A 45432-nucleotide genomic window follows, 5' to 3' on the forward strand; every position below is an offset into this window, starting at 1 on the left:
ATAACTTGTCACCGGTTGAGTATGAAAGGCGTTACTTTAAGAGCCTAACGGGTGTCTAGAATATCCGGGGCGATTCATACATAGCAAGTTTGTCGATTACGCCCCACGGCTTTTGCCGGATATGCGTTCAGTTAAAGTGTTCCAGCGGATGGCTGAGCGCTCACAGATAGAGCATAGGTATTCGTTTCTTCAGCCTCATGTAGATGATGATAAGCTGGATGCGGCAGATTTTTATCAAAATGAGGCTTTTCCCAGCACTCAGGCACGCATGAAATTTTATGAACGCTTCGCTTTCATTTTGGCAAAGCGAACCCTAGACCAGCTTGATCTAACCGGCACCACTCATTTAATTACCACAACCTGCACTGGTTTCTATGCGCCGGGGTTGGATTTTCAATTGATCAAACATTACGGATTGCCTGCGGGTATTGAACGCACCACCGTTGGCTTTATGGGCTGTTACGCCGCGATCAACGCGCTCAAGCTGGCTCGGCATATTGTTCGCTCGGAGCCACACGCTAAGGTGCTGTTGCTCAACCTTGAACTCTGCACGTTGCATCTCAAGCCTGCGGGAACGCTCGAAGAGATTTTATCGTTCGCTATTTTTTCTGACGGCTGTGCGGCAAGTATCGTGTCGGCAAATCCAGTTGGCCTTGAAATACAGAGTTTTAACTCGGATGTGCTGCCAGAAACCGAAGCGTTAATTACCTGGTATATCGGCGACCAAGGTTTTGATATGCACTTATCCGGCAAGGTGCCGGGTGCCATCGCCAACAATCTTCCGCTTGTAATGAATACGCTGTTGGACGGCGCTACGCACAGTGATATTGCGCTCTGGGCCATTCACCCCGGTGGGCGTACGGTGCTGGATGCCGTAAGGGCAGGCGCAGAGCTTGAAGAGCGAGCACTTATAGAGTCGCGAGAGGTGCTTAGGAAGTTCGGCAATATGTCCTCGGCCACCATCATGTTCGTGCTTCAGGAGATGTTGAATAACCCAAAAAAAACAGGCCCCGGCTTGGCAATGGCGTTTGGTCCTGGGCTCACGGTTGAAAGTATGCGATTCGTTCTTTAGGGATAAAGAAGCTATGCCGGATTTCAGTCAACGCAGCGATGAGAAGGAACTCATGGATGATGCCGATATCTCGTTTGAAGAATTTCATGATTGTCTTGAAGGCCTTGAGCGTATCAATCATCTCACGTTGGCCTATCGTCCCACCCTACAATGGCTTCGCCCTTGGATAGAAAACCATAAACGTCTTTTTGTGCTAGATGTGGCCAGTGGCGGTGGGGACATGCTGCGCCAGATCGCCAAAAAATGGCCTGCTCGTGTTACGCCGAATTCCGGTTACCGTATGGTCGGTGTTGACCTGAATCCATGGTCAAAAAAGTCCGCGGAATCCTGGCCGCAGCCTTCAGCTATACGTTATGAAACTGCAAATGTGTTTGCTTTCGAACCCGATGAGCCCATCGACCTCGTTATCTCGTCATTATTCACCCATCACCTTGCCGATAGCCAGATCGTGGATTTTCTGCGCTGGCTGGACGGCCACGCGAGTAAGGGGTGGTTTATTAACGACCTGCATCGGCATCCCATTCCCTATTATTTTATCAAAGCGGCCACCGCACTCTTCAGCCGTAATCGATTAATCCGTAATGACGCCGCTGTATCAGTGGCACGTGCGTTAACGGTGGCCGATTGGCGGCGCCTAATTGATGAAGCGGGGCTTGATGGGGATGTGCGAGTTCAGTGGTTTTTTCCTTTCCGCTTGTGCGTCTCCTGTAACAAGGAAGCACCGATCCAATGAGCGATGAAACGGTAATCATAGGTGGCGGGCCAGCGGGGTCGGCAGCGGCGATTAAATTAGCCAGGCAAGGCATACCGGTGCGCCTTCTGGAGCGCAAACCGGGCCCGCATCATAAAGTTTGCGGCGAATTTATCAGCTATGAAGCCGCCCAACATCTAGAAGAGCTTGGGTTGAATTTTGCGGCGTTAGGAGCTGAGCCTATTCGTCATGTGCGATTTTATAATGGCGAAAGCGAGCTCATCTTCGACTTGCCGTTAACTGCATGGAGCCTTTCACGGCGCCTGCTGGATTCGGCCTTATTAGAGCAGGCGGAACGTGCGGGTGCAAACGTTGCGCTAGGTACGGTGGTTAGGCAGTTATCTCGCACTGATGATGGCTGGAGATTGGTTGCCAGTAGCCAGTCGAGTGTAAGGCCAGCCAGCATGGAGTTTTCAGCAAAAACGGTGTTTCTGGCCAGTGGAAAGCATGAACTGCGCCATTGGAAACGTAATGTAAAAGAGTCCCATCGCCAAAACATGATTGGCCTTAAGATGCACTTTAGCCCCAGCGTATTGCATCAGGATCAATGGAGGAACACCGTTGAAATTCATTTGTTCAATGGCGGTTACGCCGGCCTGGAGCCGATAGAGAATGGGAATATTAATCTCTGCTTTTTGATCAGCCAGGACATATATAAAGCCTGCGGCGGTAGTTGGTCGGGAATACTCGAGCGGCTTAGCCGTACTTCATCCCATATGAAGCAGCGCCTCGCCACGTTAACGCCCTGCTGGTGTGAACCTTTGGCTGTCTCCGGGATTCCTTATGGGTATATCCATTCACCCGATGACGCGGTGCCCAACCTGTTCTCGCTGGGGGACCAGGCCGCGGTGATCCCATCGTTTGCAGGCGATGGAATTGCCATTGCCTTGCACACCGCTTTACTTGCCGCCCACATTCACGCTTCTGGTGGCGATTCCAGAACGTATCAACGCCTAGCCTTTAACGATTTAACCCAACCAGTACGGGATGCCGAACGGCTTGCCGGTGTGCTGTCCCATCGCTTGGGACGCAAGACGGCCTTCGCTTGCGCACGGCTATGGCCGGGGCTAACGCGTGAAATGATACATCGGACGCGGGTTGGCCAATCCAATCGTATGCAATAAGAGCCTCAGACAAAGGAGTGATACATGTTTGATTGGGATTTGTGGCGCTCATGGGAAGAGTGGGTATCTCAACCTATCTTTTTGAACTTCGTCTTAGTCATCGGCATCGCTATTGTCAGCTACTTTGCGCTGCGAATACTGATGAGCTCAATTATTGCTCGCCTTACCCGCTGGTTAACACACAGGAAAGGGCGCCTGAGCCATTATGGTATCGAAGTGTTCAGGCATACCAGTCGTCTGCTTATTGCCGCGATGGCCTTACAAATTGGCTTGGCCGTCGTTGATTTGGGGCCGGAATGGGAAGATCGAGTCAGCCATTTATGGTTTTTGGTGCTGGCGCTGCAGTTCGGTTTATGGGTTGGCGCTGCTATTACGTTATGGAAAGAAGAAACCATCCGTGACAAGGCTGGCCAGGATAATCAGCTCACTGTGACTATGGTCGCGCTGACGTTTCGCATCATCCTTTGGGCCGTTGTGCTGTTGTCGATTCTAGCCAACCTGGGCATCAACATTACCGCATTTGTAGCAAGCTTGGGGATTGGGGGCATAGCGATTGCTCTTGCCGTGCAGGCACTGCTGAGTGATTTGTTCGCTTCTGCTTCAATTGGGGTTGATAAGCCGTTTACCACGGGCAACTTTATTGTCTTCGATGATATTGCCGGAACGATTGAATATATTGGCCTGAAAACCACGCGTATCCGTAGCTTGAGTGGCGAGCAGATCATTTGTTCGAATACCAAGCTGCTCCAGCAAACCCTACATAATTACAGCAGGATGAATGAGCGGCGGGTGGTGTTCAGTATGGCTATCTCGTTTCGAACGCCGATTGATAAAGTGCGTGAGATCCCACTGTTGGTCAGACAAGTAATCGAGTCAATACATCAGACCCGCTTTGATCGTGCGCATTTAAGCGCGTTTGCTGATTACGCGTTGAAATTCGAGGTCGTCTATTATGTGTTGAGCGCGGACTACAACGTTTATATGGACATCCAGCAAGCGATTAACTTCTCTCTACTGGAAGCGTTGGATAAAAGGGAAATCAAGTTTGCCATGCCGGTACGTGCGCTTGAGTTTCTCGATGAGGTTCCTTTGCCTGATGGAAGCTGGCCGGGTAAAGACCCCGCCATTTCGCAGGCGGGGCATTAATGTTTAGTGATCAAACGTGTTGTCGGAGCGATGCATTGGTGAATTGCGTGGCGTGGGGCGCGGCCGGTTCGATGAACGTCTTTGTGTGCTATTTCCCCGGTACTTGTTCCAAGCGTCCTTGGCTTTCTGACGGTTGGCTGGCTTGCGTAGCCAGTTGATGAGCGCCAACATGATCCATTTCCTCATACGAACCTCCTAGTTCTTGATGATGAGATGTGCACGCGTGTTTACCTTGAAACTATAGCTTAGCTACTCAAGATGGGTTAAATACTCTACTCGTTTTTTTGACGCTCGGTCTTTCCCCCCAGTTCCTGTGGAGCTAGCCGGGATAGAAAGGCAAAATTTTTGCCTTGCCGAGCAGGGACTGCCCTTAGCGTTGAGCTAAAGGCTGCTGGCGTATTATTTGAAGAGAGAGGCTATACGATTTTTAAGTTGGTTAGCTGATTCGCTTGGTAGGCGACCTCAATTTTTAACCTAGCGTTTTCAGCGGCGAGCAATTGATTTGCAGACGCAAGCTCGTATTTCTCAGCTTCTAAAAGCTCAAGCCGCCTAATTAATTGATTAATAACCAGTCGGCGATAAATGGCTGAGAATTCCACTCCGGTACCTTGGTGAACAGCAATCATGGCTTCTCTCCGTCATGCTGAGGGGGCTCAGCGTGTAATATCCCGCTACTATAGGCTCTAGAGAAGTATTTTTTGTATGAATATTCTTAACCTTAAGGCATGATTTGACTAGTATTTAAATTTGTTAATAAGCTTAGGAAGCTAGTCGCTAATAAAAAAAGTTAAAAATCGCGGCTTTTATTTGTTTAATATTATCTTTGAACTTATCTGTTTATACGATACCTAATAGACATGTTGAGTAAGGAGGACTGCTATGAAACATCCTGTAACATGCCAAAAATGCGGTCATGAGTATGTGCCTGAAGCTGAGGCCGAAGTTCCCCATGACCATCCGTGCAGCTCATGCGGTGCCGAACTTTATGGAGGGGAGCCTCGATCCGCTGAGGATGATTCCAGTGAAGATGAGCATCCCATTGAAAAGGGGCTTCGGAAATTTACTGATGGAATAACCGGTGATAAGCATGATGTGTGATTGATCCTCCTGTGAACCTACCTATTCTCGTTGCCAGCCCTTTAAGGCTGGCATTTTTTTATCTAAATGTCGGCTTAGTAGAGTAATTAGTGATATCGCTCTATCACTTATACTATGTTACTTACAAATCAACGGTAAGCTGGCAATCTTTACTCACTGGGCAAGGACGTTCAGCAAGGAATAGCGAGTTAGGATGACTCCCTAAGGATGGGCAGGCAGGAAGCCTGCGTAGTGTACAAGGATGCAACCTTAAAGCCCGGCCTCTGGTCGGGCTTCTTGCTATGAGTTAATAAAACATGTTTTATATAAGTTAAAATATGAATGGTGTTAAATGTAATGCTTATGTTTTTTATTATTTTAATGGTGTTGTAGTGCTTAAACCTCATTGGCCAAACTTGGATCTGCCTTGTCCAAGTGTAAATAATTGGCATCGAAATCACTAAACTTTTTCATCTTTTCCCAATCATTTATTTTTAGAAATTTATTTTCCCACGAAATCAATCCTTCTTGGCGTAGCTTGCTAATCACTCTGTTGGTATGAACGGGCGTAATACCCATAGCTTCGCCAACTTGTTGCTGGGTAAGGGGCATAACAAAGCCATGATCAGTGGTTAGACCTGCTGCACGAGAGCGAATAAGCAGCTCGCAAAATAAATGCCCCATACGTTGATCAGCTTGCCGGCTTGCGATATTGACTATCCATTCACGTAAGGTTGATTCATCTACCAGCATGGACCAGAAAAAGGCGCGTGCAAGCCTGGGCTGCAATGCATACATTTCTTCAATTTTATGCTGAGGAATCGAGGTGAATTTTGAGGGGATAACAGCACATATGGAATGATCCATGCGGTCTATGAGCGTAATATGCACATCACAGGCATCGCCGGGAATTAAAAAGCTTAGCGCCTGATACTTACCCGCATCGGTGATTTTATACCGGCTGGCCCAGCCCTCGAGCAAAATATTAACTTCATAAGGTTTATCTGATTCTTGTATAAGGTCTTCTGATTTTTTAAGGATACGGACAGGCGTGATGTAACTTTCTAAAGCTTTGACCTCTTCAGAAGTGCAGAGTTGAAAATTTTCTAATTTTTTTATGAGATTTGTGAGCAAGGAAATCTCCCAGTAAATAAATTTTATATTTATTGTAGTTTTATTACGATAAGATAGATATTTATTAATGGTTTTAATCTATTATTTTAATTGATATTGACTATTAGCTTGCTTACGTTTGTGGCCATGACTTTTATTATTAATCTCTTGGGTGGAAAAATTTCTAGCTTTGTTATCTAACATGATAAAAATAAAATCAGAGCATAATAATAGTTAACAAGTCGCGTTACTCAGTTGACCTTTACGGAGATCAATATCTATACCTATATGCCTAGTAAAATTTATAGGCAGTGATGAGCTAAAGCGAAGCTTTGCCATGGAGGCTTGAATGAGTAAGCAGCTGGTAGGTGATTTTTTAGTCCAACGATTAGGTGAGTGGGGCGTAAAACGCATATTTGGTTATTCGGGAGATGGCAGCAACGGCATCATGGGGGCGCTGAACCGAGCAGGTGACCAGTTTGAGTTCGTGCAGGCCCGCCATGAGGAAATGGCCGCTTTTATGGCGTGCGCCCATGCCAAGTTTACCGGAGAGGTCGGCGTCTGTACCGCGACATCAGGACCGGGAGCCATTCACCTGCTCAATGGTCTTTATGACGCCAAGAAAGATCATCAGCCCGTTGTCGCTATCGTTGGGCAGCAGGCGCGTGCTGCCTTGGGGGGTGAATACCAGCAGGAAGTCGACCTGGTGTCACTATTTAAGGACGTCGCACATGAATACGTCCACATGGCGACAAGCCCAGCTCAGATCCGCCACCTTGTTGACCGCGCCATACGTATTGCCTTAGCCGAGCGTACCGTAACGGTTATCATTATTCCCAATGATCTTCAGTCTCAGCCAGCAGTTGAAAAGCCCGCTCATGCTCACGGCACGATACATTCGGGCGTCGGCTACTCTAGGCCGCGTACGGTTCCGTACGACGATGACCTTCGCCAGGCAGCTCAGGTACTTAACGAGGGGGAGAGAGTAGCGATTCTGGTGGGCGCCGGGGCGCTGAATGCGACCGATGAGGTTATTCAGGTCGCTGAAAGGCTGGGAGCCGGTGTCGCTAAAGCGTTGCTGGGCCTTGCCGTGCTTCCCGATGATTTACCTTTCGTTACCGGCTCCATTGGGTTATTGGGTACCAATCCAAGCTGGGAGTTGATGGCCAACTGCGACACGCTATTGATGATTGGCTCAAGCTTTCCGTATTCGGAATTCTTGCCTGGAGAAGGCCAGGCACGAGGTGTGCAAATCGACATTGATGGTCGCCAGGTAAGCATGCGCTATCCCATGGAAGTAAATCTTGTAGGGGATAGCGCGGCTACTCTGCAGGCGCTGTTACCCTATTTGGAGCAGAAAACTGATCGTGGCTGGCGTGAAGATATTGAAAAGAGCGTGGGCCAATGGCAGGAGGTGCTTGAGGAGCGCGCCATGGCGGCGGCTGAGCCGGTCAATCCGCAGCGAGTCTTCTGGGAGCTGTCGCCACGCCTGCCGGATAATTGCATTCTTACCAGTGATTCCGGTTCTGCTGCCAACTGGTACGCACGCGATCTCAAACTGCGTCGTGGCATGATGGCATCGCTTTCGGGTGGGCTTGCCACCATGGGGAATGGCGTCCCCTACGCGATAGCCGCCAAGTTCGCCTACCCCGAGAGGGTGGCTATTGCCCTGGTGGGAGATGGTGCCATGCAGATGAACGGTAATTCGGAGCTAATTACCGTTGCCAAGTATTGGCAGCAGTGGGCTGACCCACGCTTGATCGTCATGGTGCTCAATAACCGGGACCTTAATCAGGTTACGTGGGAAATGCGTGTGATGGAAGGTGATCCGAAATATGAAGCCTCACAGGATCTTCCCAACTTTCCCTATGCTGAGTATGCCGAGCTCATCGGGCTTAAAGGCATTAAGGTCAGCGACCCTGAGACGCTGGGTAATGCCTGGGATTTGGCTTTGAGCGCCGACCGCCCGGTAGTGCTTGAGGTGCTCACTGACCCTGATGTTCCGCCAATTCCGCCGCATATCAAACCCGAACAGGCAAAGGCCTATATGTCGGCGCTACTGCATGGCGATCCGGATGCTGTGGGTATGATAAAAGCATCATTTCGACAGTTCGCCCGACAGATAACCCCCAAACTGCGCAAGCATTAACACCTGTCGGCGAAGCCGCCTTTATCTACAAGGCGGCATCTACAAGTCGGCATAGCCCAATAGCATGAACGCCCTTAACGTGTAGAAGGAGAACCCTATGCCTTTAAAAGCGCTGGCTATCAATTGTACGCTTAAAGCATCACCTGCTGAGTCTTCCTGTGATCGGCTTATATCCGAGATATTGGCAGAGTTTGCGCGCCATGGTGTTGTTGGTGAGCAGATTCGGGCCGCGGACTTCAATATCAAGCCTGGTGTGACATCTGATGAAGGTGAGGGCGACGATTGGCCTAAAATACGCAAGCAGATTCTGGATGCCGATATATTCATTTTGGGTAGCCCCATCTGGTTAGGGCATCACTCGAGCATCTGCCAGCGTGTACTTGAACGGCTTGATGCTTTTCTTGAGGAAACGGATGATCAGGGACGAATGGTCTCTTATGGCCGTGTCGCGGGTGTGGCGGTAGTAGGTAATGAGGATGGTGCCCATCACATCGTCGCCGAACTCTTCCAGGGCTTGAACGACGTTGGTTTTACCATACCTGCGAATGCCTGTACCTATTGGGTGGGTGAAGCCATGCAGGGGGACGACTACAAAGATTTAGACCAAGCACCAGAAACCACGCAGAGCGCGACGAAAGCGCTAGCACTTAACTGCACCCACTTGGCCACGTTATTAAAGCAAAGCCAGTATCCTGAGCAAGAGAGCTAGTCCTTCAAAGAACTGTTGATGTTTCATTCACTGATCTGTTTGTACGAACCTGTTTATACGAACCACTTTGTAAGAATCTGTTTGTACGGACCTAGTTCCACGGGCTGAGCCGTAAAGGAGGCTTGGATGGGTAATTTTATAGCTGAGTATGCAGCAAGCTGACTATACGCAGTTATTTTTGTTATCAGCTAAGCTATAGGTATGCATGGCATGATGCTTTGCATACAACAAGGAGAAATTTTAAATGGCATTTCCGAAACGATGTGCCCAGTGCGGCAGCGAAGATTTCCGTTTTCCTGGTAACACCGATGAAGATGAAACTATTTACTGCAATTCCTGTAATGCTGTGGTGGGCGATAAGAAAGAACTAGCAAAAGAGGAGGTCGATGATGAAGGTGAGGGCGACCATCAAGTGGAGTCGCTGCTTAGATCGTTAAGTGGTAAGAAATAGTCGCATCGTTCTGTTTCTGCATTATTACCGTCCACCAGTCCGTGTTGCGCTAAGACTGGTGGATGTTCCTTCGGTGATAGACACCAAATTCATTCTGGCGTCTTTATGGAGCTTGCTTCGTTACTTAGCGGGCAGGCTGCTTAGCTACTCAACCAGCATATTGTTCGTTAAGTTCATTCACCATTTCATCTGCTTCAGGCTTGGTCGTGCAGCGTTTACGTACTAGCTCACCATCTCGTTGATCAGCGTCACGCATATCCACTACCCACCACTCTGGCTGTGCGTCAATTTCTATGCCTTCCTGAACTGCTCTGTAAACTATAAACGTCGCCATTATCCTCTCCTTGGTTTGTCAATCCGGTTGATTAATCCTTTTATAACGTAGCTTATGAAGCACGGGTTGAGTACCAAGCCTGCAGCTAACCAGTCGATTTTAAAAAACTTCTTAACATGTATTAGGCGTCTGACTGCGAGCTTGGAAATAACTACCCGGCGGTGCTAGCTTAAAATGGAGCTGGCGGCTCATGGTCTATTAATGAGAGGGAGAGAAAGGTATGGATAACCACACGCAAGGCCTTACAGGCAACGGATTGGACGTTATCAACATTTTAACGACCGATCATCAAGAGATGTTGGAGTTATTAACCCAGGTAGAAAACACTAACGACCCCAAGCAGCGCCGGGATTTAATAGATACCGCGATTGCTGAAGTGATGCGTCATGCGGTAGCCGAGGAAATGTATGTGTACCCCGCCATGGAGAAACATATACCTAATGGCCATGATGAAGTTGGACATGACAAGAAAGAGCATGATGAGTTGGTCAAGGTCATGAAAAAGCTAGAGGACGTTGATGCCTCTGATCCTTCTTTTATGACGCTTACTAAAGAGATGGAAAAACAGCTCCGCCATCACATCGATGATGAAGAATCCGACCAGTTTCCCAAGCTACGCACCCATATTCCTGGCAATGAGCTTATCAACCTGGGTGAAAAAGTCGACAATGCCAAGAAGCTGGCGCCGACACGCCCACATCCTAGCGCGCCTCATTCAGAGCTATTCCATAAGAGCGTTGGGCCTGGGGTAGGAATGATTGATAGGCTCCTGGATAAGCTTCAAGGGCGTCATACCGGTTAATACTTCCTAAGAGAGCGCTTCTATAGCCCCATGGATCATTCCCTGGGGCTTTTATGTGTCTATCGTCTTAATGGCAATGCCTCAGGGAGAGTGACGTGCTTTCCACTTGTCGCATTGAATTGTTAACCGTTATACGGCATAACAAGGCGGCAGAAATTTCCTTTTCAGAGATTGACTATGTCGATGTTTTTTAAGCGTCTTAACGAAGTGTCTTCGCCTACTATTGGGCTTGGCTGTATGAACCTGTCTCATGGTTATGGCCAGCATGTGCCGGAGATAGATGCCCTGCGTGCATTGCATGAAGCGTTTGAAATGGGATATCGACATTTTGATACCGCAACGCTGTATGGCGCCACGGCTAATGAACGCCTGCTCGGCAATGCCTTAAAAAATAAACGCCAAGAGCTGTTATTGGCTAGTAAGTGCGGTTTGGCCATTGAGGCTGATAGTGGAAAGCGGGTTATTAATGGGCGCCCGGAAATATTGCGCCAACAGTGTGAGGAAAGCCTTGCGCGTTTAAAGACCGATCATATCGATATCTATTACCTGCACCGGCTAGACCGCGAAGTGCCTGTTGAAGAGAGCGTCGGCGCGTTGGGTAAGCTGGTCGACGAAGGTAAGATTGGCGGCGTGGGGCTGTCTGAGGTGTCAGCACAGACTCTTCATCAAGCGCATAAAGAGTATTCGATAGCAGCAGTGCAGTCGGAGTACTCGCTCTGGACACGTAACCCGGAAATTGCGCTGATTGATGCCTGCCAAGAGCTTGATGTGGCTTTGGTGGCATTTAGCCCGCTTGGGCGTGGCTTTTTGACGGGTGCTATTCAGGCCGATACGGTGTTTGGCGAAGGTGATATGCGGGCTAATATGCCACGCTTTAATGCTGACAATCTGGCTAAGAACTTAGCGGTATTCTCACGCTTTCAGTCGCTCGCCCAATCGCTTGAAGTTACTCCCGCTCAATTGGCACTGGCCTGGGTAAAAGCCCAAGGTAGTCATATCGTTCCTATCCCCGGGACTTGCTCAGTCGCCCATATGCGTGAAAATCTGGCAGCTGATAGTCTGACACTAGACAGTAACCTCCTCCGTGAGCTCAATTCGATGATGACGCCTGATCAAATAGCGGGGGAGCGGTACAGTGCGGCGCAGCAAGTGGATATCGATACTGAGGAATTTAATCAGTAAGCAAAGCGCTGGGAATGCCTTTTTAATTGCATGGTTTGGCTAGTGCAGCTATTGCTTTCAGCAACCTTTGAGCTAGCATTCAGCAAAAGGTTGGCTATCGCCAGCCTGGTTCAGGAAAGCCGACATGATCAAAGGTTTTATCATCTGTTTTGCAGTGCTTTTTGTGCAACTCGCAGTACTGCATGTCGTTGATGCCAGGTTATACACTGCGCAGGATATTCGGCACACCGCGAGTACAGTGGTTACTCCGGCGAAAAATGATGACGAAGAAATAGAAAGCTAAAAGACGCCACTGGCGATAAGAACCATCGCCAGTGGCGGTTTACGTTACTGCAACACCATTATTCCAATACGCTGTTTAGCCATTGAGTAAACGAGGCCCAGGAACGCTCGTCCGCTCGCGCCTGGTAGCGGTCGCTGCCGAATACGCTGAATGCATGGGGGGCGCCTGAATAAATATTTACTTCATACGCTATCTCAGCTGCTTCTAACGTGTCCATGAGCGTAGTAACTTCTCCAAGACTGACGCTTTCATCAGCACCCCCATGCGCAATAAAGATCGGCGGCGTGGCTTGCGGGTAGTCTTGCCCTTCAGGCGTGGCTAGCCCGCCATGAAAGCTTGAGTAGGCTATAACATCATCCGCCTCGCCAGAGCGGGCTATTTCAAGCGCAGCGGCACCTCCAAAGCAGTAGCCGAGCAATACGGTTGATTCGGCAGCGCCTTGCTCCCGGGCCTGGCTTAAGCCTGCCAGGGTTAATTCACGCATTCGCGCTCTATCTTCATAAAGCTGGCTGGTAGCCGCTTGTTTGTCTTCGACTGCCTGGGGGCGATTTCCGGCACCGAAAAGGTCAATAGCAAACGCGTCATAACCTTCATTGGCCAGCATATCGGCTCGCTGGCGCTCATAATCATCCACGCCATCCCAGTCATGAATAATAAGTACCGTGCCTTTTGATTCGTTAACGGCTGAAACGTAATAGCCTTCAAACGCTTCATCGTTAACTGTATAAGCAATATCTTCACCCATAGGCGAGAAGGCAAACGCATTTGCGGCGTAACAAGTCAGTACCAACGATGAGAGAGAAAGTGTTTTAATCATTGTCAAAGTATCTCGGTCAGTCGAAAAAATAAGCATAGCTGACTATCCTTTCGTTAGAAAAAGGTTGGGTACTTTAGTTTCGGTACGATAAGGGCTTGCGTCTGGAACTTGGTGACGGCATGCTGGTCTATTGTAAGCAACATTATATGGGGAGCATTAAGAGATGGCTTATAACGACCTGAACACGGCACATACGCGATCAAGCGGTGTTGCCAACAGCGTAAGCACCAACAAAGTGCTACGTAACACTTACGCATTACTCGCAATGACACTGCTCTTCTCCGCAGTGATGGCAGGCGCATCCGTTGCAATGGGCGTCCAACAAATGAACATATTTGTGTTCTTTATTGGTGCTTATGGCTTGATGTTCCTGGTGCATAAAACGGCTAACTCAGCGGCTGGCTTACTGGCCACGTTTGCCTTTACCGGTTTTATGGGGTTCACGTTAGGTCCGATTATTTCAGCCTATTTGACGCTGCCCAATGGCGGCGCGCTGATCATGAATGCATTGGCGATGACAGGCATTACGTTCTTCGGCCTTTCAGCAGTGGCGTTAACCACGAAAAAAGATTTCAGCTTCCTGGGTAACTTCCTGATGGCTGGCGCGATCGTTTTGATCCTGGCCATGGTCGCTGGTTTAATCTTCAACATCCCGGCACTTTCATTGATGGTATCGGCTGGTTTTGTGCTGTTCGCATCAGCTGCGATTCTTTATCAGACCAGTGAGATCATTCACCGCGCCGGTGAAACGAACTACATTTTGGCTACTGTGACGCTGTATGTCTCTATCTATAACTTGTTTGTAAGCCTGCTGTCTATCCTGGGTATTATGAGCAACGACTAATTGCGATTAGCGGTTAGTAAACGGGCAGACCCTACTTGTAGGGTCTGTCTTTTTTTGGCTACCGGATTCGGATTTAACGCAATGGAGTATGGTTTGTTGGTGATGGGTGCGCCGTATACCAGTCAAGCGCCTCACTCTGCTTTGCGCTTTGCTCAAGCAGTCATCGCTCAAGGGCACCGTTTGGCGGGGGTGTTCTTTTATCACGAAGGCGTCCATAACGCCTCATCTCTTATGACCCCCCCACAGGATGAACTTAACCTGCGTGATGCGTGGGTTGAGCTTCATCACTTACACAATGTTGCGCTGGATGTATGCATTGCCGCAGCCCTCAGGCGTGGGCTTCTCAGCGAAGCAGAAGCGCAGCGCCACGGCAAAACATCGTTTAATCTGGAAGCGCCATTTGAATTAACGGGGCTTGGCCAACTACTCACCTTGCAGAAGCGCTGTGATCGGCTCATCACGTTTGCTTAAGAGGGCATAATGACTGATTCAGAAAATTTGCTGGTGATAATTCGGCATGCGCCGTATGGCTCTAATTTGCTCCGCGAGGGGCTAGATGCGGCGCTGGTCGCCGCCGCCTTTGGCCAACCTGTCGATTTGCTGTTTCTGGGGCAGGGTATAATGGCGCTGGTAAAAGAGCAGGGCAGCGGAGCCCCAGGGCAGAAAGCCAGCTTACCTACCATGGATATGCTGGAAATGTACGATATTGAGAACCTATGGACCTCTGAGGCCTCTTTGGCGGCCATTGGCGTACCTTTAGCTGCACTGCGTGATAACGTGCGCCTGTTGAAGCCTGAGGCTATGCCTGCGTTCATGCAGCAATATTCGCATGTACTTAATTTTTAGCGGAATACCTACCATGTTGCATATTTTAACTAAGGCGCCGGGTAGCGATGCAGCGCAACAGATGCAGCAAGCCGTTGGCTGCGAAGATGCAGTGCTGTTGATCGAAGAAGGCGTACAGGCGGTACTAAAACCACATTGGGAAGGCTGGCAGGACTATCACTCACGTATCTATTTACTGGCGGAAGACGTGTCATCCTGGGGGCTTGGCGAGCAGTTAGAAGCGCATGTATTTCCCACAGTAGATATGAACGGCTTTGTCTCCTTAACGGAGCACCACCTTCAGACCGTGACATGGTATTAATATGTCAGATGTGAAAATATACCGTTATCTTGATTCATCCAAAAAAATTGGCCTTGATCCCGAGGGATATCTAGTTGAACAGTCAGCGTGGTCGAAATCGGTCGCTGAAATGCTCGCGTCAGATGAAGGGCTAGTACTGACTGACGAGCATTGGGAATTAATCGACGTTGTGCGGGATTTCTACCAGCGCTATGAAATGGCGCCGGCCATGCGGCCACTGGTTAAAGCTACCAAGAATGCATTGGGTGAAGAGAAGGGCAAATCGATATACCTTATGACGCTGTTTCCCGGCAGCCCACCTAAGCGCATTGCACGCCTTGCCGGGCTGCCCAAGCCAACTAACTGCCTTTAAGCCGCCTCGCCTCGAGTACATACCGAGAGTACGACGGCGTCATCCGCACTGGTGGACACCAGTGCGTGGCCCATATCGCTATCAAAATAAATGCTGTCGCCTTCGGTAAGTATCAAAGGGGCATAAAACTCGCTGTAAAGCATGATATCGCCGTGAAGTACCATCAAAAACTCTTCGCCATCGTGGCGTACCCACTGGTGGTACTCGTCGAAGCTGCGCGCTCGTACAATGGTTTTAAACGGAATCATGCGCTTTTGCGCCAACTGATGGCCAAGCAGCTCATGTTCGTAGGTAGGGGTTGGGTGCAATTGCCCTTTGCCTTGGCGGGTAAGATCACGTCGGCCCATGGTATAGCGTTCACGCTTGGGTGGCGTAAATAGCTGGGGCAGGTCGATATTAAGCCCTGTGGTAAGTTTTTGAACCACGCTAAACGTAGGCGAGACCTGATCATTTTCAATTTTTGAAAGCGTTGAACGCGCTAGCCCCGTGCGCTGGCTTACATCTTCTAGCGTCCATTGGTTAGCAAGACGAATCTGTTTAAGACGCCCGCCCAGGCGCAGGGGTTCGACAAACGGCTTGCTGCCGGAAGCAATACGCAGCGCAGCATGTTCTTCAGAAGTGGCGGTCATAGGGATCACGTTGAAAACAGCAGTAATCGCCATAGTACCATAGCGCCAAGGCGTTCCAGGGCATTAGCTGATGCATTAATCGCCTTCTTTGAAAGGCAGCCCCAGCAGGGCTTTTAAATGGGCTTCGGCGCCGCTGCCTAGCGATTTGGGGTTGTAGCCACCTTCCAGTACGGAAACAACCCGGTTATCGGCGTACAACGTAGCAATTTCCATTGCCAGATGGGTCACCCAATAGAAGTCTTCATCATCCAGGCAAATATCACCCATGGGGTCATCGCGATGAGCATCGAACCCGGCGGATATCATCACCAGATCCGGTTTGAACGCGTGCAGGGCGGGTAGCCATTGGCTTTCGATAAGACGACGAAATTCGGGTCCCTCGGTACCGGCTTCCAGAGGTGTATTGACGACATTTTTCCATTCGCTGCGTAGATATCGCCATGGGTAGAACGGGTATTGAAAACTCGTGCAGATCAGCACATCAGGCTGGTCTTTAAAAATATCGATCGTTCCATTGCACTGATGAACATCGAAATCGAGTATGGCAATACGCTTGGCGCCGTAAGTTTCGCGGGCATGCGCAGCACCTACGGCGATATTATTGTAAAAACAAAACCCCATGGCATCCGTTGCTTCAGCGTGGTGGCCTGGGGGTCTTACCGCGCAAAAAACGTTATCTGCCTGACGTTTAAATACCTGGTCAACGCCTTTAACGACGGCACCTGCAGCTACCCGCGCAGCCTTTAAGCTATCCGGGTTCATCAGGGTTTCGCTATCCAGCGCTGCAATCCCTTCACTCGGCAAACACTTATCTAGAGCATCCAGGTGCCTGATTGGGTGTACTCTGATCAAGGCGTCACGGCTAGCTTCTTTGGCATCGGCTTGCATGGTCTGCTGTAATAAACCCGCAAGCGAAAGACGCGCGCGGATAGCTTCCAAACGCTGCGGGCTTTCAGGATGCTCAGGCCCCATATGGTGCAATGAGCAGTCGGGGTGGGTAAGGTAGGCAGTAATCATTCAAGCGCTCCATTGTATTGAGGCCACCTTAATCGCCTCCGGGGCTTGCGCGACAGTGTCAATAAGTCGTACACCGTCGCTATCTATTTCAGAGGAGGCTCACATTTGAGTACGCGCTTTTTGCATCATTTCTTTGAACCTCGCACGTTGGCGGTGTTCGGTGCCTCTGAAAAACCAGCCTCGCTGGGTGGACTAGTGCTCGGCAACCTGCAAGAAGGCGGCTTTAAAGGCACGCTGTGGGCGGTAAACCCCAAAGGGTACAACGCGGTATTGGACGTACCCTGTTTCAGCAGTGTAGCGGATTTACCCGAAGTGCCCGACTTGGCCGTAGTCTGCTCTCCGATTGCAGGCGTGCCTAGGTTAATAAAGCGCCTGGGGCAGTTTGGCGTTAAAGCCGCGCTTGTGCTTTCTGGCGGCGCCTATCTGGACCGCGATAGCGACAACAAGGGCTCTATCCGTGAGCGAATGCTGAAAGCGGCGCTAGCTTCGGGTATCCGCGTGCTAGGCCCGGAATGCATGGGATTGATCGTGCCGGGCAAGCACCTGAATGCTTCCTACGCCAGCCAGCCGGTTAAAGCAGGTCGCGTGGCGTACTTAGGGCAATCAGGCATGCTTGCCAACGGCATGATTGATTGGGCAGCGGGGCGTGATGTCGGGTTTTCGCATTTAATCACCGTTGGCGATAGTGTGGATGTCCTGTTACCGGATCTGATCGATTACGTCAATCAGTTTTCCCCCGCCCAGGCAATCTTGTTGCACCTGGAGCGCATCACCGATGCCCAGCACTTTATGACCTCCGTGCGGGATGCTTCGCGTAACCGCTTGGTACTGGCGATAAAAAGCGGCCGGACACCGCAATCGGATATTTCCGGCATGGCGCCTACGCCCGGCATAGCCAATCGCGATGTGGTGTTTGATGCGGCATTCGCGCGCGCCGGGGTAGTGCGGGTCGATGATTCCGATGAGCTGCTGGATGCGCTGGAAACGCTTTCGCGCATGAAACCGCTGCGTGGCGATCGGCTTGCCATCGTTTCCAACGGCTTAGGCCCGGCAATGCTGGCGATTGATAAGTTGATTAGCGCTGGCGGTAAGCTTGCAGAATTTAGCCCGGAAACCCAGGCCGCGCTGCATAAAAGCCAGGTCGATATGAGCAAACCGGGCGAAAATCCAGTAGACCTTGGCGGTAACGCAACGCCCGAACGGTTTGTTGAAGCGCTGGAGATTGTCGCAGCCGATAGCAACGTTGATGCCGTGCTAGTGGTTCACGCCCCGACACGCCTGGCCCCTTCGGCGATCACTGCTCAGGCATTGATAGATAACCGTAAGCAATTTCGGCGAAACTTGCTCACAAGCTGGATGGGCCTGAAAGAAGCGCTCAACGCGCGCCACCTGTGTAATGGGGCAGGCATTCCTACCTATATTTCCCCTGAGAAAGCCGTTAAAGCGTTTATGCATATGGTGGATTACCAGCGTGTTCAAGCTTTGCTGCACGAAATTCCCCCAAGCTTGCCGTTTTCAACCAGCCCAGAAATACGCGCTCAGTGTCGGGCGCTGATTGCTCAGGCAAAAGAGCAGGGCCGGCAAACGCTTACCCACTCAGAAACGGCTCAGGTGTTGGAGGCGTACGGGATTCCAACGGCGCCAAGCGTCTATTTGACCAATCCAGATGAAGCCGAAACTGCGGCGCAACAAATTCAGGGCCCCATGGCCCTCAAAGTCATACACGAAGGTAATTGCCGGCCTTACCGATACCGTAAGCATCCCCACAAAATTTCCGCAGGCTTGCTGCAAGACCTGGAAACGTCCAGCCAGGTTGCCCAGGGCATGCGCCAGTTGGGTGACAAAGTGCAGGAGAAGTTTCCGCAGTACGCCATTCGCGAGTATTGCCTTCAGCCCATGCAACGTGGCAAGCACTCCATGCAGATTTGTGCGGGTATTACCCGTGATCCGGTTTTCGGCCCGTTAATCGTGTTTGGTATTGGTGGCTACAAAGTTAATATTTTGGCCGATCGACAAGTGGCACTGCCGCCGTTGAATATGAGCCTGGCCGCCGACATGGTGGGTAGAACTCACGCGGCATCGTTGATTATCGAGCACTCAGCAGAGCCTGAACGTGATATCGAGCGGTTATGTCAGCTGCTGGTCAAACTCTCTCAGATGGCCTCGGACTTAGTCGATCTGCGTGGCCTTGAGATTAATCCGTTACTGCTAAACCGTGACGGCGTGCTTGCCGTGGATTTTGCGCTGGACTTAGGCGCCCCGGCGCGTTTTGCCATCATGCCTTACCCGGAGGAACTGCGCGAATGGGTGACGCTTAAAAACGGTTGGCAGGTAGAGGCACGACCTATTCGGGCCGAAGATGCGCCGTTGATTACCACGTTTCATCGCCAGCTCTCTGAAGAAAGCATTCGCTTTCGCTACTTTCACAATAAATCCAATCTGACCCAGCGCGATTTATCGATACTTTCGCATATCAATTATGATCGACAAATGGCGTTTATCGCTGAACATCAGCACGCCGATGGCAGTAAACAAATGCTGGGCGTCGTGCGGGTATGGAACGACCCTGACAATATACGCACCGAGTTTTCAGTAATTATCCGCGATGATCTGCAGGGGCTGGGGATTGGCAGTTTGCTAATGAAGAAGATGATCGACTACTGCACCCATATTGGCACGCTCGAAATGATCGGCAAAATCATGGTGGACAACCACCCCATGCGCGCGCTGATGAAGCACTTGGGATTCAAATGCCGTTACAACATGGAAGAGCAGGTGATAGATGCCGTGCTGCGCTTGAACGAACCCGAAAGCGAGTGGCAGCGCCACCGCCTGGAAAGCTTGCCCGACTAACCAATTCAGCAATCATCGCCAGAATGAATCAGGCCTGCATGAATCAGGCCTGCATAGTTAGCAGGCCTGATCTTATTTGGCTTCAGCTTTACGGGGCCAGGCGGAATTGCCCCCACTCACCGCCATCACGGCGCTCAAAGCGGATACGGTCGTGCAGCCGACTAGGCTGCCCCTGCCAAAACTCAATCATCTCGGGAGAGAGACGGTAGCCGCCCCAATGAATAGGCCGGGGTATTTCTTGACCCTCATAGGCTTGCTCAAAGCGTTTTTGACGCTCTTCGATCCAGTGTCGGTCAGGAATCACAACGCTTTGCGTGGCAATCCACGCGCCCAGCTGGCTGCCGCGCGGGCGGCTGGCAAAGTACTCATCCGACTCTTCAAGGGCAATCTGTTCAACCGGGCCTTCGATACGCACCTGGCGCGCAAGCGAGGGCCACCAAAACGTCATGGCGGCAAACGGAACGTTACTCAGCTCGCTGCCTTTGTGGCTATGGTAATTGGTAAAAAACACCATGCCACGCTCGTCAAAGCCCTTGAGTAACACTACGCGTGCGTGAGGGCGCCCTTGGCTGTCAGCCGTTGCTAGCGTCATGGCATTAGCGTCTTTAGGCTCCTGTTCCATGGCAAGGCTGAACCATTCATCAAACAGAGCGAAGGGCCCTTGGGCTGTGTGCGCCTCATCAAGCCGCCCACCTTCGTAGTCACGCCGGATGTCGGCAATATTACGGGTCATTAGCAGATCTCCCCTTAAATTTTATTTATGTTGGCTACTCTTCATATAAAGCTCAAGCGCAGATACTACCGTTTGGCTTGGCGCTGTTGCCGACTACGAAAGCGCGCATAACCCATACAGCCTATAAACAGGGCCAACGATACCAAGGCCTCTATACCACCGCGCACCGTTTGCCCAGGCACGGCGGCCAGCATAACGCCTTGAGTAAAGTACAGAAGGCTCACAAAGGCGAGCCAGGCATGGCCACGGGCACGTTGGCCAATAATAGAAGGTAAGAAAAGTACCAACGGTAGTACAAAGGCCACCACAGGGCGCCAATCAACCGCATCGCCCTGAATTAAAAAACCTCGGACAATCACCAGCAACAACAGTATGGCAAAGCTTAGAAGCACGCACTGCCGAAAGCGAAGTGCCAGCGTATCCAGTCCGTAACGTTGCTCAAGCCCTTCCAGCCACTCTCTCATGACGCCTCCTGACGCATCGCGTTCAGGGCCCGGGCAAGCTTGGCTATACGCTTGCCCTGGGCCACGCACAGCTCGCGCTCCTGATGATCGACAGAGCGGTCGCTGCGTGTACCCGCTAGGTGGCTTGCACCGTAAGGGGTACCGCCCCCCTGAGTGCTTAACAGAGCTGTTTCGCTATAAGGAATACCCGCATACACCATGCCGTGATGCAGTAAGGGCACCAGCATGGTGAGAAGGGTGCTTTCCTGGCCGCCATGCAGGCTTGACGTAGAAGTGAACGCGCAGGCGGGCTTATCCACCAGGGCGCCGTTCATCCACAGGCTGCTGGTGGTATCCAAAAAGTATTTTAACGGGGCAGCCATATTGCCAAATCGTGTGGGGCTACCCAGGGCCAGTGCGCTGCAATTGCGCAGATCATCGAGCTCCACATACACCGCCCCCTCGTCAGGAATTTCCGGGTCAACCGCCTCACAGGTGGGTGATACGGGCGGCACGGTACGCAGGCGTGCCTGTATACCCGAAATACTTTCAATACCCGCCGCCATTTGCCGAGCCATTTCAGCCGTGGCCCCTGAGCGAGAGTAATAAAGCACCAATACGTAGGGGGTGGTGTCACTCATAATATTTCCTTGGTCCTGAAAGAGGGCTCAATAAATGCTATCGCTTAGGTGCTTATGGTATCAGAGCTACCTGCCTGGTGAGAGGTGGCATAAGCAGATGACTGAATTCAGATAATCTGACATACACCCACGCGCTACTGCCATCCGCCAGCTGCTTTTCGATCCGCTCATAGCGAATCCCCAGGCGTTCATAGCGGTCGAGCCGAGCCAGCTCCTGGTGCGTTACGGTTAACTTTAAACCCTCGACATGGCTCTCAGCTTGTCGCGTTAGGTTCAATCCATCACGCTCGTAACCTTCCAGTACGGCGGCTTCGGGGTTGCCGGACCCACCAAAAACGAGCCAGCGGATAGCTGCATAACGTAGCGTTCCATACACAAACAGCTGATGCGTGCGTTGCTCTACCGTCTGTCCGTCATCGGGGGGCGAATATAACCAGGGGCTTAACATCGTAAGCCACAGCCATGTGGCAGCTGCCAACACTAATAAACCCGCTATGCTGATCACTTTTTTGACCCAGGCCATTGGTTAACCTTTAATAACGTTGGATGTATAGCTTGGCGTGCGGTTTTAATCGAGGCAAGCCTTGAGCAATCTACTTAAGCAATGCGCCAGGGTTTGCTAGGATAATGGTTAGACCTTATCGGAGGAGCCTGTAATGAACCAGCCACTTCGTGATGATATGGATTTCCGAGCCTTTATTGGCGATGTAAAACCGCTGCCGCGTAGCAATCGCGCCGATGCAGGGAGTCGTCGACAAAGCCCCTCCGAAGCACAGCTTGCCAGGCGGGAAAGTGCTGAAGAAGCCATTGGCGAGCGTAACTTTCTATCCGATGACTTTGTCGATTTGCTGCCCCCCTTTGACCCTATTGAATATCGCCGTGAGGGCACCCAGCAGGGCGTCGTCGATAAGCTGAAGCACGGTGGGTATAGCGTGCAGGCCCAGCTGCACTTACTGCGGCGTCCGCTGGCTGAGTGTCGAAGAATGGTGTTTCCCTTTATTCAAGAGGCTTACGCCAACGACTTGCGCTCAGTAATGATTGTTCACGGCCGGGGGCGTGAACTGGATAGTCCCGCCAACGTTCTGCGCTCGTATTTAGCCAAATGGCTGAGCCAATTCGATGAAGTGCAGGCTTATGTATCCGCGCAACCTTCAGAAGGCGGCCTTGGCGCTACCTGGGTAATGCTGCGCAAAAGCGAGCGAGCAAAAGCCAATAACCGTGAGCGCCAGCAAAAGCGGCGGGGTTAAAGAATAATTCCAAGTCTCTGAGTATTAATGCGTTTCGCATATCTAGTTTTTTTCCTTATTTCATTTAAACTTTTCATTAAGTGCCTAAAAAGGCACTTAATGACTCATTTTTGCGCTTTAAGTCCAAATATAAGCACTTTTAAAATGGCCTCATTCTTTAATATGCTATTATAGGGGCTTAAAGAGCGTTTTTCGCTTTTAAGTACTTTTTAGAGGACTTTATGGGCATTGAGAGCATGTCGCCCTCTGCTTTGGTGGAAGAGCTGGGGCATCGCTTGAAGCAGGCACGTCTTAACCAGGATCTGACGCAGCAAGAAGTGGCTAAGCTTGCTGGCTTATCCAGAAAGGTGGTACTGAATGCTGAAAAGGGTAGGGCTCAGCTAGAGGCGTTCGTTGCCATTATGGTGGCCTTGAATTTGACAGCACAGCTGGATCACTTCTTGCCACAGCAAATGATTTCCCCCTTACAGCTCTCCAAACTCCAAGGCAAACAGCGCAAGCGTGCTTCTGGGCAGAGCACCATAGCTGACGGGGAGACGCTTGAATGGTAATGGAAGCTGCCGATGTTCACTATCTGAACCACTACGTAGGTGCGGTTAGTTTCGATACACGTACTGGTCATGGCGCATTTGAGTACGATACTTCGTTTATTAAGAGAGGTATCGAACTTTCCCCTTTGAAAATGCCGTTAGCCCGTAGAATATACGCGTTTCCTGAACTTGATTTTAAAACCTTTAAAGGGCTTCCCGGGCTAATTGCTGATTCTTTGCCCGATGATTTTGGTAACGCCGTATTGAATGCCTGGGTTGCCAGCAAGGGCGGGCAACCCAGTGATATTACGCCGCTTCAACGGCTGCAATATACTGGCAAACGTGGCATGGGGGCCCTGGAGTATTCGCCTGCAACGCGGCTAAAAAGCCTTAATGCCTCCAGCCAAATAGAAATAGCATCACTGGTAAGTATTGCCCAGGAAATACTGGATAACCGTGCTGGCTTTTCCGTAGAGCTCACGAAAGAGGGCCAAGATGATAGGGAAGCAATGATGGCACTGCTTTCTGTTGGAATGAGCGCAGGTGGCGCACGGCCTAAGGCCGTGTTGGCATTTAACCAAGATTTCTCCCAGGTGCGCTCAGGCCAAGCGGATGTGCCTAAAGGGTTTGCTCACTATTTAATGAAATTTGACGGTGTTAGCGAGCATAACCAAAACCGCGAGGTTTTCGGTGACCCGCTAGGTTATGGTGCTATGGAGTATGTGTACCACCTGTTAGCGAAATCCTGCGGTATCGAGATGATGCCTTGTCAATTATTGCAGGAAGGCAAACGCCGTCATTTCATTACTCAGCGCTTTGACCGTATCGGGAATCACAAGCGGCATATGCAGACGTTAAATGGCATTGCCCATGTAGATTATAAAAAACCAGGATCTTTTTCTTACGCAGAGTTATTTGGTGTTGCAAGACAGCTACGCCTCTCCGCAGAAGAGGCCGATCAGCTTTTCAGACGTATGGTGTTTAATATCGTGGCAAGAAACCATGATGATCACGCAAAAAACTTTGCTTTTATGCTGAAAGGAGAGCAGTGGTCACTCGCGCCAGCTTATGATCTTGCGTATAGCTATAAACCGGGAAGCCAGTGGGTTAACAGTCACTGGATGAGTTTGAACGGTAAGCGCGATCACTTTACGCGAGAAGATTTCTACTCGCTTGAAAAGCTCAGCCCACGCTTTACCCGGCCAAGAATCAACGCCATGATTGACGAAACGCTTGAACACGTTGCGCAATGGCACTTATTAGCGAAGGAGCACGAAGTACCTGTTTCATTGATAGACGAAGTAACTTCTCATCTTCGCCTGAAGCTGTAGACAATGCCGCAGTAAAAAACTGTTCATTTCAATAGAAAAAAACCGGCCAGGGCTGACGACCCTGGCCGGTTTTTTACAGAAATGCTAATTAGCGGCTTATTGGCTAGCGGCTGTCCAGCGACGTTCAAACAATGCCTGACGCTCTTCAACGTCCGTTTGGTAACGTACGCTAAAAGAATTCAGCAGGCGCAGCGCATCTTCAGGATGCTGATCATCGCGTAGTGCCATGGCGTTAAAGCCACAGCGGCGCATATAGTCGAGCTGGTCAACCAATACATCACCTACGGCACGTACTTCACCAGCGTACTCAAAGCGCTCACGCAGCAGGCGGGCGATGGAGTAGCCACGGCCATCGGTAAAGCTGGGGAAGTCGATTGCCACGGCGGGCAGCGGGTTCAGTTCAGCCGCCAGCTCAGCGTTAAGTTCGGTGTCGCTCAAGAGCAACGGCGCAAGCTCGTCATCCTGCTTGTTGGCCTGCCACAGCGCCAGCGGCACGAAGGCCGGACGCTGTTCGGGCAAATTAACGCCATCGTAAGACACGCACCAGGCATTTTCAGCCGCTAATTCGCCGTCAAGCAGAAGGTGATCAACGTGCACCGGAACCAGTGCTTCTTCAGTCGGGGTATCCACGTTATTTGGCATAAACACGCTCTTTAAAGGGTTTCAGGCCAATCCGGCGATAGGTGTCCAAGAAATGCTCGTCTTCGTGACGTTCGGCAACGTAGACCTGCAGCACCTTTTCGACCACTTCCGGAACGTCCTGGCGGAAGAAGGAAGGACCTAGAATCTTGCCCAGCGACACGTCGTCGGTAGAGTTCCCGCCAATCGATATCTGGTAAAACTCTTCGCCTTTCTTGTCGACACCTAGAATACCGATATGGCCCACATGGTGGTGGCCACAGGCGTTCATGCAGCCTGAAATATTAAGATCCAACGGACCCAGGTCATACAGGAAGTCCAGATCTTCAAAGCGTTCCTGGAGCGCCTGGGCGATAGGAATCGAAACCGCATTGGCCAAGCTGCAGTAGTCGCCGCCCGGGCAGCAGATAATATCGTTCAGCGTACCCACGGTGGGGTTGGCCATGCCCAGCGCTTCGAGCTCGTTCCACAGCGCTTCGATTTCATCGACGGGAACATCGGAAAGCACCAGGTTTTGCTCGTGGGTCACGCGCATTTCGCTAAAGCTATAGCGATCGGCTAGATCCGCCACGGCATCCATCTGATCAGCCGTGACATCGCCAGGGGCATGTTCACGCCGCTTGAGCGACAGGGTCACCGCTTTATAGCCAGCTACTTTGTGATCCGTCACGTTATTGGTCACAAAGCGTGCGAAGCTGCGGTTTTCGCTGCGCAAGCGTTCAAAATTAACCACGGCGCTCTCTGCCACCGGGCGACGTTCCGGCTCGGGGAAGTGGCCTTTGGCAACATCGATCGCTGCCTGATTGAGCGTCTGCGGGCCATCTTTTAAATGCGCCCACTCTTCATCAACGCGACGGCGATACTCTTCAATGCCCAGTGCTTTTACCAGGATCTTGATACGCGCCTTGAACTTGTTATCGCGGCGCCCGAACTGGTTGTAAACGCGGACACAGGCTTCAAGGTAGGTCAGCAGGTGTTGCCAGGGCAGGTCTTCACGCACCACCTCAGCAATCATGGGTGTACGACCCAGGCCGCCACCGGCTAGTACTTTAACGCGCAGCTCGCCTTCCTCGTTGCGCCATAGGCGCAGGCCAATGTCGTGTACCTGAATCGCCGCGCGATCTTTTGCGGCGCCAGTCACGGCAATTTTGAACTTACGCGGCAGGTAAGCAAATTCGGGGTGAAGCGTCGACCACTGGCGAATAAGCTCACACCAAGGGCGTGGATCTTCCACTTCATCGTTGGCGATACCTGCAAACTGGTCGCTGGTAGTATTACGGATGCAGTTACCACTGGTTTGAATGGCGTGCATCTGTACTTTCGCAAGCTCGGCCAGGATATCCGGCACGTCTTCCTGGGCAGGCCAGTTCAGCTGAAGGTTTTGGCGGGTCGTGAAGTGGCCATAACCTCGGTCGTACCGGCGAGTAATATCCGCCAGGGCGCGCAGCTGGTAGCTGGCTAGCATGCCGTACGGGATAGCGATGCGCAGCATCGGAGCATGCCTTTGGATATAAAGGCCGTTTTGCAAGCGAAGCGGGCGAAACTCTTCTTCTCCCAAACGTCCGGCCAAGTAGCGATCCATTTGATCGCGAAACTGAGCAACACGCTCATCAACCAGCGTTTGGTCGTGAATATCATAGCGGTACATGTGGCACGATCCTGCTAAAAAGCGAAATGGTCACGTTAAGACGGGCATTAATATAGTGTCACCTTAACGCGTGTCTCATATTCTACAAAAGAATATATAATTATCTTTTTATCGTTAAACGCTATTTAAAATATTTGGGGCCAGCCATCGGCGGCGCTGCCAGATCCATAAAAAGCCGATCGAATTTAAAAGCCGGTAAAATAGCTGCATTATCCAGACCCCAAGCAGCCCCTGTTCTAAACCAACGCCTACCCACCATGCAAGGGGAAGAAACACTAACCACTGCATGCTGAGTGTCAACATCATCACCGTTCGCTGAGCTCCCGCGCCCATAAGCGCCTGGGCAAGCACAAGGGCGGCGGCATCCAGAACGATCATCGCGCCGGTAATCTGCAAGGGCAGAGTGCCTAGCGCAACCAGCTCATGGCTTGAAAAGAAGATACCCAGTACCTGAGCGGGCATTACCAGCATGGGTAGCGCTAGAATCGCCAGCAGTAAGCCCGCCACGCGCAGCGCATCCAACCCCCAGCGATGGGCCGCTGCCTGATCATCACGCCCCAGGGCTTCACCCACCAGGCTCATGGCCGCGACACCCACGCCAACGCCCGGCAAAATCAGCAGAAGCGACAGATTAACCAGCACATGGCCCACGGCAACGCTGGCTGTACCTAAACGGCTTAATAACCAAAACAGTACTACGTAGCCGCCTGCAAAGCATACCTGCTGAAGCGAATGCGGGGCCGCCAGCGCAAGCGTCGAGCGTAGCGTTTGGAATGACAGCGAGCGCTTTAAAAAGCCGTTATCGCAGCGTTGTTGAAACGTCACGCCTAGCCAGATGAACAGCCCTAGAAATAAGGAAAGCGTCGTGCCTACGCCCGCGCCGCTAGCCCCGAGTTTAGGCAACCCCGCCAGGCCATAAATCAGCCCGCTGCTGGCGATAACGTTAAACACCTGAACGATGAGGATGATACGTAGATAGAGCTGCGTCTGCTGACGGCCATTCCAGTACCCGCGAAAGCACAGAGTTAAAGCAATGGCCGTCAGGGCAACCACGCGCCAGCGGAAGTAGTCGACGGCTACGCTATGAACATCGGACGTTTGGGTAATGAGATTGAGTAGGGCAGGCGCCTGCCACCAGGCAAGTAGCGAGAGAGGCAGGCCAATGGTCGTGCCAATTGCCAAGCCTGCCTGCAGCGGCTGAACGGCTCTATGACGGCCGGATTCAAGACGCTGGGATGTTTGTGACTGAACGCTGGAAGAAAGCCCAAACACCAGCGCGGTCATCATGAACATGCCGTAGCCGCCAACCCCAACGCCTGCCAGCGCCACCTGACCCAGGTGGCCGACCAGAGCCGCATCGATAATATTGAGCATGCTCTGAGAGAGCATGCCCAACATGATCGGTAACGCTAAGCGCATCACTTTGCCGTGACGCCGGGATGCTAATGCCATGCGAATCTAAAGCGGCAAATTAGCTGGGGTCGTAAGAGAGTACCGGCGAGAGCCAGCGCTCCATCTCCTCAAGCGGCATCTGCTTACGCTCGGCAATCGCTTCCACCTGATCGCGGGTGATCTTGCCTGTCGAGAAGTACTTTGACTGCGGGTGGGCGAAGTACCAGCCTGCAACGGCCGCGGCTGGCCACATGGCGTAGCTTTCGGTCAGCGTAAGGCCGGTGTTTTCTGTAGCGTTTAACAGCTTGAACAACGTGCCTTTTTCGGTGTGATCCGGGCAGGCCGGATAGCCGGGCGCAGGGCGGATACCTTGATACTTTTCGGCAATCAGCGCGTCGTTATCCAGCGTTTCTTCAGGTACATAGCCCCAGAACTCTTTACGCACCCGTTCGTGGATGCGCTCGGCAAAGGCTTCCGCCAGACGGTCAGTAAGTGCCTGTACCAAAATTGCGTTGTAGTCATCACCGGCGGCTTCATAGGCCTTGGTAAGTTCGTCAACACCGTGGCCTGTGGTGACTGCAAATCCGCCGATCCAGTCGGCCTTGCCGCTGTCTTTAGGTGCAATGAAGTCCGCGAGGCTATAGCAGATACCGTCGCGGCCCTTGGTGGTTTGCTGACGAATATGGTGAAGCCGTTCGATGACTTCGCTACGCGATTCATCGGCATACACCTCAACAACATCATCATCCACACTGTTGGCTGGCCATAGGCCGATAACGCCCCGGGCCTGAACGCGCTTCTCATCGACAAGCTTACGCAGCATGGCTTGCGCATCGGCAAACAGATTGCGTGCGGCTTCGCCAACCACTTCATCATTAAGGATTTTTGGGTACTTGCCTGCCAACTGCCAGCTCATAAAGAAAGGCGTCCAATCGATACGCTCGATCAGTTCTTCAAGGGCATAGTTATCAAACGTCTTGAGGCCCAGGAATTTAGGCTCAATCGGCGTCTGGGTATTCCAGTCAGTGCGGAAGCGGCGCTTGCGCGCCTGGGTGTAATCCAGGTCTGCCGCTTTAGGGCGGCGCTTGGCGTTACGCTCACGTACCTTGACATACTCTTCACGGATTTCCGCGACATACGCCGTTTTGAGATTCGGAGCGAGTAGTCGACCGGCGACACCCACCGCGCGAGAGGCGTCGGTCACGTAGATGACCGGGTGCTCATACTGCGGCTCAATTTTGACTGCGGTATGCGCTTTGGACGTCGTCGCGCCACCAATCAGCAGCGGCAGGTTCATGCCCCGGCGCTGCATTTCCTTGGCCACGTGGACCATTTCATCAAGCGACGGAGTAATCAGCCCCGAGAGGCCAATAATATCGGCGTTGTGATCGATAGCGGCTTGAAGAATTTTCTCGGCAGGCACCATTACGCCAAGATCAATCACTTCATAGTTATTACACTGCAGCACGACCCCAACGATGTTTTTGCCGATATCGTGAACGTCACCTTTAACCGTGGCCATGACAATTTTGCCCTTGGCCTGGGTACCTTCGCTTTTTTCCGCCTCGATATACGGGATTAGGTAGGCAACCGCCTGCTTCATGACCCGCGCGGACTTCACTACCTGGGGCAGGAACATTTTACCGGCGCCAAACAGGTCGCCGACGACGTTCATGCCATCCATCAGCGGCCCTTCAATGACCTCGATAGGACGCTCGGCCTGAACACGGGCCTCTTCGGTGTCATCTTCAATATACGCCGTGATGCCTTTAACCAAGGCATGCTCGATACGCTTGTTAACTGGCCAGCCGCGCCACTCAAGATCCTCTTTCTTGGCAGGGCCGCTACCGTCGCCCTTGTACTTGTCCGCCAGGTCGAGCAGGCGCTCGGTACCGTCGCTGCGCTTATTCAGCACAACGTCTTCTACGGCATCACGAAGCTCGGCAGGCAAGTCGTCGTATACCGCCAACTGCCCAGCGTTAACGATACCCATGCTCAAACCCGCACGGATGGCGTGATACAGAAACACGGAGTGGATCGCTTCACGTACCGGGTTATTGCCCCGGAACGAGAAGGAGACGTTGGAAACCCCACCAGAAATCATCGCATGCGGCAGGTTTTCATGAATCCACTGAGACGCCTCGATAAAATCGACGGCGTAGTTGTTGTGCTCTTCGATGCCCGTGGCAATGGCGAAAATGTTGGGGTCGAAAATGATATCTTCGGCCGGAAAGCCGATTTCATCGACCAGCAGGCGATAGGCACGCTCACAGATTTCAGTCTTGCGGGCGAACGTATCGGCCTGGCCATCCTCGTCAAAGGCCATGACCACGATAGCCGCGCCAAAGCGACGACACTTGGTGGCCTGCTCGCGAAACGCCGCTTCGCCTTCTTTTAAGGAAATCGAGTTAACAACGGCTTTGCCCTGTACGCATTTAAGGCCTGCTTCGATGATGTCCCATTTGGATGAGTCGATCATGATCGGCACGCGAGCAATATCCGGCTCGCCAGCGATCAGGTTCAGAAAGCGCACCATGGCTTCCTGTGACTCCAGCATGCCCTCATCCATATTGATATCGATGATCTGCGCGCCGCTTTCAACCTGCTCCAGCGCTACTTCCAGGGCCGTGGTGAAATCTTCTTCAACAATAAGCCGCTTGAAACGCGCCGAGCCCGTAACATTGGTACGCTCACCCACGTTAACGAATAAGGAGGCTGCATCAATATTGAAAGGCTCAAGCCCAGACAAACGGCAAGCGGGGCTACGCTCAGGAATTTGGCGTGGTGGCATGGGGCGCACCGCATCTGCAATGGCACGGATATGCTCAGGCGTTGAGCCACAGCAGCCGCCAATGATATTGACCAGGCCGCTCTCGGCAAACTCGCTGACGATAGACGCCATTTCCTCCGGTGTCTGATCATATTCGCCAAACTCGTTGGGTAGACCCGCGTTGGGGTGCGCGGAAACAAACGTATCGGCTTTGGTGGATAGCTCTTCAAGGTAAGGGCGTAACTCTTCAGCCCCAAGCGCGCAGTTTAGGCCCACTGATAGCGGCTGCGCGTGGCGAACCGAGTTCCAGAACGCTTCGGTCGTTTGCCCGGAAAGCGTCCGGCCCGAGGCATCGGTAATAGTGCCTGAAATCATCACCGGTAGACGCTTGCCCAGATCCTCAAACAGCACCTCAAGCGCATAGATCGCGGCTTTGGCGTTGAGTGTATCGAAGATGGTTTCGATCATGATCAGGTCAGCGCCGCCGTCGATCAGCGCTTGGGCGGCTTCGTAATAGTTTTCACGCAGCTCATCAAAGGTCACGTTACGCTTGGACGGGTCGTTCACATCCGGCGATAACGATGCAGTGCGTGAAGTAGGCCCCAATACGCCCGCAACGTAACGCGGCACGCCGGTTCCAGCGGCAACTGCGTCACATACTTCACGGGCCAAGCGTGCAGATTCGCGGTTAAGCTCGACAACGATGTCTTCCATGCCGTAGTCGGCCTGTGAAAGGCGCGTACTGTTAAAGGTATTGGTTTCAATAATGTCCGCGCCTGCTTCCAGATAGTCGCGGTGGATACGTGAGACCACGTCGGGGCAGGTGAGTGCCAGCAGGTCATTATTGCCTTTTAAATCCGACGGCCAGTCGCTGAAGCGTTCACTGCGAAAGTCTTCCTCGCTCAGCTGGGCATTTTGCAGCATGGTCCCCATACCGCCATCCAGAATGAGAATGCGTTGGGCAAGGCGTTGGGTGAGCGAGACGTTCAAATCACTAGCGGCCATAACAGGGGGAATTCTCCAGCGTCTTAATCGAATTTGGCGTTGGTTTTATCGTATCGATAACGAAACAGGCCAATATGATACCAAAGGCCGCCAGACACGGCAGCTATGAATGCAGTCTATGAAGTTTCCTTTGCTGGCCTTAGCTTAAATAGCCTACTAAAACAGTCGGGATTGTGTCGGCGCGCCGTTTTGCTTACCATAGCGTGAAAATGACATGTGAAGTGGTATTGCCACAGTTCACGGGAGGGAAATAGCCTCATGACCACGACTATCGAAGCACCCGGTATCGACATTACCGACAGCGCCCAGGAGTACCTTGCGGAATTGCTTGAAAAGCAAAACGTTGAGGGCATCGCCGTGCGTATCTTTATTACCCAGCCCGGCACGCCTTATGCAGAAACCTGCTTGGCATACTGCCGTCCCGGTGAAGAAGAACCCGCCGATGTTAAGCTTGAGCTTGAAAAGATCAATGTTTTTCTGGATAAAAACAGCTTAGCGTTTTTAGAAGAAGCCGTCGTTGATTTTAACGCCGATCGCATGGGTGGGCAGCTGACCATCAAGGCACCCAATGCCAAGATGCCCAAGGTGAATGCCGATAGCCCCTTGGAAGACCGTATCAACTACGTGCTGTACAGCGAAATCAATCCAGGGCTTGCTTCTCATGGCGGCGAAATCAAACTGATTGAGCTGACTGAACAGAAAATGGCCATTTTAGCCTTTGGCGGCGGCTGTCAAGGTTGCGCGGCAGTAGACTTAACCTTGAAGGATGGCGTTGAAAAAACTTTGATGGAGCGTATTCCAGAGCTTGCCGGAATCCGTGATGTTACTGACCACACTGATACCACCAACGCTTATTACCGCTAAACGATGTTGCCATAGCCTCAAAACCCAGCCTTTCGGCTGGGTTTTTTTATTTTATTTAGGTGCCTTTCAACAGTACCTACTGCGTTGAAAGCGTTTCTAGCACGCTTTACAAAAGCGTGTAATTATCCAATAAAGATTGAGCAAACCTTATACATGGACGTCGATTGAGCGTAAGGCTCAATGCCGGTGGTGGGTACCCGGCAAGCGGCTATCCCCAAGGAGACACCACCATTAATATTCAGCGCGCATTTTCAAATATCCATAAGCCTATCTTTTTTGGCTCACTAGGCCTGCTGCTAATCGTCACGCTGCCATTAATTGCCTTTCCCGAAATGGGCCGCGTGTGGGTAATGGCTGCGCAAGGGTTTGTCACTCAAAACCTCGGCATGCTTTACCAAACGATGGGCATCGCGTCACTGGGATTCATGATTTACATCGTGTTTAGTGATATTGGCCAGATCAAGCTCGGCGATGTCGACGCTGAGCCTGAATTCTCGCTATTTTCATGGGGCGCCATGCTGTTCGCGGCAGGGATTGGGGGCGCAGTGGTTTTCTGGGGCATGGTCGAGTGGATGTATTATCTGCAGAACCCACCGTTTCATGTTGAGCCCTTCTCCGAGGAAGCGACGGCATGGGCGGCTACCTATGGCATGTTCCACTGGGGGCCTATCGCTTGGTCTATTTATCTTGTGCCGGCACTGCCTATGGCCTACTTCCTCCATGTGCGTAAGCACAAGGTACTGCGTATCAGTGAAGCGATCCGGCCGGTTTTGGGTGAGAAGCTCGCGCGTAGTTGGCTGGGTAACATTATCGATATCCTGTTTATCTTTGGCATGCTGGGCGGTGGAGCGACCTCATTAGGCATTTTGGTACCGCTGATTAACCAGGGGTTAGGCAACCTGTTTGGCTTCACCCCTAACCCAGTCAGTCAGATCGGGGTATTGGTGGGTACTACTGCGCTATTTGCCATCAGTGCCTGGCGGGGCTTGAAAGGGGGCATTGAGATGCTCTCCGATATCAACATGTGGCTCGGCCTGGCGGTACTGCTGTTTGTGCTGACGGTAGGCCCTACCGTATTTATTCTGGACACGGGCCTTAACTCGATTGGATTAATGCTCAGCAACCTGATTCAGATGGCGACCTGGACAGAGCCGTTTGGCAACTTTGATGGTTTTGAAGAGACCGGTTTTCCGCAGGCATGGACGATTTTTTACTGGGCGTGGTGGCTGGTGTTTGCGCCCACCGTGGGTCTTTTTATTGCGCGTATTTCAAAGGGGCGGCGGATCAAGACCATGGTAGCGGGCTCGATTTTCTTTGGCTCCTTAGGTTGCGCGCTGTTTTTTATCATTCTGGGCAACTATGGCCTTTATCTGCAGCTATCAGGCACGCTGGATGTTATTCAGTTGATGAACGATCAGTCAGCAAACGTGGCCTTCTATGCGGTTCTCGCTGAACTGCCGCTTTCCTGGTTGGTCACCTTGGCGGTGGTGATTTTGCTGTCTATCTTCACCGCGACGACGTTTGACTCGATTGCTTATATTCTGTCATCCGCCGCGGAAAAGAATCTGGATAAGGAGCCGGCACGTTGGCATCGCCTGTTCTGGGCATTCACGCTTTCACTGTTGCCCATGTCGCTACTCTTTTTGGGCGGCCTTGAAACCCTGCAGACGGCGAGTATTGTGAGCGGGGTGCCGCTGTTGCTGATTGCGCTACTCTTGATGATCTCCATGGTGCGAGCGGCGCAGTATGATTTACGCTATCAACCCAATTACGAAGAGCCGGAGATCAATATAGAGGAGTTCCCGGAAAATGACCCCTGGACAGAAGAGGGCTCATGGGAAGTAACCGATGATGAAGGCTATCAAGAGAAAACCTAAAGCATGTAAACATGCACTAACTACACAAAGGCCACCCAAGCGGTGGCCTTTTTACTTAAGCAGTTTGGCTAAGCAGATTAGCGACACAGATTAATTATGCGGAGTGCTTCAGCCGTTGGCGTACCTTGGGCAGCATGCGTGATATGGCGGGAATCCGCAGGCACATTAATAGCGCGCCTGCCATGGCGTATAAAAACCACTCCTGCATATCGGCACGTACTATCCATAAGAAGTGCAGCAGCACTAGCGCTAATATAACGTAGATAAGCTTATGCAGTGTTTTCCAGCGCTTGCCCAGTTTGCGCATAGCCCAGCGGTTGGACGTGGCGCCAAGGGCGGCTAAGCCTAACAGCGCTAGCATGCCAACGATGATGTACGGTCGTTTAATGATTTCACTGCCTAGCTGGGCCCAGTTAAGCCCCAGAATAAACAGCACGTAGCAGACCAGGTGTAAAAAAGCGTAGGCGAGCGTCCAAAGGCCCAACTGACGACGGATAACGCTAAAGCCTTTCCAGCGTGTCAGCTTGGTCAGTGGCGTAAGTGTCAAGGTAAGCAGCAGTAGCCATAAGGCGGCTTGGCCTATATTTAACAGCAAATAGCGCCCAGGTTCTGGGCCCGCCATATTGTTGGCAACCTGCAAGCTCCACCAGCCCAAAGGCACCAAGGCGCCAATGAAAACACCTATTCGCCATAGCGTAATAAAATAAGTCGGCATAGGCATTAGTAGTGGGTCCGAAGATCCATGTCAGCGTATAAGCTGGCTACTTCATCGCCATAACCATTGAACATGCGCGTATCGATGATATTGGTATTGAACAGGCTGTTAGGTAAGCGGCGCTCGGTTGCCTGGCTCCAGCGGGGATGATCGACTTCTGGGTTCACGTTGGCATAGAAACCATATTCATTGGCGGCGATCTGCTGCCACGAATTAAGCGGCTCCTCCTCAACAAGTGAAATGCGCACAATCGACTTGATGCTTTTAAAACCATACTTCCAAGGCACTACCAGGCGCAGCGGTGCACCGTTTTGATTGGGAAGCTCTCGTCCGTACATACCCATGGCGAGAAAACTAAGCGGGTGCATCGCCTCATCAAGGCGTAGACCCTCCACATAGGGCCAGTCGATAAGGCCAAAAGAGGAACGCTGACCCGGCATCTGCTCAGGATCCACCAGCGTTTCAAAGCGTACGTACTTGGCCTTTGAGGTTGGTTCTGCGCGCTGTATAACGTCGGCCAGCGAGATGCCCAGCCAGGGAATGACCATCGACCAAGCTTCCACGCAGCGTAGCCGGTAAATACGCTCTTCAAATTGGGAAGGCTTGGCGATATCTTCAAGGGCGAAGCGTCCTGCGTTATTGACTTCACCATCAATCACCACGCTCCAGGGCTGGGTGACCAGTGATCCCGCTTTTCGGGCAGGGTCGCTCTTGCCGGTACCAAACTCGAAAAAATTGTTATAGCCGCTGGCATCGGCAAAGGGCGCCATTTTGTCCTGGCTGGGGTCGCTAGGCACGATAGCTTGCCATTCGGCCGCATCACGTTTGGCCTTGAACCACTCAGGAGCATCCCCTTCAGGAACATCGGCATAGTCAGAAGGCTGCTCCTGGGCCGTGGCATTGCCTGCTAACGCCAAACCAGCGCCGAGGCCCGCAAGCCCACCCATAAAGCGTCTGCGCGATAGATAGATCGACTCAGGAGTAACCTCCGATTCGTGCAAGTCACTGGGCTTGGCAATTTTTATCAGCATGGTGATGCTCCGGCCAGTCATCACTTGTCGCGTAGAGCGATAAAGCACTGAGTGGCTCTAAAAGTGACGGGCCATTGATAAGTGGATCTAGACATAATGCCTTCTCTATAAATAGCCTAGGTAATGTCTCAAGGCGTAAATTAGAATTCAACGCAAATGCCTTAAATGTTCTGGTTGGCCGTTAGGTTTTAAGTAATTTACTCATCGCCTTTGGGCTGCTTTTCTCTGACGTTTATAGACGCAGGTAGTTCAGAAAGCTGTTGCTGTAGCGCGGCCATCTGCTGAGCCATTTCGCTCTGCCATTCGCGCTCAATATTTGCCTGTTCTGCTTGCTGCTTGCTGCTGGCCTGGGCGTCAGTCAATTGCTGGCTTAGTGACGCCAGGCGCTCTTCCAGTGTCGTAATGTGCTGCTCAAGCTCTTTTGATTGCTGGGCGTATTTGGTTGCCTGAGTCTGCTGTTCGAGTAGATCGTTGCGATTAAGCTTTAGCTCCTCGGTTAACGCCTCAATACGCTGCTGTTTCTGATGCAGCCGTTTCTGCGAGGATTTTTCTTCCTGGGCGCGCTCTTGACGAGCTTCGTCCAGCATTGTCATTAACCTTCCCTCGGCGTTTTCATTGCGCTGTTCTTCTTGAGCCAAGCGTTTTTCCCAGGCGCTCTGCTGATCTTTTAACTCAGCGACATGCTGCTGAGTAAGCGTCGCATTGTGTTGCTGCAGTGCTTCGTGGGCTTTTTTCAGCTGCTGGCTTTCTGCCCGTCCCTCATTAGCGGCTTGAAGCAAATGCTGTTCATTTGCCTGGCTCGCGGCAAATTCGCGGTTAAGTGCTTCCAGGCGCTGCTCTGTATGGCGGAGATGGTCGGCCAGGGCGCTCTCACGCTGCTCTGCATTGGCGGCCAAGTGGGCGGCATCGATAGCCGCTTGCTGGGCTTCTTCTACCTGACGGTTTGCCTCCTCTCGATAGTGGGCCAGCGCTTGGTTGGCGACATCCTGCGCTTCACGCCATAGCTCACTGGCCACGTTGACCACAACTTCAGGAACGCCTTTAGGCGGCGGAATATCCCTGTTCTGCTCACGCTCGGTGCGCCAATGGCGGAAGTGTTCACTAATCGTAGTAAAGCTTCCTGTTCCTAATACCTCGCGGATTCTTTGCACGCTTGGCGTATCACCGCGGGTTAAGAGCGTATCAATTGCCTGCTGAACATCACTGTACTGAATGCCACTGCGCGCCATGCTCTTTGCCTTCCTGAATAGATTACTAAATAACGCTATTTTCTGCGTAATTGCTTACAAACACAATAATTACGTTATATGTAATACGTAATAATATTTATCAATACATGAATAAATTCAAGATTACTCTTATTATCTTGAATTTAATGAATCATATCGCCATACTTACAACCCTAGAAAAACAAACACATGGAATTTAAAACGGCATAGTGCTCATTAGCGCTGCTGATTAAGGAAAAGACCCGGTTATGACGCAATTAGGCGTAATTATTGAGCAAAATGAGGCTTTTCTAGCGCAAAATGGGGCAGGGCAGCCCATCGCATCGGCGCGGATAGACGCCGCTGACGATGCTCAAGCCGTTGCGGCATGGCTCGCCGAGTATCAAGACAGTCCGCAAACGTGGAAAAGTTACCGCCGTGAAGCCGAACGGCTACTGCTTTGGCTAGGCAACCAGCAGCAACCGCTAACCGCCATGAACCGTGAAGCTCTGCGCCAATTCGAAGCGTTTCTAGCAGATCCACAGCCAGCCAATCAGTGGGTAGGGCCTTCAAAGCCTCGTTACCACCCAGACTGGCGGCCATTTAGGGGGCCGTTATCGCCAGCCAGTCGGCGGCAGAGCTTGATTATTTTGCAGGGGCTATTCAGCTGGCTGGTGGAAGCCGGGTGGGTAAATCACAACCCATTTCGGCTAATGCGCGACAAATCCCGTCGCTTAAACAATCAGTCGTCGCGTATTGAGCGCTATCTTGAACGCGACCTGTGGGAATGGCTGTGGCAATGGCTTAATAGGCCTTTAACTCCTGCTAATAGTGGAAAGCGTGCTGAGTACGAGCAGGCCAGACGCCGGTTTATTTTTGGCTTTGCTTATTTGCTGGCACCTCGCATCAGCGAAATAGCGGATGCGCGAATGGGCGATTTTTATCAAGCAGAAGGGCGCTGGTGGTGGTCCGTAGTAGGTAAGGGGAGTAAGTTAGCGCGTGTTCCTTTACCCGATGATATGCAGATATGTTTGGCTGATTGGCGGCAGGCATTAGGGCTTGAGGATAAGCCAGCGCATCTGGATGAAACGCCTGCCGTTCGGGCATTGGATGGGCGGCGCAGTATTGGCCATAATCAGCTATATCGGCTAATTCGAGATACGTTTACGGAGGCGGCCAATGCGCTTGAAATGGAGGATGGCTCGCCTGCTTATGTGGCGGCGCTGCGCAAGGCAACGCCGCACTGGTTGCGCCACACTTCGATTACCCATCAGGCACAGGCCGGAATCAGTTTGCGCCATCTGGCCGAAAGCGCTCGCCATGCACGCCTGGATACTACGTCGCGCTATCTGCACACCGAAGATAATGAGTGGCACCAGGAACAGCAGCGCCATCGGCTTACGCTATAAAGCTAATTTCAAAAGCAAAGCTATCCACGCAAGGTGCGTTGAACCCGTATAATGATGCGACGTTTTTAAATCGAATGTAAAAAGGAACGAGTATGAGCACTTCCGGCGCCGAACAGGCCCAGCAGGAGCTAATCGAAGATTTTGAAATGTTTGATAACTGGATGGACCGTTATCAATACATTATCGATATGGGCAAGCAGCTCCCTGATTTTCCAGAGGAGTGTAAAACAGAAGAATTCAAGATACAGGGCTGCCAGTCAAACGTATGGATGCGCCATGACGTTCAAGGTGATCAGCTAATTTTTAACGCTACCTCGGACGCGGCCATTGTGTCTGGGCTTATTGCGGTACTACTGCGTATTTATAGCGGGCGTACCGCGGCTGAAATTCGCACAACGGAGCCGCATTTTCTAACGGATTTGGGGCTGGATAAGCATTTGTCACCGACACGCAGCAATGGCCTGCATGCCATGCTGGAACGTATTTACCTGGTTGCCCAGCAAGGATAATTGGAACGCTCAGAGGCGAGGATGGTGGTTACAGCAAGAGGAGGGCGGTGACTGCTCGTCATCCTCTTTGCATAGCTGTTCACTGCGTCCGCCGGGGACCGGGTCCATGCCGCCGGGATTGCCGGGGTGGCATTTGATAATTCGCTTGATCGCCATCCATCCGCCCTTAAGCGGGCCATGAACCTGGATAGCTTCAATAGTGTAGGATGAGCAGCTGGGCCAAAACCTGCAGCGCGGGCCAAGCAGTGGGCTGATAACATACTGATAGGTGCGCACAGCGCCCACCATTAAGCTAATGATCAACTGACGTAAGATCCTGCCTGCCGCCCGCGCCCAGTAAATCACTACTGTTTACCGTAAAGCTCATCAGGATTGATAAGCGGCTCGCTATTAATGGTGGCGTGTTCATGCGTTAGCGAGAGATAAAAGCAGCTTCGCCGACCGGTATGGCAGGCAGGGCCGGTTTGTTCTACCTGCAGTAAAAGCGTATCGCCATCGCAATCAAGAGCGGCTGATTTTAAATGCTGTTGCTGTCCTGATGACTCACCTTTGCGCCAGAGCTTTTTACGTGAACGCGAGTAGTAGCACACCCGGTGGGTATTAAGCGTTTCTTCCAGCGCTTCGCGGTTCATCCAGGCCATCATTAACACTTCTTGCGTATCATGCTGCTGGGCGATGGCGGGTAGCAATCCATCAGCATTGAAACGCACGGCATCAAGTAACGTGGCGGTGGCAGGCAGCTCATCTTGCGGAGAAGCCGACTCAAGTGCCTTAAATAGCTTATCGGTCGGCTGTTGATCAAAACGGGACATAAAGATTATTCACTTTTGGCTCGGCAGTTTTGGCAAAGGCCCTGCAATTCAATTGTTTGCCGCTCAACACTAAAGCCTTGTCGGTTAGCAAACACTGCTAGCTGGTCGCTTACTTCATCTAAATGCAGCTCTTCAACATAACCACAATTACGGCAAATCAGCAGCTGGAAGCCGTGAATATGCTCAGGGCAGGCACATGCCACGTAAGAATTTTGTGACTCAATGCGGTGCACCAGCCCCTGGTCGATCAAAAATTCAAGCGCGCGATAGACCGTAGGGGGGCGAGCGGCCGCATGCTCAGTTGAGAGCTGATCCAGCAGGTCGTAGGCTTTCAAGCCGCCACCATTATTAGCAATCAGCTCAAGTACACGGCGACGAATCGGGGTAAACCGAACGCCGCGGCTATGGCACTGTGATTCCGCTTGTTGAAGTAGCGTATTCGCTTCAGTCATTGGAGCACTCATTAAACGTCATCACTCTAGTCTACGCGCTTGATAGAGTTGTGTCAGAGGTTTCTACCAGCTCACTTTTACGGGCAAAGTGATGCTGGGCAAACGCCACACGCTCTTCAACGGCGACTCCTTCAGGCTGACGTTCAATCAGATCAAGCCGACGGCGCAAACCTTCGCCATTGGTCATTTGAATCGCAAGGCCAGGGCGCGCATTTAACTCAAGCAGCATGGGTCCATGTTGCCGATCCAAAACCATATCCGTGCCCAAGTAGCCCAGGCCGGTCATTTCATAACAGCCTGCTGCCAGGTTTAACAAGGTGTCCCACTGGGGAACCACCAGGCTTGCCAAGTCATGACCTGTATCGGGGTGGCTAAAGCAGGGGCGGTCAAACTGAACACCACGCAGGGCTTCGCCGGTGGCGATATTCAAACCCACTCCTACGGCGCCCTGGTGCAGGTTGGCTTTACCATCGGAGGCGGCAGTCGATAGCCGCATCATTGCCATGACGGGATAGCCTTTGAATACGATAACCCGGATATCCGGCACGCCTTCGTAGGTATAGGCCATCAGGCTTTCTTCGAAATTAATCAGCGTTTCGATAATCGCCACATCGGGTGAGCCGCCCAGCGAATATAGCCCTGAAAGGATGTTGGAAACATGGCGCTCCACGTCTTCAAGGGTCTGTTGCGCACCACTGGGCTTCACGAACTGATTATCGACGACTTTTTCGATAACCAGAATGCCTTTGCCGCCACTGCCTTTGGCAGGCTTGATCACAAACCCGTTATGGCCAGTGAGCATATCGCCAATATGTTTGACGCCAAACTGCGTGCCAACGGTGCCAATCAGTTCAGGCGTAGTGATGCCATACTGCTGTGCTAACAGCTTGGTTTTCAGTTTGTCATCGACCAGCGGATAAAGGCGGCGTGAATTATAGCGGCCGATGTAACGAATATTACGCCGGTTCATCCCGATGATACCCTTATCCCGCAACCGCGTTGGCCACGTCCAATTCTGCAGCCAACTCATGATGGCTTCTCATCGTCGGTGATCGGCTTAAAGCGACGTAGTTCCAGCAAGCGGTAGCCGGTGTAGTTACCCAGCAGCAGAATAAGCGCCATTAAAATCAGTTGAACACCCAGGAAATTAAAGGTGATGTGGCGCACCCAGGGATTGTTCATAGCCAAGTAGGCGAGTACAGCGGTTAATAAGCTGCCGCCCCCTTGGATGAGTACCTGTTTGGGGCCTTCTTCTTCCCAGAGAATCGACATCCGTTCAATAGTCCAGGCCAGGATGATCATGGGGAAAAAGGTAACCGTAAGCCCGGCACTTAGACCCATGCGATACGCCAATACGGTAAAAATAGAGATAATGGCGATAACCGTTATGATGACTGCCGAGACCCTGGCCACCAATAGAAGGTTTAGATAAGATAAATAGTTACGAATAACTAAACCAACTGCAACGATAAGCAGAAAGCCGATCAGGCCGGTAAGCAGCGTTGTTTGAATAAAGGCGAGGGCAATAAGCACCGGCATAAACGTGCCCGATGTTTTGATACCCACCAATACGCGCAAGAACACTACCACCAGCGCACCAATCGGTATTAGTAGAATAGTTTGGAAGAGCGCCTGCTCTTCAAGCGGTAGGCTGTGAATTGAGAAATTCACCAGCGTATCGTCAGAGTAGTGGTTACGCACCGCCGCCGAGGCCGGTTGATAGTGCGTAAGCATGGAGAACATCACCCGCGAGTTAGTGCCGCCTTCAACTTCCAGTACCGCGCGGCCACCAGTTTCCCACAGCAGCAAGTTTTCAGGCTGACCCTGCTCTCCAGTGACAGGATTGAAGAGCGCCCATTGATTAGCAGGTTCATCAAAGACCTGGATCCAACTGCTCAAGGCTTGCCGGCGGCGGCCATCTTCAAGCAGTAGGCCACTGACTTCACGGGCTTGCACACCCGCTTGATTGAGCAGTCGCACTATTAGCGTTGAGGGAGCTTCTTGGGTAAGCAGGAGTCGAGCATTTTCACCCTGACGCTCGCCGTTTATATCAAGAATAAGCTCACGTGCAAACGTGGCGTTATTAGCGCTACGTGCCCATGCTCTATCAATTAGCTGGCTAGCTGCAGAGTCATAAGGGCTTTCCCAGGGCGTTGACGACGTTAGCCCCGGCGGTGTTTGTATGGGAGGACGTGCATCAGGTGAAACTAACATTTGTACGGAGTAGTAAAGCTGCTGACTACCCGCCGCGTCCCGAATGGTCCATTGTGCCTGACGACCTAGCTCATCCGCCTGATATGCTAAGCCATAGCCAGAAGAGGCGGTATTTTCGGTAAGCACCCGAAAGCCTGTCTGGTGAGAGGGTAGCGCTAGATCAACCTGTACCGGGCCATTTTGAGCATTGAAGTTAATCACCGCCTCAATTTCCCACACCTGGCGCTGTTCGCCTGGTACCCAAGGAATTTCAAACTGAAGATGCCTATGCACACTGGTGGCAATACCTGCCACCAGAAGTAAACCTACAATGATATAAAACGGAAGCCGGGACATGAAAATTCCTTTTAGCGAAAAGCGGCGGGGGAGCGCGGTTACTCTTCGGTATCGTCTTGATCAACCGCTTCGTCTTCAGCGGCTTGTTCAGCGGGTTCGCCACCAGGAAATTCCGGGCGCTCATGAATGTAGTTTTGCGCCACATCAATGATCGCAATATCCATCAGGAAACGACGACCCAGCAGTACCGGATAATCCAAATGGGTGCGATCGTTTAAGGTAAACTGAACGTTTTCGCGGATGGGGCCAAGCGTCATCAATAAGGAAATCACTGGGCGCGATGCTTCGCCGGAAGCTTGCACTATACGTACACGACGCTCGACAGGCGCTTCAATCCACTCATCACGCAGTGATTCCACAACAACGTCATCGTCATTGAGGGCCAGCTTGAAGCGTACCCAATCTTCGCCGTCACGCTCGAACCGGGTAATCTCAGAGGCTGACAAGGATGACGTGTTGGCACCAGAATCGACGCGGGCTTTTAAATAGGTACCGATACTGGGTAAACCGACCCATTCGTTACGGCCCAGCGTGGCCTTGGTTTCAAGAGACTCATCAATATTACACTCTTCGCGAATAACAATCGGCTCTTCGCCGCGAGCCTCAAGCTCTTGTATATCACTGCGTAACAGACGCACAAGACTTCCAACCTCACGAACGTCGGCTGTCAGAGTCTTTTGCTGGCTGAGCTGCTGGTCTTGATGCTGTGCGTTAGCACCGCATTGCTGCGTTAGCGTGTCTTGCAGTTCGAGTATTCGCGAATTAAACGACGCTTCGCTTAATGGCGGTGGTTCATTTGATTCTGGCGGCTGTAGGGCACAGCCTGAGAACAAAAGTGATAAACCAGCCATCAGCCACAAAACACCTGGGCGCATAACGAGTGACATCCTTGAAAAATAAAAAGGAATGATAAGGAGATGGGGGACTAGTGTCCAACGACATCACATTATTTCGAGTATCTTAATTACGCAAAGTGATTCAATATAATTAGCCTGAAAGACTGGGCCTAGCGTCAACATCCTCGCACTTACGGAAGGTTACATTGTGGCGGAGGCGCAAACTATTGCTATCCAACATTTCTATACCATCCAATTCAACGCTAAAGCTAGTAGACATGCACTATGCTGCAAAAAAATACAACGACAGGGACTGTTAGATGCTGAGTAAAAAATTTAACTTACCTTCGGTCATTCTTATTGTGGAAGATCAAGCCTCTGACGCGCTTGCCCTAGGAGAGCTAGTACGAGATCTAGGTGACGTTTATATAGCCAGCAATGGCTTTTCGGGTCTGGCTATGGCAAAAGAGGCCAAACCAGACCTTGTGCTTTTGGACATTGAAATGCACGGGATGGATGGTTTTGCGGTTTGCAAAGCATTGAAAACCGACCCTGATTTATGCAATGCAGCTGTCATTTTTGTTACCTCGCATGCCGAAACGGGCAATGAGTTGCGTGCGCTGGAATATGGGGGCATTGGCTTTATCCGTAAACCACTAAATTTTCCTGTGGCAAGAGCGCATATAAAAGCACACCTGGCATTACGAAGTGAGGCAAAGAGACTAACCCACCATGATGCGCTGACAGGCTTACCAAATCGAATTTTACTTCAGGAGCGCTCAGAACAAGCCTTGAACATTGCGCGTCGTAATCACAGTCGCGTAGCAATGTTGTTATTAGATCTAGATAATTTCAAAGGTATGAATCGCCCCGGGTTTCGTAGACACCTCTAGGCCTTATACTAAAGGTACCTAGGAGGATCCATGAGCCGTCCCCGT

At 51.6% G+C, this 45432-nt stretch carries 49 protein-coding genes; 25 read left to right on the top strand and 24 right to left on the bottom strand.

Annotated elements, in window-relative coordinates; translation table 11 throughout:
* The first annotated feature begins 121 nt into the window (after window positions 1–121).
* Genes INT33_RS16430 through INT33_RS16445 form a run of 4 tightly spaced genes read left to right on the top strand, consistent with a single transcriptional unit; the run spans window position 122 to window position 4093 of the window.
* Window positions 122–1072, top strand: coding sequence for a type III polyketide synthase (locus INT33_RS16430; RefSeq protein WP_226940240.1), 951 nt, complete (start codon window positions 122–124; stop codon window positions 1070–1072).
* Window positions 1073–1085: 13 nt separating this feature from the next.
* Window positions 1086–1805 carry a methyltransferase domain-containing protein gene (locus tag INT33_RS16435; protein WP_192539613.1) on the top strand — a complete coding sequence of 240 codons (720 nt, stop codon included), beginning with the start codon at window positions 1086–1088 and terminating at the stop codon, window positions 1803–1805.
* The gene (locus INT33_RS16440; RefSeq protein ID WP_192539614.1) at window positions 1802–2947 is read left to right on the top strand and encodes an NAD(P)/FAD-dependent oxidoreductase; all 1146 of its coding nucleotides are present in this window, start codon (window positions 1802–1804) and stop codon (window positions 2945–2947) included. Before INT33_RS16435 ends, INT33_RS16440 begins: the two co-directional genes overlap by 4 nt.
* Before the next feature lie 24 nt (window positions 2948–2971).
* Window positions 2972–4093, top strand: a complete 1122-nt coding sequence (locus INT33_RS16445; protein ID WP_192539615.1) for a mechanosensitive ion channel family protein — start codon at window positions 2972–2974, stop codon at window positions 4091–4093.
* 3 nt (window positions 4094–4096) lie between these two features.
* Here INT33_RS16445 and INT33_RS16450 read toward each other — a convergent pair whose 3' ends face one another.
* Both INT33_RS16450 and INT33_RS16455 read right to left on the bottom strand, forming a co-directional pair.
* Entirely contained in the window at window positions 4097–4279 is a 183-nt protein-coding gene (locus INT33_RS16450; protein WP_192539616.1) for a hypothetical protein, read from the bottom strand.
* Window positions 4280–4509: 230 nt separating this feature from the next.
* A complete protein-coding gene (locus INT33_RS16455; protein WP_192539617.1) occupies window positions 4510–4719 on the bottom strand; it encodes a hypothetical protein in 210 nt (69 codons plus the stop codon).
* A gap of 253 nt (window positions 4720–4972) precedes the next feature.
* On the opposite strand from INT33_RS16455, the gene INT33_RS16460 reads away from it, so the two are divergent.
* Window positions 4973–5191, top strand: a complete 219-nt coding sequence (locus INT33_RS16460; RefSeq protein WP_192539949.1) for a hypothetical protein — start codon at window positions 4973–4975, stop codon at window positions 5189–5191.
* A gap of 375 nt (window positions 5192–5566) precedes the next feature.
* Here INT33_RS16460 and INT33_RS16465 read toward each other — a convergent pair whose 3' ends face one another.
* Window positions 5567–6304, bottom strand: a complete 738-nt coding sequence (locus tag INT33_RS16465; RefSeq protein WP_193092441.1) for a Crp/Fnr family transcriptional regulator — start codon at window positions 6302–6304, stop codon at window positions 5567–5569.
* Between the two features lie 328 nt (window positions 6305–6632).
* Between INT33_RS16465 and INT33_RS16470 the strand changes: the two genes are divergently transcribed.
* From INT33_RS16470 to INT33_RS16480, 3 genes are all read left to right on the top strand, one after another.
* Window positions 6633–8432, top strand: a complete 1800-nt coding sequence (locus INT33_RS16470) for a thiamine pyrophosphate-requiring protein (RefSeq protein ID WP_193092442.1) — start codon at window positions 6633–6635, stop codon at window positions 8430–8432.
* A 97-nt stretch (window positions 8433–8529) separates the two neighbouring features.
* Window positions 8530–9141, top strand: a complete 612-nt coding sequence (locus INT33_RS16475) for a flavodoxin family protein (protein WP_193092443.1) — start codon at window positions 8530–8532, stop codon at window positions 9139–9141.
* Between the two features lie 244 nt (window positions 9142–9385).
* Window positions 9386–9592, top strand: a complete 207-nt coding sequence (locus tag INT33_RS16480; protein WP_192539890.1) for a hypothetical protein — start codon at window positions 9386–9388, stop codon at window positions 9590–9592.
* A 148-nt stretch (window positions 9593–9740) separates the two neighbouring features.
* Here INT33_RS16480 and INT33_RS16485 read toward each other — a convergent pair whose 3' ends face one another.
* Window positions 9741–9926 (bottom strand): hypothetical protein, encoded by a 186-nt coding sequence (locus INT33_RS16485; RefSeq protein WP_192539889.1) that lies wholly within the window; start codon window positions 9924–9926, stop codon window positions 9741–9743.
* A gap of 220 nt (window positions 9927–10146) precedes the next feature.
* On the opposite strand from INT33_RS16485, the gene INT33_RS16490 reads away from it, so the two are divergent.
* From INT33_RS16490 to INT33_RS16500, 3 genes are all read left to right on the top strand, one after another.
* Window positions 10147–10728 (top strand): hemerythrin domain-containing protein, encoded by a 582-nt coding sequence (locus INT33_RS16490; RefSeq protein ID WP_193092444.1) that lies wholly within the window; start codon window positions 10147–10149, stop codon window positions 10726–10728.
* 177 nt (window positions 10729–10905) lie between these two features.
* Window positions 10906–11910: an aldo/keto reductase gene (locus tag INT33_RS16495; protein WP_192539442.1), complete on the top strand. Its 1005-nt coding sequence runs from the start codon at window positions 10906–10908 to the stop codon at window positions 11908–11910.
* Between the two features lie 124 nt (window positions 11911–12034).
* Window positions 12035–12193: a hypothetical protein gene (locus INT33_RS16500; protein ID WP_192539441.1), complete on the top strand. Its 159-nt coding sequence runs from the start codon at window positions 12035–12037 to the stop codon at window positions 12191–12193.
* 58 nt (window positions 12194–12251) lie between these two features.
* Here the strand turns inward: INT33_RS16500 and INT33_RS16505 are convergent, their stop codons facing one another.
* The gene (locus INT33_RS16505; protein WP_193092445.1) at window positions 12252–13046 is read right to left on the bottom strand and encodes a dienelactone hydrolase family protein; all 795 of its coding nucleotides are present in this window, start codon (window positions 13044–13046) and stop codon (window positions 12252–12254) included.
* 127 nt (window positions 13047–13173) lie between these two features.
* On the opposite strand from INT33_RS16505, the gene INT33_RS16510 reads away from it, so the two are divergent.
* The 5 genes from INT33_RS16510 (at window position 13174) to INT33_RS16530 (ending at window position 15353) form a co-directional block, all read left to right on the top strand.
* Window positions 13174–13854: a Bax inhibitor-1/YccA family protein gene (locus INT33_RS16510; protein ID WP_192539439.1), complete on the top strand. Its 681-nt coding sequence runs from the start codon at window positions 13174–13176 to the stop codon at window positions 13852–13854.
* Window positions 13855–13935: 81 nt separating this feature from the next.
* Window positions 13936–14325, top strand: coding sequence for a sulfurtransferase complex subunit TusD (gene tusD, locus INT33_RS16515; RefSeq protein ID WP_018916161.1), 390 nt, complete (start codon window positions 13936–13938; stop codon window positions 14323–14325).
* A gap of 9 nt (window positions 14326–14334) precedes the next feature.
* Complete coding sequence (tusC, locus tag INT33_RS16520) at window positions 14335–14700, top strand: sulfurtransferase complex subunit TusC (protein ID WP_193092446.1); 366 nt, start codon at window positions 14335–14337, stop codon at window positions 14698–14700.
* Window positions 14701–14713: 13 nt separating this feature from the next.
* Window positions 14714–15001: a sulfurtransferase complex subunit TusB gene (gene tusB / locus INT33_RS16525; protein WP_192539436.1), complete on the top strand. Its 288-nt coding sequence runs from the start codon at window positions 14714–14716 to the stop codon at window positions 14999–15001.
* A 1-nt stretch (window position 15002) separates the two neighbouring features.
* On the top strand, window positions 15003–15353 hold the full coding sequence (locus INT33_RS16530; protein ID WP_193092447.1) for a TusE/DsrC/DsvC family sulfur relay protein: 351 nt from the start codon (window positions 15003–15005) through the stop codon (window positions 15351–15353).
* Here the strand turns inward: INT33_RS16530 and INT33_RS16535 are convergent.
* Entirely contained in the window at window positions 15350–15982 is a 633-nt protein-coding gene (locus INT33_RS16535) for a helix-turn-helix domain-containing protein (RefSeq protein WP_192539434.1), read from the bottom strand. The genes INT33_RS16530 and INT33_RS16535 overlap by 4 nt on opposite strands.
* Window positions 15983–16057: 75 nt before the next feature.
* The gene (locus tag INT33_RS16540; RefSeq protein ID WP_192539433.1) at window positions 16058–16999 is read right to left on the bottom strand and encodes a histone deacetylase family protein; all 942 of its coding nucleotides are present in this window, start codon (window positions 16997–16999) and stop codon (window positions 16058–16060) included.
* A gap of 105 nt (window positions 17000–17104) precedes the next feature.
* On the opposite strand from INT33_RS16540, the gene INT33_RS16545 reads away from it, so the two are divergent.
* Window positions 17105–19852, top strand: coding sequence for a bifunctional acetate--CoA ligase family protein/GNAT family N-acetyltransferase (locus INT33_RS16545; protein ID WP_193092448.1), 2748 nt, complete (start codon window positions 17105–17107; stop codon window positions 19850–19852).
* A gap of 88 nt (window positions 19853–19940) precedes the next feature.
* Here the strand turns inward: INT33_RS16545 and pdxH are convergent, their stop codons facing one another.
* From pdxH to INT33_RS16565, 4 genes are all read right to left on the bottom strand, one after another.
* Window positions 19941–20585: a pyridoxamine 5'-phosphate oxidase gene (pdxH, locus tag INT33_RS16550; RefSeq protein WP_192539431.1), complete on the bottom strand. Its 645-nt coding sequence runs from the start codon at window positions 20583–20585 to the stop codon at window positions 19941–19943.
* Between the two features lie 65 nt (window positions 20586–20650).
* Window positions 20651–21049, bottom strand: a complete 399-nt coding sequence (locus INT33_RS16555) for a DUF2069 domain-containing protein (protein ID WP_193092449.1) — start codon at window positions 21047–21049, stop codon at window positions 20651–20653.
* Complete coding sequence (gene wrbA, locus INT33_RS16560) at window positions 21046–21669, bottom strand: NAD(P)H:quinone oxidoreductase (RefSeq protein ID WP_193092450.1); 624 nt, start codon at window positions 21667–21669, stop codon at window positions 21046–21048. Before wrbA ends, INT33_RS16555 begins: the two co-directional genes overlap by 4 nt.
* A gap of 52 nt (window positions 21670–21721) precedes the next feature.
* Window positions 21722–22192: a gamma-glutamylcyclotransferase family protein gene (locus INT33_RS16565; RefSeq protein WP_192539429.1), complete on the bottom strand. Its 471-nt coding sequence runs from the start codon at window positions 22190–22192 to the stop codon at window positions 21722–21724.
* A 133-nt stretch (window positions 22193–22325) separates the two neighbouring features.
* Between INT33_RS16565 and smrA the strand changes: the two genes are divergently transcribed.
* The 3 genes from smrA (at window position 22326) to INT33_RS16580 (ending at window position 24777) form a co-directional block, all read left to right on the top strand.
* Window positions 22326–22916, top strand: a complete 591-nt coding sequence (smrA, locus tag INT33_RS16570) for a DNA endonuclease SmrA (protein ID WP_192539428.1) — start codon at window positions 22326–22328, stop codon at window positions 22914–22916.
* Window positions 22917–23137: 221 nt separating this feature from the next.
* On the top strand, window positions 23138–23467 hold the full coding sequence (locus tag INT33_RS16575; RefSeq protein ID WP_192539427.1) for a helix-turn-helix transcriptional regulator: 330 nt from the start codon (window positions 23138–23140) through the stop codon (window positions 23465–23467).
* The gene (locus tag INT33_RS16580; RefSeq protein WP_226940241.1) at window positions 23467–24777 is read left to right on the top strand and encodes a type II toxin-antitoxin system HipA family toxin; all 1311 of its coding nucleotides are present in this window, start codon (window positions 23467–23469) and stop codon (window positions 24775–24777) included. Before INT33_RS16575 ends, INT33_RS16580 begins: the two co-directional genes overlap by 1 nt.
* A gap of 96 nt (window positions 24778–24873) precedes the next feature.
* Here the strand turns inward: INT33_RS16580 and INT33_RS16585 are convergent, their stop codons facing one another.
* The 4 genes from INT33_RS16585 to metH all read right to left on the bottom strand — a co-directional run bounded on the left by INT33_RS16585 (window position 24874) and on the right by metH (window position 32231).
* Entirely contained in the window at window positions 24874–25419 is a 546-nt protein-coding gene (locus INT33_RS16585; protein WP_192539425.1) for a DUF934 domain-containing protein, read from the bottom strand.
* Window positions 25409–27064: a nitrite/sulfite reductase gene (locus tag INT33_RS16590; protein WP_018916148.1), complete on the bottom strand. Its 1656-nt coding sequence runs from the start codon at window positions 27062–27064 to the stop codon at window positions 25409–25411. The genes INT33_RS16585 and INT33_RS16590 overlap by 11 nt, the downstream gene beginning before the upstream one ends.
* Before the next feature lie 114 nt (window positions 27065–27178).
* Window positions 27179–28516: an MATE family efflux transporter gene (locus tag INT33_RS16595; protein ID WP_193092452.1), complete on the bottom strand. Its 1338-nt coding sequence runs from the start codon at window positions 28514–28516 to the stop codon at window positions 27179–27181.
* A 19-nt stretch (window positions 28517–28535) separates the two neighbouring features.
* Entirely contained in the window at window positions 28536–32231 is a 3696-nt protein-coding gene (gene metH, locus INT33_RS16600) for a methionine synthase (RefSeq protein ID WP_193092453.1), read from the bottom strand.
* 258 nt (window positions 32232–32489) lie between these two features.
* On the opposite strand from metH, the gene nfuA reads away from it, so the two are divergent.
* The gene (gene nfuA / locus INT33_RS16605) at window positions 32490–33095 is read left to right on the top strand and encodes a Fe-S biogenesis protein NfuA (protein ID WP_018916145.1); all 606 of its coding nucleotides are present in this window, start codon (window positions 32490–32492) and stop codon (window positions 33093–33095) included.
* A gap of 164 nt (window positions 33096–33259) precedes the next feature.
* On the top strand, window positions 33260–34972 hold the full coding sequence (locus tag INT33_RS16610) for a BCCT family transporter (protein WP_193092454.1): 1713 nt from the start codon (window positions 33260–33262) through the stop codon (window positions 34970–34972).
* Between the two features lie 94 nt (window positions 34973–35066).
* Here INT33_RS16610 and msrQ read toward each other — a convergent pair whose 3' ends face one another.
* The 3 genes from msrQ to INT33_RS16625 form a co-directional block, all read right to left on the bottom strand.
* The gene (gene msrQ / locus INT33_RS16615; RefSeq protein WP_193092455.1) at window positions 35067–35693 is read right to left on the bottom strand and encodes a protein-methionine-sulfoxide reductase heme-binding subunit MsrQ; all 627 of its coding nucleotides are present in this window, start codon (window positions 35691–35693) and stop codon (window positions 35067–35069) included.
* Window positions 35693–36718, bottom strand: coding sequence for a protein-methionine-sulfoxide reductase catalytic subunit MsrP (gene msrP, locus INT33_RS16620; RefSeq protein ID WP_192539026.1), 1026 nt, complete (start codon window positions 36716–36718; stop codon window positions 35693–35695). The genes msrQ and msrP overlap by 1 nt, the downstream gene beginning before the upstream one ends.
* A gap of 197 nt (window positions 36719–36915) precedes the next feature.
* Window positions 36916–37947: a DNA-binding protein gene (locus INT33_RS16625; protein WP_193092456.1), complete on the bottom strand. Its 1032-nt coding sequence runs from the start codon at window positions 37945–37947 to the stop codon at window positions 36916–36918.
* Window positions 37948–38195: 248 nt separating this feature from the next.
* Here INT33_RS16625 and INT33_RS16630 point away from each other — a divergent pair, with 248 nt between their 5' ends.
* Window positions 38196–39335, top strand: a complete 1140-nt coding sequence (locus INT33_RS16630; protein WP_193092457.1) for a tyrosine-type recombinase/integrase — start codon at window positions 38196–38198, stop codon at window positions 39333–39335.
* A 92-nt stretch (window positions 39336–39427) separates the two neighbouring features.
* Entirely contained in the window at window positions 39428–39844 is a 417-nt protein-coding gene (locus tag INT33_RS16635; protein ID WP_192539023.1) for a SufE family protein, read from the top strand.
* Between the two features lie 9 nt (window positions 39845–39853).
* Here the strand turns inward: INT33_RS16635 and yidD are convergent, their stop codons facing one another.
* From yidD to INT33_RS16665, 6 genes are read right to left on the bottom strand one after another with little or no spacing between them, the layout of a single operon-like run.
* Window positions 39854–40132 carry a membrane protein insertion efficiency factor YidD gene (gene yidD, locus INT33_RS16640; RefSeq protein WP_225736252.1) on the bottom strand — a complete coding sequence of 93 codons (279 nt, stop codon included), beginning with the start codon at window positions 40130–40132 and terminating at the stop codon, window positions 39854–39856.
* A 56-nt stretch (window positions 40133–40188) separates the two neighbouring features.
* On the bottom strand, window positions 40189–40656 hold the full coding sequence (gene hisI, locus INT33_RS16645) for a phosphoribosyl-AMP cyclohydrolase (protein WP_192539021.1): 468 nt from the start codon (window positions 40654–40656) through the stop codon (window positions 40189–40191).
* A gap of 5 nt (window positions 40657–40661) precedes the next feature.
* Window positions 40662–41108, bottom strand: a complete 447-nt coding sequence (locus INT33_RS16650; protein ID WP_192539020.1) for a transcriptional repressor — start codon at window positions 41106–41108, stop codon at window positions 40662–40664.
* A gap of 31 nt (window positions 41109–41139) precedes the next feature.
* The gene (locus INT33_RS16655) at window positions 41140–42138 is read right to left on the bottom strand and encodes an alpha-L-glutamate ligase-like protein (protein ID WP_192539019.1); all 999 of its coding nucleotides are present in this window, start codon (window positions 42136–42138) and stop codon (window positions 41140–41142) included.
* Window positions 42135–43658 carry an inactive transglutaminase family protein gene (locus INT33_RS16660; RefSeq protein WP_193092458.1) on the bottom strand — a complete coding sequence of 508 codons (1524 nt, stop codon included), beginning with the start codon at window positions 43656–43658 and terminating at the stop codon, window positions 42135–42137. The genes INT33_RS16655 and INT33_RS16660 overlap by 4 nt, the downstream gene beginning before the upstream one ends.
* Window positions 43659–43696: 38 nt before the next feature.
* Window positions 43697–44533 (bottom strand): ATP-dependent zinc protease family protein, encoded by an 837-nt coding sequence (locus INT33_RS16665; RefSeq protein WP_193092459.1) that lies wholly within the window; start codon window positions 44531–44533, stop codon window positions 43697–43699.
* A gap of 281 nt (window positions 44534–44814) precedes the next feature.
* Here INT33_RS16665 and INT33_RS16670 point away from each other — a divergent pair, with 281 nt between their 5' ends.
* Complete coding sequence (locus tag INT33_RS16670) at window positions 44815–45387, top strand: response regulator (RefSeq protein ID WP_193092460.1); 573 nt, start codon at window positions 44815–44817, stop codon at window positions 45385–45387.
* Window positions 45388–45432 lie beyond the last annotated feature (45 nt).

Origin of the sequence: Halomonas colorata, assembly GCF_014897985.1 — a bacterium.
GTDB classification, from domain to species: Bacteria; Pseudomonadota; Gammaproteobacteria; order Pseudomonadales; family Halomonadaceae; genus Vreelandella; species Vreelandella colorata.

Coding starts and splice junctions, on each gene's coding strand:
- INT33_RS16430 (WP_226940240.1), top strand. CDS start 122: ATGCGTTCAGTTAAAGTGTTCCAGCGGATGGCTGAGCGCTCACAGATA.
- INT33_RS16435 (WP_192539613.1), top strand. CDS start 1,086: ATGCCGGATTTCAGTCAACGCAGCGATGAGAAGGAACTCATGGATGAT.
- INT33_RS16440 (WP_192539614.1), top strand. CDS start 1,802: ATGAGCGATGAAACGGTAATCATAGGTGGCGGGCCAGCGGGGTCGGCA.
- INT33_RS16445 (WP_192539615.1), top strand. CDS start 2,972: ATGTTTGATTGGGATTTGTGGCGCTCATGGGAAGAGTGGGTATCTCAA.
- INT33_RS16450 (WP_192539616.1), bottom strand. CDS start 4,279: ATGAGGAAATGGATCATGTTGGCGCTCATCAACTGGCTACGCAAGCCA.
- INT33_RS16455 (WP_192539617.1), bottom strand. CDS start 4,719: ATGATTGCTGTTCACCAAGGTACCGGAGTGGAATTCTCAGCCATTTAT.
- INT33_RS16460 (WP_192539949.1), top strand. CDS start 4,973: ATGAAACATCCTGTAACATGCCAAAAATGCGGTCATGAGTATGTGCCT.
- INT33_RS16470 (WP_193092442.1), top strand. CDS start 6,633: ATGAGTAAGCAGCTGGTAGGTGATTTTTTAGTCCAACGATTAGGTGAG.
- INT33_RS16475 (WP_193092443.1), top strand. CDS start 8,530: ATGCCTTTAAAAGCGCTGGCTATCAATTGTACGCTTAAAGCATCACCT.
- INT33_RS16480 (WP_192539890.1), top strand. CDS start 9,386: ATGGCATTTCCGAAACGATGTGCCCAGTGCGGCAGCGAAGATTTCCGT.
- INT33_RS16485 (WP_192539889.1), bottom strand. CDS start 9,926: ATGGCGACGTTTATAGTTTACAGAGCAGTTCAGGAAGGCATAGAAATT.
- INT33_RS16490 (WP_193092444.1), top strand. CDS start 10,147: ATGGATAACCACACGCAAGGCCTTACAGGCAACGGATTGGACGTTATC.
- INT33_RS16495 (WP_192539442.1), top strand. CDS start 10,906: ATGTCGATGTTTTTTAAGCGTCTTAACGAAGTGTCTTCGCCTACTATT.
- INT33_RS16500 (WP_192539441.1), top strand. CDS start 12,035: ATGATCAAAGGTTTTATCATCTGTTTTGCAGTGCTTTTTGTGCAACTC.
- INT33_RS16505 (WP_193092445.1), bottom strand. CDS start 13,046: ATGCTTATTTTTTCGACTGACCGAGATACTTTGACAATGATTAAAACA.
- INT33_RS16510 (WP_192539439.1), top strand. CDS start 13,174: ATGGCTTATAACGACCTGAACACGGCACATACGCGATCAAGCGGTGTT.
- tusD (WP_018916161.1), top strand. CDS start 13,936: ATGGAGTATGGTTTGTTGGTGATGGGTGCGCCGTATACCAGTCAAGCG.
- tusC (WP_193092446.1), top strand. CDS start 14,335: ATGACTGATTCAGAAAATTTGCTGGTGATAATTCGGCATGCGCCGTAT.
- tusB (WP_192539436.1), top strand. CDS start 14,714: ATGTTGCATATTTTAACTAAGGCGCCGGGTAGCGATGCAGCGCAACAG.
- INT33_RS16530 (WP_193092447.1), top strand. CDS start 15,003: ATGTCAGATGTGAAAATATACCGTTATCTTGATTCATCCAAAAAAATT.
- INT33_RS16535 (WP_192539434.1), bottom strand. CDS start 15,982: ATGACCGCCACTTCTGAAGAACATGCTGCGCTGCGTATTGCTTCCGGC.
- INT33_RS16540 (WP_192539433.1), bottom strand. CDS start 16,999: ATGATTACTGCCTACCTTACCCACCCCGACTGCTCATTGCACCATATG.
- pdxH (WP_192539431.1), bottom strand. CDS start 20,585: ATGACCCGTAATATTGCCGACATCCGGCGTGACTACGAAGGTGGGCGG.
- INT33_RS16555 (WP_193092449.1), bottom strand. CDS start 21,049: ATGAGAGAGTGGCTGGAAGGGCTTGAGCAACGTTACGGACTGGATACG.
- wrbA (WP_193092450.1), bottom strand. CDS start 21,669: ATGAGTGACACCACCCCCTACGTATTGGTGCTTTATTACTCTCGCTCA.
- INT33_RS16565 (WP_192539429.1), bottom strand. CDS start 22,192: ATGGCCTGGGTCAAAAAAGTGATCAGCATAGCGGGTTTATTAGTGTTG.
- smrA (WP_192539428.1), top strand. CDS start 22,326: ATGAACCAGCCACTTCGTGATGATATGGATTTCCGAGCCTTTATTGGC.
- INT33_RS16575 (WP_192539427.1), top strand. CDS start 23,138: ATGGGCATTGAGAGCATGTCGCCCTCTGCTTTGGTGGAAGAGCTGGGG.
- INT33_RS16580 (WP_226940241.1), top strand. CDS start 23,467: ATGGAAGCTGCCGATGTTCACTATCTGAACCACTACGTAGGTGCGGTT.
- INT33_RS16585 (WP_192539425.1), bottom strand. CDS start 25,419: ATGCCAAATAACGTGGATACCCCGACTGAAGAAGCACTGGTTCCGGTG.
- INT33_RS16590 (WP_018916148.1), bottom strand. CDS start 27,064: ATGTACCGCTATGATATTCACGACCAAACGCTGGTTGATGAGCGTGTT.
- INT33_RS16595 (WP_193092452.1), bottom strand. CDS start 28,516: ATGGCATTAGCATCCCGGCGTCACGGCAAAGTGATGCGCTTAGCGTTA.
- metH (WP_193092453.1), bottom strand. CDS start 32,231: ATGGCCGCTAGTGATTTGAACGTCTCGCTCACCCAACGCCTTGCCCAA.
- nfuA (WP_018916145.1), top strand. CDS start 32,490: ATGACCACGACTATCGAAGCACCCGGTATCGACATTACCGACAGCGCC.
- msrQ (WP_193092455.1), bottom strand. CDS start 35,693: ATGCCTATGCCGACTTATTTTATTACGCTATGGCGAATAGGTGTTTTC.
- msrP (WP_192539026.1), bottom strand. CDS start 36,718: ATGCTGATAAAAATTGCCAAGCCCAGTGACTTGCACGAATCGGAGGTT.
- INT33_RS16625 (WP_193092456.1), bottom strand. CDS start 37,947: ATGGCGCGCAGTGGCATTCAGTACAGTGATGTTCAGCAGGCAATTGAT.
- INT33_RS16630 (WP_193092457.1), top strand. CDS start 38,196: ATGACGCAATTAGGCGTAATTATTGAGCAAAATGAGGCTTTTCTAGCG.
- INT33_RS16635 (WP_192539023.1), top strand. CDS start 39,428: ATGAGCACTTCCGGCGCCGAACAGGCCCAGCAGGAGCTAATCGAAGAT.
- yidD (WP_225736252.1), bottom strand. CDS start 40,132: ATGGTGGGCGCTGTGCGCACCTATCAGTATGTTATCAGCCCACTGCTT.
- hisI (WP_192539021.1), bottom strand. CDS start 40,656: ATGTCCCGTTTTGATCAACAGCCGACCGATAAGCTATTTAAGGCACTT.
- INT33_RS16650 (WP_192539020.1), bottom strand. CDS start 41,108: ATGACTGAAGCGAATACGCTACTTCAACAAGCGGAATCACAGTGCCAT.
- INT33_RS16655 (WP_192539019.1), bottom strand. CDS start 42,138: ATGAGTTGGCTGCAGAATTGGACGTGGCCAACGCGGTTGCGGGATAAG.
- INT33_RS16660 (WP_193092458.1), bottom strand. CDS start 43,658: ATGTCCCGGCTTCCGTTTTATATCATTGTAGGTTTACTTCTGGTGGCA.
- INT33_RS16665 (WP_193092459.1), bottom strand. CDS start 44,533: ATGCGCCCAGGTGTTTTGTGGCTGATGGCTGGTTTATCACTTTTGTTC.
- INT33_RS16670 (WP_193092460.1), top strand. CDS start 44,815: ATGCTGAGTAAAAAATTTAACTTACCTTCGGTCATTCTTATTGTGGAA.